General features: G+C 72.0%; 43 protein-coding genes. 11 read left to right on the plus strand and 32 right to left on the minus strand.

Features of this window, described 5'->3' with window-relative positions; translation table 11 throughout:
• Window positions 1–259: 259 nt before the first annotated feature.
• Window positions 260–1156, minus strand: a complete 897-nt coding sequence (locus tag IZR01_RS19615; protein WP_194924674.1) for a LysR family transcriptional regulator — start codon at window positions 1154–1156, stop codon at window positions 260–262.
• 94 nt (window positions 1157–1250) lie between these two features.
• On the opposite strand from IZR01_RS19615, the gene IZR01_RS19620 reads away from it, so the two are divergent.
• On the plus strand, window positions 1251–2504 hold the full coding sequence (locus IZR01_RS19620; protein WP_323747050.1) for an MFS transporter: 1254 nt from the start codon (window positions 1251–1253) through the stop codon (window positions 2502–2504).
• Here IZR01_RS19620 and IZR01_RS19625 read toward each other — a convergent pair.
• From IZR01_RS19625 to uraD, 16 genes are all read right to left on the minus strand, one after another.
• The gene (locus IZR01_RS19625; protein WP_194893268.1) at window positions 2410–3969 is read right to left on the minus strand and encodes a uracil-xanthine permease family protein; all 1560 of its coding nucleotides are present in this window, start codon (window positions 3967–3969) and stop codon (window positions 2410–2412) included. The two genes, IZR01_RS19620 and IZR01_RS19625, sit on opposite strands and share 95 nt — an antisense overlap.
• A gap of 383 nt (window positions 3970–4352) precedes the next feature.
• On the minus strand, window positions 4353–5402 hold the full coding sequence (gene alc, locus IZR01_RS19630) for an allantoicase (RefSeq protein ID WP_194924675.1): 1050 nt from the start codon (window positions 5400–5402) through the stop codon (window positions 4353–4355).
• Window positions 5399–6742, minus strand: a complete 1344-nt coding sequence (gene allB, locus IZR01_RS19635; RefSeq protein ID WP_194924676.1) for an allantoinase AllB — start codon at window positions 6740–6742, stop codon at window positions 5399–5401. Before allB ends, alc begins: the two co-directional genes overlap by 4 nt.
• Complete coding sequence (locus IZR01_RS19640; protein WP_194924685.1) at window positions 6739–7962, minus strand: glycerate kinase; 1224 nt, start codon at window positions 7960–7962, stop codon at window positions 6739–6741. Before IZR01_RS19640 ends, allB begins: the two co-directional genes overlap by 4 nt.
• 2 nt (window positions 7963–7964) lie before the next feature.
• Window positions 7965–9698: a glyoxylate carboligase gene (gene gcl / locus IZR01_RS19645; protein WP_194924686.1), complete on the minus strand. Its 1734-nt coding sequence runs from the start codon at window positions 9696–9698 to the stop codon at window positions 7965–7967.
• 11 nt (window positions 9699–9709) lie between these two features.
• Window positions 9710–10615, minus strand: coding sequence for a 2-hydroxy-3-oxopropionate reductase (locus tag IZR01_RS19650; protein ID WP_228554293.1), 906 nt, complete (start codon window positions 10613–10615; stop codon window positions 9710–9712).
• A complete protein-coding gene (locus tag IZR01_RS19655) occupies window positions 10612–11439 on the minus strand; it encodes a hydroxypyruvate isomerase family protein (protein WP_194893264.1) in 828 nt (275 codons plus the stop codon). Before IZR01_RS19655 ends, IZR01_RS19650 begins: the two co-directional genes overlap by 4 nt.
• Complete coding sequence (locus tag IZR01_RS19660; RefSeq protein WP_194893263.1) at window positions 11436–11825, minus strand: allophanate hydrolase-related protein; 390 nt, start codon at window positions 11823–11825, stop codon at window positions 11436–11438. Before IZR01_RS19660 ends, IZR01_RS19655 begins: the two co-directional genes overlap by 4 nt.
• A complete protein-coding gene (locus tag IZR01_RS19665; RefSeq protein ID WP_194893262.1) occupies window positions 11822–13021 on the minus strand; it encodes an XdhC family protein in 1200 nt (399 codons plus the stop codon). The genes IZR01_RS19660 and IZR01_RS19665 overlap by 4 nt, the downstream gene beginning before the upstream one ends.
• Window positions 13014–15353: a xanthine dehydrogenase subunit D gene (pucD, locus tag IZR01_RS19670; RefSeq protein ID WP_194893261.1), complete on the minus strand. Its 2340-nt coding sequence runs from the start codon at window positions 15351–15353 to the stop codon at window positions 13014–13016. Before pucD ends, IZR01_RS19665 begins: the two co-directional genes overlap by 8 nt.
• A 73-nt stretch (window positions 15354–15426) precedes the next feature.
• Window positions 15427–16821 (minus strand): 8-oxoguanine deaminase, encoded by a 1395-nt coding sequence (locus tag IZR01_RS19675; RefSeq protein WP_194893260.1) that lies wholly within the window; start codon window positions 16819–16821, stop codon window positions 15427–15429.
• On the minus strand, window positions 16818–17291 hold the full coding sequence (locus IZR01_RS19680) for a (2Fe-2S)-binding protein (protein ID WP_194893259.1): 474 nt from the start codon (window positions 17289–17291) through the stop codon (window positions 16818–16820). The genes IZR01_RS19675 and IZR01_RS19680 overlap by 4 nt, the downstream gene beginning before the upstream one ends.
• Window positions 17288–18178 carry an FAD binding domain-containing protein gene (locus tag IZR01_RS53350; RefSeq protein WP_194893258.1) on the minus strand — a complete coding sequence of 297 codons (891 nt, stop codon included), beginning with the start codon at window positions 18176–18178 and terminating at the stop codon, window positions 17288–17290. The genes IZR01_RS19680 and IZR01_RS53350 overlap by 4 nt, the downstream gene beginning before the upstream one ends.
• Before the next feature lie 135 nt (window positions 18179–18313).
• On the minus strand, window positions 18314–19177 hold the full coding sequence (pucL, locus tag IZR01_RS19690) for a factor-independent urate hydroxylase (RefSeq protein WP_194893257.1): 864 nt from the start codon (window positions 19175–19177) through the stop codon (window positions 18314–18316).
• Between the two features lie 3 nt (window positions 19178–19180).
• A complete protein-coding gene (gene uraH, locus IZR01_RS19695; RefSeq protein ID WP_194893256.1) occupies window positions 19181–19510 on the minus strand; it encodes a hydroxyisourate hydrolase in 330 nt (109 codons plus the stop codon).
• Window positions 19507–20106 (minus strand): 2-oxo-4-hydroxy-4-carboxy-5-ureidoimidazoline decarboxylase, encoded by a 600-nt coding sequence (gene uraD / locus IZR01_RS19700; protein ID WP_194924677.1) that lies wholly within the window; start codon window positions 20104–20106, stop codon window positions 19507–19509. The genes uraH and uraD overlap by 4 nt, the downstream gene beginning before the upstream one ends.
• A 231-nt stretch (window positions 20107–20337) precedes the next feature.
• Here uraD and IZR01_RS19705 point away from each other — a divergent pair, with 231 nt between their 5' ends.
• Genes IZR01_RS19705 through IZR01_RS19725 form a run of 5 tightly spaced genes read left to right on the plus strand, consistent with a single transcriptional unit; the run spans window position 20338 to window position 25182 of the window.
• A complete protein-coding gene (locus IZR01_RS19705; RefSeq protein ID WP_194893254.1) occupies window positions 20338–21945 on the plus strand; it encodes a helix-turn-helix domain-containing protein in 1608 nt (535 codons plus the stop codon).
• Window positions 21946–21960: 15 nt separating this feature from the next.
• Window positions 21961–22566, plus strand: a complete 606-nt coding sequence (locus IZR01_RS19710) for a nucleotidyltransferase family protein (protein WP_194893253.1) — start codon at window positions 21961–21963, stop codon at window positions 22564–22566.
• Between the two features lie 30 nt (window positions 22567–22596).
• Window positions 22597–23115: a hypothetical protein gene (locus tag IZR01_RS19715; protein ID WP_194893252.1), complete on the plus strand. Its 519-nt coding sequence runs from the start codon at window positions 22597–22599 to the stop codon at window positions 23113–23115.
• 31 nt (window positions 23116–23146) lie between these two features.
• Entirely contained in the window at window positions 23147–24487 is a 1341-nt protein-coding gene (locus IZR01_RS19720) for a YVTN family beta-propeller repeat protein (protein ID WP_194924678.1), read from the plus strand.
• A 44-nt stretch (window positions 24488–24531) separates the two neighbouring features.
• Window positions 24532–25182 carry a nucleotidyltransferase domain-containing protein gene (locus tag IZR01_RS19725; RefSeq protein WP_323746236.1) on the plus strand — a complete coding sequence of 217 codons (651 nt, stop codon included), beginning with the start codon at window positions 24532–24534 and terminating at the stop codon, window positions 25180–25182.
• A gap of 68 nt (window positions 25183–25250) precedes the next feature.
• On the opposite strand, the gene IZR01_RS19730 is transcribed toward IZR01_RS19725, so the two are convergent.
• Complete coding sequence (locus IZR01_RS19730; protein ID WP_194893250.1) at window positions 25251–25973, minus strand: TetR/AcrR family transcriptional regulator; 723 nt, start codon at window positions 25971–25973, stop codon at window positions 25251–25253.
• A gap of 140 nt (window positions 25974–26113) precedes the next feature.
• On the opposite strand from IZR01_RS19730, the gene IZR01_RS19735 reads away from it, so the two are divergent.
• The 3 genes from IZR01_RS19735 to IZR01_RS19745 are packed head-to-tail and all read left to right on the plus strand — an operon-like array spanning window position 26114 to window position 31205.
• Entirely contained in the window at window positions 26114–27382 is a 1269-nt protein-coding gene (locus IZR01_RS19735) for an MFS transporter (RefSeq protein ID WP_194893249.1), read from the plus strand.
• Between the two features lie 32 nt (window positions 27383–27414).
• Window positions 27415–29907, plus strand: coding sequence for an alpha-L-rhamnosidase-related protein (locus tag IZR01_RS19740; protein ID WP_194924679.1), 2493 nt, complete (start codon window positions 27415–27417; stop codon window positions 29905–29907).
• Between the two features lie 26 nt (window positions 29908–29933).
• Window positions 29934–31205, plus strand: a complete 1272-nt coding sequence (locus IZR01_RS19745; protein ID WP_194893247.1) for a DUF3089 domain-containing protein — start codon at window positions 29934–29936, stop codon at window positions 31203–31205.
• Window positions 31206–31299: 94 nt separating this feature from the next.
• On the opposite strand, the gene IZR01_RS19750 is transcribed toward IZR01_RS19745, so the two are convergent.
• A complete protein-coding gene (locus IZR01_RS19750; RefSeq protein ID WP_194924680.1) occupies window positions 31300–31839 on the minus strand; it encodes a cupin domain-containing protein in 540 nt (179 codons plus the stop codon).
• 101 nt (window positions 31840–31940) lie between these two features.
• Between IZR01_RS19750 and IZR01_RS19755 the strand changes: the two genes are divergently transcribed.
• Window positions 31941–32531: a TetR/AcrR family transcriptional regulator gene (locus IZR01_RS19755; protein WP_194924681.1), complete on the plus strand. Its 591-nt coding sequence runs from the start codon at window positions 31941–31943 to the stop codon at window positions 32529–32531.
• Between the two features lie 23 nt (window positions 32532–32554).
• Here IZR01_RS19755 and IZR01_RS19760 read toward each other — a convergent pair whose 3' ends face one another.
• The 12 genes from IZR01_RS19760 to IZR01_RS19815 form a co-directional block, all read right to left on the minus strand.
• Window positions 32555–34279 carry a cellulose binding domain-containing protein gene (locus IZR01_RS19760; protein ID WP_194893244.1) on the minus strand — a complete coding sequence of 575 codons (1725 nt, stop codon included), beginning with the start codon at window positions 34277–34279 and terminating at the stop codon, window positions 32555–32557.
• A gap of 13 nt (window positions 34280–34292) precedes the next feature.
• Window positions 34293–35162, minus strand: a complete 870-nt coding sequence (locus tag IZR01_RS19765) for a 3D domain-containing protein (RefSeq protein WP_194893243.1) — start codon at window positions 35160–35162, stop codon at window positions 34293–34295.
• Window positions 35163–35247: 85 nt separating this feature from the next.
• Window positions 35248–36516 carry an MFS transporter gene (locus IZR01_RS19770; protein ID WP_194893242.1) on the minus strand — a complete coding sequence of 423 codons (1269 nt, stop codon included), beginning with the start codon at window positions 36514–36516 and terminating at the stop codon, window positions 35248–35250.
• Between the two features lies 1 nt (window position 36517).
• Window positions 36518–37192 carry a helix-turn-helix domain-containing protein gene (locus tag IZR01_RS19775; protein ID WP_194893241.1) on the minus strand — a complete coding sequence of 225 codons (675 nt, stop codon included), beginning with the start codon at window positions 37190–37192 and terminating at the stop codon, window positions 36518–36520.
• A gap of 129 nt (window positions 37193–37321) precedes the next feature.
• Complete coding sequence (locus IZR01_RS19780; RefSeq protein ID WP_323746235.1) at window positions 37322–38473, minus strand: RNA polymerase sigma factor; 1152 nt, start codon at window positions 38471–38473, stop codon at window positions 37322–37324.
• Complete coding sequence (locus IZR01_RS19785; RefSeq protein WP_194893271.1) at window positions 38470–38883, minus strand: YciI family protein; 414 nt, start codon at window positions 38881–38883, stop codon at window positions 38470–38472. Before IZR01_RS19785 ends, IZR01_RS19780 begins: the two co-directional genes overlap by 4 nt.
• Window positions 38884–38964: 81 nt before the next feature.
• Window positions 38965–39417: a VOC family protein gene (locus tag IZR01_RS19790; RefSeq protein ID WP_228554291.1), complete on the minus strand. Its 453-nt coding sequence runs from the start codon at window positions 39415–39417 to the stop codon at window positions 38965–38967.
• Between the two features lie 126 nt (window positions 39418–39543).
• Window positions 39544–39915 (minus strand): DoxX family protein, encoded by a 372-nt coding sequence (locus tag IZR01_RS19795; protein WP_194893239.1) that lies wholly within the window; start codon window positions 39913–39915, stop codon window positions 39544–39546.
• Between the two features lie 141 nt (window positions 39916–40056).
• Window positions 40057–40890 carry an SAM-dependent methyltransferase gene (locus IZR01_RS19800; RefSeq protein WP_194893238.1) on the minus strand — a complete coding sequence of 278 codons (834 nt, stop codon included), beginning with the start codon at window positions 40888–40890 and terminating at the stop codon, window positions 40057–40059.
• Between the two features lie 71 nt (window positions 40891–40961).
• Complete coding sequence (locus IZR01_RS19805) at window positions 40962–42236, minus strand: MFS transporter (protein ID WP_194924682.1); 1275 nt, start codon at window positions 42234–42236, stop codon at window positions 40962–40964.
• A gap of 10 nt (window positions 42237–42246) precedes the next feature.
• On the minus strand, window positions 42247–42876 hold the full coding sequence (locus IZR01_RS19810; protein WP_194893236.1) for a winged helix-turn-helix domain-containing protein: 630 nt from the start codon (window positions 42874–42876) through the stop codon (window positions 42247–42249).
• A gap of 78 nt (window positions 42877–42954) precedes the next feature.
• Window positions 42955–43794: an SAM-dependent methyltransferase gene (locus tag IZR01_RS19815; protein ID WP_194893235.1), complete on the minus strand. Its 840-nt coding sequence runs from the start codon at window positions 43792–43794 to the stop codon at window positions 42955–42957.
• A 181-nt stretch (window positions 43795–43975) separates the two neighbouring features.
• Here IZR01_RS19815 and xylB point away from each other — a divergent pair, with 181 nt between their 5' ends.
• On the plus strand, window positions 43976–45427 hold the full coding sequence (gene xylB / locus IZR01_RS19820) for a xylulokinase (RefSeq protein ID WP_194924683.1): 1452 nt from the start codon (window positions 43976–43978) through the stop codon (window positions 45425–45427).
• 44 nt (window positions 45428–45471) lie between these two features.
• Here the strand turns inward: xylB and IZR01_RS19825 are convergent, their stop codons facing one another.
• The gene (locus IZR01_RS19825; protein WP_194893233.1) at window positions 45472–45879 is read right to left on the minus strand and encodes a nuclear transport factor 2 family protein; all 408 of its coding nucleotides are present in this window, start codon (window positions 45877–45879) and stop codon (window positions 45472–45474) included.
• Between the last annotated feature and the right edge of the window lie 129 nt (window positions 45880–46008).

Genomic DNA, 46008 nt, shown 5'->3' on the forward strand with positions numbered 1-46008 from the left:
CCCGGACTTGCTGGAGTTGCAGAGGCCTGAGCTGCGGCGGGGTTGTGAACGCGGGAACCGGCAGCCGACAAACACACCCGCCGACCCGAACCCCGAACCAGCACACCTATAACCGAAGGCCGTAAAAAGCTTTACAACCACAAGCCAACCGCAACCCGGCCCGCGAACTCCAGCCCCCAAAGAAGATCCGAACCCGCACACCCAAAACCGGCTCGCTACCGCATCCCGCCAGCGACCGCCCCTGCCCCCCTGCCGCCCGTCACACGGCTGAAAGTCCACTACCCGGCAAGGTCCACTGGCTGTCGATGAACGCCAGGAACCGCGCGGCCGCCGGGGCGAGGGCGTGATCGGTCCGCCACGTCAGCCCGATCGTCCGGCCCGCGGCCCGGGTCGACAGGCTGATGCCGATGGTGCCGCTCAGGCCGACGAACTGCTCGGGGACCACCGCCACCCCCAGGCCGGCGGCGACCAGGCCCTCGATGGTGGCCAGATCGGCGCTCTCGAAGGAGATCCGGGGGACGACCCCGGCCTCGGCCAGCAGCCCGTCCAACAGCGTCCGGAAGCCGAAGCCGACCGGGGTGGTGACGAGTTCCTCGCCGGCGAGTTCGCCCAGGGCGATGCGCTTGCGGTCGCGCAGGCGGTGGCTCGGCGGCACCACGACGACCAGCCGTTCGCGTTGCAGCGGCAGCCAGCCGAAGTCGCCGGTCGGGCGCGGGGAGGTCACCGCCAGTTCGGCGGCGCCGGTGCGCAGGTCGTCCCGGATGTGGTGGGCCGCCTCCTGGGCGAGCAGGACGCGGACGCCGGGCGCGTGCTCGTGGAAGGCCCGCAGCAGCCGCGGGACCAGCGAGGTGGCCATCGAGTCCAGGAACGCCAGCCGCACCACGCCCCGGTCGGGGTCCAGGCGCGCGGACAGTTCGGTCGTCAACTGCTCGTAGCGGGCCAGCAGGTCCCGGGCCGCCGCGACGACGAGTTCGCCGTTGGGATTGGGCGCGACGCCGTCCGGTGCCCGTTCGAACAGCCGGGTCTCCAGTTCGGCCTCGACGCGCGCCAGCGCCCGGGACAGCGTGGGCTGGCTGACGCCGAGGATCGCGGCGGTTTCGGTCATGTGCCGGTGGTCGGCGAGCGCGACCAGCCAGCTGAGATCACGCAGCAGCATCGCGGCCATGATACGCGGGGCGATACGGATTACGCATCGAGAAGGCCCATTTCTGCTATTGGACGCATGAAGGCGGCAGAGTCAGGATCGTCGGGTGACCACCCTCGCTCAAGCCGATACCGTCCCAGCCGGACCCGAGGGGCACCTGCCCGGCACCCCAGAGTATCGCCGCGTCCTGACCGCCCTGTTCGCCGCGGGCATAGCCACCTTCGTCCTCCTCTACGACACCCAAGCGCTGCTCCCCGATCTCACCCGCGCCTTCCACATCTCGCCGGCCGCGAGCACGCTCTCGGTCTCGGCGGCCACCATCGGTCTGGCCCTGGCGCTGCTGGTGTTCGGGCCGCTGTCCGAAGCTGTGGGCCGCACGGTTCTGATCCGGTTCTCCATGGCCGCCTCGGCGGTGCTGGCGATCATCTGCGCCGCCGCCCCCAACTGGGATTCCCTGATCGCGCTGCGGCTGCTGGCCGGGGTGGCGCTCGCGGGGCTGCCGGCGGTGGCCACCGCGTACCTGCGCGAGGAGATGCACCCGACCGCCCAGGCGCGCGCCGCGGGGATCTACATCGGCGGGACCGCGATCGGCGGGATGGCGGCCCGGCTCGTGACGGCGCCGATCGCCGAGGCGGCCGGGTGGCGGTGGGCGCTGGTGGCCGCCGCCGCGGTGTCCACGGCCTGCGCCGTGGTCGTCGCGGTCACCCTGCCGCCGTCGCGGCACTTCGTCGCGACCCCGCTGCGGGCCCGGACCGTGCTGGCGATGCAGCGCCGGGCGCTGGCGGACCCGGCGCTGCTGGCCCTGTACGCCCTGGGTGCTTGTGCGGTCGGGGCGCTGGTCGCGGTGTTCAACGCCGTGGGGTTCCGGCTCACCGGCGCTCCGTTCCATCTGGGCGTCGGTCTGGTCAGCCTGGTGTTCCTGACGTATCCGCTGGGGACGGTGAGCTCCACGGTGTCCGGCCGGCTGGCCGACCGGCTGGGGCGGCGGGCGATCGCGCCGATCGGCTGTGCGGTCGCCTTCGGCGGGGTGCTGCTGACGCTGACCGGGTCGCTGCCGGTCGTCATCATCGGGATCGCGGCGCTGACCGTCGGGTTCTTCTGCGTGCACGGCCTGGCCAGCGGCTGGGTCACGGCGCGTTCGCACGCGTCGGGAGCCAGCCCCAGCCAGGCCGCGGCGTTCTACCTGTTCACCTATTACGTCGGTTCGTCGGTGTTCGGCAGCCTGGGCGGCCGCGCGTGGTCGGCCGGCGGCTGGCCGGGCGTGGTCACGGTAGCGGGCTCGCTGCTGGGGATCGCTGGAGTGCTAGCCCTGCTGCTGCGTCGGATCCCGCCGCTGGTCGCGCCGCGGGCAGCGGGCTGAGCGCCGGGCTGGTCCCCGATACGGCCACCGGTCGCGGCACCGGGATCGCGGAGCCGCCGCCGAGGTGGTTGAACACCAGGTTCAGCGTGAACGCCACCACCACCGCGATGGTGATCGGGCTGCCGAAGACGATCTGGGCCCAGCTCGGGAACTTCTCGAAGAAGATCGAGTTCCCGAAGCGGTCCATGGCGTAGGCGGGGAGCAGGGACAGTCCCAGGGACGTCGCCACGATCAGCAGGTTGTTGTTGCCGTGGAACTCGGCCTTCTTCAGGGTCTGGATGCCGACGGCGGTGACGGTCGCGAACATCACCAGGGCCGCGCCGCCGACCACGAACTCCGGCACCGCGGCCACGAACGCCCCGACCTTCGGGATCACTCCCATCACCACCAGGAAGCCGCCGGTGACCGCGGTGACCCAGCGGGAGCGCACGCCGGTCATCTGGACCAGGCCGACGTTCTCGGCGAACAGGGTGTCGGGGAAGGAGTTCATGGACCCGCCGAGCAGCGCCGACAGGCCGTCGGCGGCCAGGCCGCGGGTGATGTCCGAGCCGGTTAGCTCCTTGCCGGTCATCTCGGCGACCGCGAGCATGTCGGCGGTGGACTCGGTGTAGGTGACCAGCATGACGATGCACATCGAGATGACCGCCGCGGCGTCGAACTTCGGGGCGCCGAAGTGGAAGGGCGCGGCCAGGCCCAGCCAGTCGGCGTGGCCGACGCCGGACAGGTCCCAGGAGTGCGTGCGGGTGCTCCCGGACCAGCTGTGTGTGAACAGGGCCAGCACCGCGCCGACGATGATGGCCAGCAGCGGGGCGATCTGGCCGAGGAAGCCGCGCAGAGTGCGGGCCAGGATGAGGATGCCGAAGACCACGGCGAAGGCCACCATGATGTGCGAGACCTGGCCGTAGTGCGGGTCCTCGGTGTCGTGGCCGGCGATCATCGCCGCGGCCGGGCCGATCAGCGAGAGCCCGATGACGGTGATGACGATCCCGGCCACCAGCGGCGGGAAGAAGCGGATCACCTTGGCGAAGGGTTTGGCGATCAGCAGGCCGAACACGCCCGAACACAGCATGGCGCCGTAGACGTAGGGCAGGCCCTTCTCGCCGCCGAACTTGGCGGCGATGGTGATCATCGGCGGGATGACGGTGAACGTCGCGCCGGCCACCACCGGCAGCCGCACGCCGAACAGCTTGCCGACGCCGACCGCCTGGATCAGCGTGGCCACCCCGGCGACCAGCAGGTCGGCGTTGACCAGCAGCGCGATGGTGGCGGCGGACAGCTTGAGCGCGCCGCCGACGACGAACGGGACGGCGATGGCGCCGGCGTACATGATGAACAGGTGCTGCAGGCCCAGGATGGTCAGCCGGGGCGCCGGCAGGACCTCGTCGACCGGGTGTACTCGGGGTTTGGCATCTGGTGCCTCTGGAGGTATCGAAGTATCGCGCGGGCCGCTTTCGGATGTGCTCATGGAGGGGCTCCCTTGGCGTGAGGGGTTTATCACTGAGCCGTGCCCCATGCGGTAGTGCCCTTGCCGAGCTACCGGTGCGGTAGCGTCCGAGCCTGCCGTTGTACCGATGAGGGTGGTGCTGGTGCGCGCTGGTGTTTCTGTGGAACGGGGGGCGGAGCCGACATCCGTTCCGGGCGAGTTTTTCGTGAGCTGTTAACCCATTGGATGCGAAGCTAGTCGGCCGCCTGATGCCCAGTCAATGAAACTCATCGGATTTTTCTATAGCGGAGCAGGATTCGCACCTTCCCACAATGCAGTTTTCTGAGATACCAGAAATGGGCATGGCGATACCCTCGCCGTCGTATTTCTGACGGCGAGGGAATGCCATACCCGGAGGATTTGTACTATGCGTGGTCCTGCCAGCGGGCCTGGACGGCGGCCAGCCCGGAGTCGGTGAGGGTGCCCAGGACGCGCAGCCGGGCCACGCCGCCGTCCGGGCGTACTTCCAGGCGCAGGTGGGTCACGGGGCGGGCGTCGCCGAGCCGGAAGCGGTGCCTGTAGTCCGGCAGCACGCGGGTCTGCCCGATCACTTCGAACCAGTCCGAGCCCGCGGGCTCGCCCGGCCGGTCGGCGCCGAGAAGGACGATGTGGTCCGGCGCGTTGCCCTTGTAGTTGGCGGTGTCGATCTCGATCACGGCCGGGACGCCCTGGGCGGCCAGCCGGACCTCGATCCAGTCGCCGGCGTCGTCGCGGCGGCGGGCCGTCTCCCAGCCCTCGCCCATGACCCGGGACTCCCCCGGTTTGATCAGGTTCTCGGGCGCGGAGAAGAACATGTTGGAGGCGGCGACGATCTGCGCGCCATTGGTCAGGGCGGCCAGGTCCACCGGGACGCCGGCCAGGAACCGCGGGTCCGGCACGGGGTCGCCGTAGACCCGGAAACGGGCGATGCCACCGTCCGGGATCATGGCGAGCCGGACGTGGGTGAAGCGGCGCCCGGTACCGGCCGCGGCCTCGACGGCGAAGTGCTGCTCGCAGTCCCCGGACAGCGGGCTGACCGGCACGATCTCGGTCCACTCGGCGGCCAGCAGGTCGGCCGGGGTCGGGAAGCCGGGGACGCTGGCCGCTTCGACGCGGGCGTGCGGCGGGTAGTTGCCGATGAAGAACGCGGTGTCGACGGTGACGCCGCGCACCACGCCGGGGATTCCGAGGCGGATGATCGCCGAGTCGTGCTCGGTGCCCTCGACGCCGGGACCGCCAGGCCGCCGGCGCCGGGTCTCCCAGCCGTCCACGACCTGGCCTTTGTGGCCGAACGTGTGGGGGCTGAAGGTCGACGGTTCGGGGCGGATCAGCGCCTCCTTCTCGCCGAAGAACTCGTCGTTGGCCCACACCACGGCGCCCCCGACGTCGCGGGCGGCCAAGTCGGTCAGGCGGGTGAAGGACGGGGTGTCGCTCATCGGACCTCCGGGGGTGTGAGGAAGCGTCCGCGCGGGGCGCCGGTGATCGGCTCGCCGCGCAGGTAGGTCGCGCGCACGACGCCGTGCAGTTCGCGGCCGGCGTAGGGGGTGACAGGGTTCTTGTGGTGCAGGGCCGCCGGATCGACGGTGAACGCGGCGTCGGGGTCGAAGACCACCAGGTCGGCGTCGCAGCCCACGGCGATGCGGCCCTTGGCCGGCAGCCCGACCAGGTCGGCGGGCCGGGTGGCCATCCACTGCGCGACGTCGGCCAGGCTCCGGCCCCGGGCCCGCGCGCCGGTCCACACCGCCGACAGCCCCAGTTGCAGCGAGGAGATCCCGCCCCAGGCCGCGGCGAAGTCGCCGGAGTCCAGATGCTTGAGGTCGGGCGTGGACGGCGAGTGGTCGGACACGACGACGTCGATCACACCGTCGGCGAGCGCCGCCCACAACGCCTCACGGTCCTGAGCGCGGCGGATCGGCGGGCAGCACTTGAACTCGGTGGCGCCGTCGCCGATCTCCTCGGCGCTGAAGGTGAGGTAGTGCGGGCAGGTCTCGGCGGTGACGCGGACGCCGCGGGCCTTCGCGGCGGCGATGCGCGGCAGGGCTTCGGCGGCGGCCAGGTGCAGGATGTGGACGCGGGCGCGGTATTCGTGCGCGGCGTCGATGACGGCGGCGATGGCGCTGTCCTCGGCGGCGGCCGGCCGCGAGGCCAGGAAATCGTGATAGCGGGTACTGGAAGGCGCGGCGGCGAGCACTTCGGCGTTCTCGGCATGGACGATGAGAAGCCCGTCGAACCGGGCGATCTCACGCAATGCTTTGCGCATTTCCGGAACGGTCAGCGCCGGGAACTCCTCGACACCGGAATCGGCGAGGAAGCATTTGAAGCCGAACACGCCCTTCTTGTGCAAAGGACGCAGCGCGACTGTGTTGCCGGGTATCGCACCACCCCAGAATCCGACATCGACGAAACACTTCCCGTCGGCCGCTTTGCGCTTGACGTCCAGCGCGGGCCCGTCCACCGTCGGCGGGATCGAGTTGAGCGGCATGTCGACCAGCGCGGTCACACCCCCGGCCGCCGCCGCGCGGGTGGCGGAGGCGAAGCCCTCCCACTGCGTGCGGCCGGGCTCGTTGACGTGCACATGCGTGTCGACCAGGCCGGGCAGCAGCGCGGTGTCGGCGAGGTCGAGCTCCACCCGGCCGGTGTAGGGGGCGCGGTATTCGCCGACCGCGGCAATGCGGCCGTCCCGCACACCCACCGCGGCCGGGCGCGGGCGCACGGCGTCGGGCAGGACGGCGCGCGTAGAGCGCAGGACCAGGTCGAAGCGATCGTTCGTGGTCATACGGCGGCCCCGATGAGCGCGTCAGCGGCGATGGTGGCCGCGAGCCGTTCGAGGAGCGGGCCCGCGTCGAGGATGCAGCGGTCGAGGTCGGGCTCGATGGCGCTGAGCGTGTAGGCGGCGCGGATACCGGCGGCTTCGAGCTCGGCGGGGGTCAGGGTGCAGACACCGGCCACGGCGACGACGGGGACGCCAGCGCGAGCGGCGGCTCGGGCGACACCGGCCGGGGCCTTGCCGCGCAGGGACTGAGGATCGAGGGAGCCTTCGCCGGTGATGATGAGGCGGGCGCCGTGAGCTTTGGTCGCGAAATCGGCCAGGTCCAGGACGATGTCGATGCCGGGTTCCAGGCGCGCGCCGAGGAGCGACATGGCTGCGAAGCCGATGCCGCCTGCCGCGCCCGCGCCGGGGACTTGGGAAAAGTCGGCCGGGCCGGGGCCAGGCGCCTGGCACGAATCAGCACCCGCGACATCGGCCCGCGCACCGGCCAGGCCGGGGCCGAAGCCCCGACCCCCGACCGTGCCTTGAACCAAGCGAGCCCAGTTCGCCAGCGCCGCGTCGAGCAGCGCGACATCTTCTGCCGTCGCGCCCTTCTGTGGCCCGTACACCGCTGCCGCCCCCGATGGCCCCAGCAGTGGATTGTCGACATCGCTGGCCACGATCAGCTCCCCGACCGCGACCAGCTCGCTCAGGTCGATCCGCGCCAGCCGGGCCAGTGCCGCACCGCCTCGCGGCAGTTCCCGCCCGGCGTCATCGAGCAGGCGCGCGCCGAGCGCCTGGACCAGGCCCGCTCCCCCGTCGGTGCAGGCGCTGCCGCCGAGCCCGAGGATGATGCGTGTGCAGCCGGCCTCGATCGCCGCGCGGATCAGCTGCCCGGTGCCGTACGACGTGGCCGACAGCGGGGCCGCCTCGCCGCGCGGCAGCCTGCGCAGGCCCGAGGCTTCGGCGACCTCGATCACCGCTGTGGCGCCGCGCACCGCGAAGCCCGCTTCGATCGGTGCGCCGGTCGGGCCGGTCGCGCGGGTCAGGACCCGCGCGAAGCCGGCTTCGACTGCCGCCTGGACCGTGCCCTCGCCGCCGTCGGCGACCGGGATCGTGCGGATGCCCAGGCCCGGCGCCACGCGGCGGAGTCCCGCGGCGAGATGGGATGTGGCCTCGGCCGCGCTCAGTGAGCCCTTGAACTTGTCCGTGGCCAGCAGAATGTGGCCCGCGCTGGACTGCGGCATGGTCACGGCTGCAACTGCGGCTCGGGCATCGGCTCGGGCAGCGGCTCGAATTCGCGCACCGCGTCGATCGCCGGGCCGTGCGGGGTGTTGGCCTCGCGCTCGATCATGATCTCGACCAGGACCGGGCGGTTGGTGGCCGCGGCCTGCTTGCGGGCCCACTCCAGGGTGGGGCGGATCTCGTCAGGGGCGAACACGCGGCGTCCCGAGCATCCGTAGGCCTCCATGATCTTGACGTTGTCGGTGCCGTGGTCGTCGTAGTGGATGTCGACCTGGTAGTTCATCTCGTAGCCGATCGAGGCCTGGCGGATCAGCCCCAGGTACTCGTTGTTCAGCATGATCAGCACGAACGGGACGTCGTACTGCGCCCCGACCGCCAGCTCCTCCACCAGGAAGTGGAATCCGTAGTCGCCGACGATGCCGACGACCTCGGCGTCCGGCTCGGTCTTGCGCAGCGCCGTCTTCACCCCGATCGCGGCCGGGATCTCCCAGCCCAGCGGGCCGGCCTGGCCGCAGACCTGGTAGCGGCGCGGCTGGTAGGCCTTCTGGTGCTGGCCGCCCCAGATCTGGTAGAGGCCGATCGCGGTCACGAAGTAGGTGGAGGCGTCGAAGAGCTCGTTGATCTCCTTGTAGACCCGCGGCGCCTTGATCGGCACGGAGTCGAAGTCCTCGCGCCGGGTCAGCGAGGTCTTGAGCGAGGCCACCCGCGCGGCCCAGGCGGCCGGGCCGCGCCCGGCCGCGCCGCGCGCCTTGGCCGCGGCCAGCAGCGCCCGCAGGAACAGCCTGGCGTCCGAGACGATCCCCAGGTCGGGCTCGAACACCCGGCCCAGCTGGGTCGACTCGACGTCGACGTGGATGAACTTCCGGTCGCCCCGGTAGACGTCCAGCGTCCCGGTGTGCCGGTCGCCGAAGCGGGCGCCGACGGCGAGCACGAGGTCTGATTCCAGGAACGAGGCGTTGCCGTAGCGCTGGGAGGTCTGCACGCCGGTCATCCCGGCGTACAGCGGGTCGTCCTCGTCGACCGCGCCCTTGCCCATCAGCGTGACCTGCACCGGGATCCCCAGGTAGGACACCAGCTCGCGCAGTTCCGGCGCGGCGTCGGCGATGATCACGCCGCCGCCGGCCAGGATCAGCGGGCGCTCGGCGGCCAGCAGCAGGTCCAGCGCCTTCTCCACGCGCGGCGCGTGCGGCTCCACGACGGCCACCGGCAGCGGCGCGTCGAGCGCGGCGTCGTACTCGATGAACTGCTTGGCGACGTCCAGCGGGATGTCCACCAGCACCGGCCCGGGCCGGCCCGAGCGGGCGATCCGGAAGGCCTCGCGGAAGATCCACGGCGCGGTCGCCGCCTCCTTGATCTGCACCGCCCACTTCGTCACCGGCGTTGCGCAGCCGACGATGTCGACGGCCTGGAACGCCTCCTTGTCCAGGGCCGTGGAGACGGCCTGGCCGGTGATGACGATCATCGGGATCGAGTCGGCGATGGCCGTGTACAGACCGGTGATCATGTTGGTGCCGGCCGGCCCCGAGGTGCCGATGGCCACGCCGACCCGGCCGTTGGTCCGGGCCCAGCCGTCGGCCATGTGCGTGGCGCCCTCCTCGTGGCGCACGATCAGGTGGTCGATCCCGCCTTCCTCTTCCATCGCCTTGTACAGCGGCAGGATCGCGGCGCCGGGGCAGCCGAAGGCGGCGTCCACGCCCTCGGACTTCAGGACCTGCACCACCGCGTTCATCACGGGCATCTTCATGGGAGTCAGTTCGCCTTTCGTGCGGCACGGCCAGAACGACCGGACAGGTTCTCGGCCACGGCCAGCAGCGCGGAGTGGTCCTGGTCGCCCAGGCCCTGCGCGCGGGCGGCCTGGATCAGCGCGGCGACCAGGTTGGTCATCGGCAGCGCCACCTCGGCCTGCCGGGCGGCGTCCAGGGCGATGCCCATGTCCTTGTGGTGCAGGTCGATGCGGAAGCCCGGCTTGAAGTCGCGGGCCAGCATCGAGGCCCGCTTGAGCTCCAGGATCCGGGAGCCGGCCAGGCCGCCGGCCAGCATGTCCAGGCCGGCGCCGGCGTCCACGCCCGCGGCCTCCATCAGCACGATCGCCTCGGCGACCAGCGCGTACGTCCCGCCGACCACCAGCTGGTTCGCGGCCTTGACGACCTGTCCGGAGCCGGCCGGCCCGCACAGTGCCGCGACCTTGCCGACCGCGTCGAACACCGGACGCGCGGCGGCGAAGGCGTCGGGCTCGCCGCCGACCATGATGGACAGGACGCCGTCGATCGCGCCCTTCTCACCGCCGGACACCGGGGCGTCCAGCACGCGCACGCCGAGCGCCGCGCCGGCCGTCGCGACCTCGATGGAGGTCTCGGGGCGGATGGTGGAGAAGTCGATGAACAGGGTGCCGGGCTTGATCGAGGCGAACACGCCGCGCTCGCCCAGGACCGCCGCGGCCACGTGCGGATGCGCGGGCAGCATCGTGATCACGATGTCGGCGCCGTCGATCGCCTCGGCGATCGAGGCCGCGCCGGTGCCGCCGTCGGCGGCGAGCTTGGCGACGTTGGGGGCGTTCAGGTCATGGCCGGTCACCTCGAACCCGGCCTTGACCAGGTTCGCGGCCATCGGGGATCCCATGATCCCCAGGCCGATGAAGCCTATCTTCGTGCTCATGAAAGAGATTCCATCCATTCGAAGCTGTCGGTGGTGATGCCGGTGGAGGGCTTGTACTCCAGCCCGACCCAGCCCCGGCCGGACTCGGCGGTGTAGCCGGCCTCGGTCAGGGCCTTGAACAAAGCGGAGAAGTCCAGGGCGCCGCTGTCGGGTTCGCCGCGGGCCGGGATGTCGGCGATCTGCACGTGCCCGAACCGGTCGGCGTGCGCGGCGATGGTCGCGAACAGGTCCTCGTCCATGCGGGCCAGGTGGTAGAGGTCGCACAGGAAGGCCAGGTTGGTCGCGCCGGTCGCGGCCGAGACCCGGTCGATCTCGGCCAGCGCCGCCGCGCTGGAGGTAATGGGGTACGCCGGGGACTCGATCGCGTTCAGCGCCTCGATCAGCACGGTCGCGCCGATCCGGTCGGCGGCGGCCGCCGCCGCGCCGAGGTTCTCCAGCGCCACGTCCTGCTGCTGGAGTTCGGAACAGCCCTCGATCCGGTTGCCGTACAAGGCATTCAGGTTCCGGCAGCCGGTGCGCTCGGCGATCCCGACCGCGACGTCGATGCCGTCCCGGAACCGCTGGGCGTGTTCGGGGACCGACACCAGCCCGCGCGCGCCGACCGACAGGTCGTCGGGGAAGTTCAGCCCGACCAGGCGGACCCCGGCGTCGTCCAGGGCGGCCGTGAACGCGTCCACGTCCCGGTCGGACGGCACCGCCTCGGTCCCGAACGGCCACCAGAACTCCGCGGCGGTGAACCCGGCGGCGCGGGCGGCGGCCGGGCGTTCCAGCAGCGGCAGTTCGGTGAACAGGATCGAGAGGTTGATGTCGAAGCGGAGCGTCACTGGGCTGCCTCCAGGCTGGCCTTGTACGCACGCCAGTCGGCGTGGTGGGAGATGTCGCGGTAGGTGTGGGGTTCGGTGTAGGCCCGGCGCCGGACCATCGACAGGGTGCCGCCGCCGTCTTCGAGTTCGATGACGCCGAGTTCGAGCTCTTCGGGCTCGGCGGGCAGCAGCGAGCGCTCCAGGACGTCCCACGGCACGTCGTAGAGCTCGCCGACGACGCTCACCCCGCCGGAGGCGACCGCCTCGATGGCCGGGAAGGCGTCGCCGACGGAGTAGAAGCGGTACTTGGCCGCGGTGCGGACGACGCCGACCAGCTGGGAGTCCTTCAGGAGGTGGTTGAGGGGGCCGCCGCGCATGGCGCCGCCGTTGAGGAACATCAGGGTCATGCCGGGACTCCGCTCTCAAGGGGTGGGACCGCCGGGGCGTGGTGGATCGCGGTGTTGACGTCGGCCAGGCTGCGCCCGGTACCGCCGTGCCGGGCCGCGACGATCTCGGCGGCGATGGACAGCGCGGTCTCCTCCGAGGTGCGCGCGCCGAGGTCCAGGCCGATCGGGGCGTGCAGGTTCGCGATCTCGGCGTCGGACAGGCCCGCTTCGCGCAGCCGGTCCGCACGCTGGGCGCAGGTGCGGCGCGAGCCCATGGCCCCGACGTAGGCGATGGGCAGCCGCAGGGCCTTGACCAGCAACGGGACGTCGAACTTGGCGTCGTGGGTGAGGACCGCGACGACCGTTCGGGCGTCGACGCGGGTGGTCTCCAGGTAGCGGTGCGGCCAGGCGACCACGACGTCGTCGGCTTCCGGGAAGCGGCGGCGGGTGGCGAAGACCGGCCGGGCGTCGCAGACGGTGACCTGGTAGCCGAGGTACTTGCCGACGCGGACCAGCGCGGCGGCGAAGTCGATGGCGCCGAAGATGAGCATGCGGGGCGCGGTGACGAAGGACTCGATGAAGACCGTCACCGGCTCGCCGCAGTCCTGGCCCTCGCCCTCGGTGCCGACGGCGATGGTGCCGGTGGCGCCGGACTCGACCATCGCGCGGGCGTGGCGGGCGACGACGCGGTCCAGGCCGGGGCTGATGGTGCCGGTGGCGGACCAGGGGTCGCCGTCGACGGCGATCGAGGCGCCGGGCGGGCCCCAGAGGATTTCGGGGGCCCGCGGGCGGACCGCGAGCGAGCGGCCGACCAGATCCGAGGGCCCTGCGATGACTCGGACTAGAGCGATCGGATCGCCGGCCGACATCGCTGACAGTGCGACGTCTATAGCGGGTTCACGCTCCGGGAACACCGGCTGGATGAACACCTCCAGCTCTCCGCCGCAGGTCAGCCCGACCGCGAAGGCGTCGTCATCGCTGTACCCGAACGTCTCCAGCACCGGCCGCCCGTGTTGCAGCGACTCGACGCAGAGCTCATACACCGCCCCCTCGACGCAGCCGCCGGACACGCTCCCCACCGCCGTACCCTCGGCGTCCACGGCCAGCGCGGCGCCGAGTTCGCGCGGGGCACTGCCCTTCACCGCCACCACCGAGGCGACCGCGTAGGGCTTGCCGGCCGCGTGCCAGGTGTGCAGGTCCTCTGTGATGTCACGCATCTGTCCGGCCCTCCGTCAGGTCCTCCGGTCGGATCGGCACCCGCCGCAGGTCCAGCCCGGTCGCGTCGCGGATCGCGGCGGCGATCGCCGGGGTGGAGGACAGGGTCGGGGGTTCGCCGGCGCCGCGCAGGCCGTAGGGGGCGCGGGGGTCGGCGTTCTCCAAGATCTCCATCCGCATCGGCGGCATGTCGAGGATCGTGGGGATCAGGTAGTCGGTGAAGGAGGGGTTGCGGACCTTGCCGTCGCGGACCTGGATCTCCTCCATGACCGCCAGGCCGAGTCCCTGGGCGGAGCCGCCGTGCAGCTGGCCTTCCAGCGACAGCCGGTTCATGATCTTGCCGACGTCCTGGACCAGGTCCAGCGCGACCACCTTGATCAGGCCGAGTTCGACGTCCACGTCCACCACCGCGCGGTGCACGGCGAACGCCAGCTGGGTGTGGGAGTTCCCCTGGCCGGTGAACGGATCCATGCGCTGGGTGCGGTGGTGGTGGTACTCGCGGGTCTGCTCGATCGGGCCGGCCGCCAGCACCTCCTCCAGGGTGCCGATCACGCCTTCGGCGTGCGACACGATCTTCCCGCCGGCCAGCGACAGGTCGTCGTAGGCCCGGCCGTGGTCCTGCGCGATCCGCTCGAACACCGCGGCCCGCACCGCCTCGCACGCGGTCTTCACCGCGCCGCCGGTCATGTACGACTGGCGCGAGGCCGAGGAGGACCCGGCGGTGCCGACCGAGGAGTCGGCCGGGTGGATGCTCACCTGCTCCACGCCCAGTTCGGTGCGGGCGATCTGGGCCTCGATGGTGATCAGGCCCTGCCCGACCTCGGCGGCGGCGGTGTGCACCAGCGCGCCGACGGTGTCGCCGAGCAGTTCCAGGCGCACCCGGGCGGTGGAGTAGTCGTCGAAGTCCTCGGAGAAGCAGATGTTCTTGACGCCGATGCCGTAGCCGACGCCGCGCACCACGCCTTCGCCGTGTGTGGCGTTGGCGGTCGAGCCGGGCAGGTTGCGCAGGTCCGAGGTGTCGGCCGGGGCCGGCATCGGCAGCGCCTTGAGCGTGTCCAGCATCTCGGCGACCGGCGCCGGGGCCTCCACGACCTGGCCGGTGGCCAGCTTGTCGCCCTGGGCCACGACGTTGCGCTGCCGGATGGTGACCGGGTCCAGTCCGAGTTCGGCGGCCAGTTTGTCCATCATCGACTCGTAGGCGAAGCAGGCCTGGACCGCGCCGAAGCCGCGCATCGCGCCGCAGGGCGGGTTGTTGGTGTAGACGCCGTAGGCGTCGATCTTGATGTTCGGCACCACGTACGGCCCGACGCCGAGCGAGGCGGCGTTGCCGACGACGTTCGGGGTGGCCGAGGCGTAGCCGCCGCCGTCCAGCACGATCTCCACGTCGGCGAACACCAGCTTGCCCTCGGCGGTGGCGCCGTAGGTGTACGTCATCAAGGCCGGATGCCGGTGCACGTGCCCGAAGAACGACTCCTCGCGGTTGTAGACCATCTTCACCGGCTTGCCGACGCGCAGCGCCAGCATCGCGGCGTGGATCTCCATCGACAGGTCCTCGCGGCCGCCGAACGCCCCGCCGACGCCGGACAGCGTCATCCGGACCTTCTCCTCGGGCAGCCCCAGGCACGGCGCGATCTGCAACAGGTCCCAGTGGATCCACTGCGTGGCCACATACAGGTCCACCCCGCCGTCCTCGGCCGGGATGGCGAGCCCTGATTCGGGCCCCAGGAACGCCTGGTCCTGGATCCCGACCTCGTACTCGCCGGAGACGACCACGGCGCACTGCGCACGCACCGCCGGATCGTCGGGACTGGCGCCGACCCGGACCGGCTGGTGCCGCACGATGTTCCCGTCGTCGTGCACCAGCGGGCACTGCGGATCGAACACCGCGCGCCGGGGGTCCACGACCGGTTCCTGCACCTCGTAGTCGACCTGGATCAGTTTCAGCGCCCGGCGCGCGGTCTCCGGGTGGTCGGCGGCCACCAACGCCACCGGCTCGCCCTGGTGCCGGACCTGGCCGACGGCGAGCACCGGCTGGTCGCGGGTGTCCAGGCCGTAAAACTTGTGGCCGGGGACGTCCTCGTGGGTGAGGACGGCGTAGACGCCGGGGAGTTTCAGGGCGGCGGCGACGTCGATGGAGTGGATCAGGGCTCTGGGGTGCGGGCTGCGCAGGGTGGCGCCCCAGATCATGTCGTCCATGAACAGGTCGGAGGAGTAGGCGAACTCGCCCTTGACCTTCAACGAGCCGTCGGGACGGGTCGGGCTGTCGCCGACGCCGCCGGTCGTCGCGGACTGGTTCAGATCGCGAGGCGCACGATCGGGGGCACGCGTGGGCATCAGAACACCTCCGGCAGGGGTCGGTTCACGGCGGGGGCGAGCGTGCGGGGCCGTATCAGGGTGCGGGGCCGCATCAGGACGCCTCCATCAGCGAGCGGGCGGCGGTGCGGCAGGCCCGGGCCAGCGCGTCCTCGTCGGCGGTGGCCAGCGTGCCGTCCTGGACCACCGGATTGCCGCCGACCGCGAGCAGCCGCAGCGGGGCCGGCGGGCCGAAGACCAGCGCGGCGACCGGGTCGGCGATGTCGGCGTGACCCAGACCGTTGAGATCCCACAGCGCGACGTCGCCGAGCTTGCCGACCTCCAGCGAGCCGATCTCGGCCTCGCGCCCCAGCACCCTCGCACCGCCCATGGTCCCCAGCCGCAGCGAGGCGCGGGCGTTGAGGGCCTCGGCCGGGTTGGAGGACAGGGCACGCAGCCGCGAGACGTACATCGCCTGCCGCAGCTCCTCCACGAGCATCCCCGACTCCTGCGACGCCGCCCCGTCCACGCCGAGTCCGACCGGGGCACCGGCGGCCAGCAGGTCCTTGATGCGCGCGTGGCCGGAGCCGAGGCGGGCGTTGGAGGATGCGCAGTGCGCGGTGCCGGTCCCGGTGTCGGCGAAGCGGCGGATCGCCGAGTCCGACAGGTGCACGCAGTGCGCCAGCCACACGTCCGGGCCGAGCCAGCCGAGCTTGTCGGCGTACTCCGCCGGCGTGCAGCCGTGGGTGGCCAGGCAGAACTGTTCCTCGTCGAGGGTCTCGGCCAGGTGCGTGTGCAGCCGGACCCCGTGTTCGCGGGCCAGGGACGCGCTGTGCACCATCAGGTCGCTGCTGACCGAGAACGGCGAGCACGGCGCCAGGCCGATGCGCAGCATCGAGTCGAACGAGGGGTCGTGGTAGCGCGTGATCGCGTCCTGACTCGCGGCCAGGATGTCGTCGAGCCGCTCCACCACCTCGTCCGGCGGCAGTCCGCCGTCGGACGCGCCGCGGTCCATCGAGCCGCGCGTGGGGTGGAACCGCAGGCCGATCTGGCGCGCCGCCTCGATCTCCGCGCCGAGCAGGTCGCCGCCGTGGCGCGGGAAGACGTAGTGGTGGTCGGCCGAGGTGGTGCAGCCGGTCTTGGCCAGCCAGGCCAGGCCGCCGCGGGCCGCCGCGCCGAGGGTGTCCTCGGTCAGCCGGGCCCAGATCGGATACAGCTCGACCAGCCAGCCGAACAGGGCGTCGTCCTGGGCCAGGCCGCGGGTGATCCACTGGTAGAGGTGGTGGTGGGTGTTGACCAGGCCGGGGGTGGCCAGGCAGCCGGTGCCGTCGACGACGCGCGCCCCGTACACGTAAGGCGCGGGCCCGGATCCGACGGCGGTGATCCGGCCGTCGCCGATGACGACGTATCCGGACTCGTATTCGGTGTTCGCGGCGTCGACCGTGGCGATCGCGGCGTTCTGGATGACAGTGTTCTGCTGCGCCCCGCCGCGTTCAGTGAGGGTGCTCATGCGATACCGGCCTTAATAGCGGCCGCCTCGCGGACGGCGTCGAGGATCTTCTCGTAGCCCGTGCAGCGGCACAGGTTCCCGGCCAGGGCCTCCCGGATCTCCGGGTCGGACGGCTCGGGGTTGCGCTCGATGAGGTCGTGGGCCTGGACCAGCAGCCCGGGGGTGCAGAAGCCGCACTGGACGGCGCCGGCCTTGATGAAGCAGGCCTGCACCGGGTCCAGGCGGTCGCCGTCGGCGAGGCCTTCGACGGTGCGCACCTGCCGGTCCTGCACCTGGCCGGCGGCCACCAGGCAGGAGCAGACCGGGACGTCGTCGAGGTAGACGGTGCAGGACCCGCATTCGCCCTGCTCGCAGGCGTTCTTCGAACCCGGCAGGCCGACGCGTTCGCGCAGGACGTACAGCAGGCTCTCGCCTTCCCACACGTCGTCGGCCTCGGCGCTGCGGCCGTTGACCGTGAAGGTCACTCTCATGTCAGTTCCTTGCTGCTCTGGCAGCTCTGGCTGCTCTGATGCTCGCGCCAGGCCCAGGTCAGGGTGCGGCGGCCCATCACCGAGAGCGCGTGCCGGCGGTAGGCGGCGGTGCCGCGGACGTCGTCGATCGGCGCGGCCGCGGCGGCCACGAGTTCGCCGAACCGGGTCGCGATCCTCGGGTCGAGGTCGGCGCGGCTGTCCCAGGGCAGCGCGTCCGCGGCGAACAGCTCGGCCTCGAACGGGCGGCGCGGGGTCGGGGCCGCGGAGCCGATGCCGGCGCCGACCTTGCGGGCCGCGACGTCCAGCGCCACGGCGAACGAGCAGACGGCGATGACCATCGCGTTGCGGGTGCCGATCTTCGAGAACTGCTGCGGGCCCTTGGCCGGGGCCAGCAGGACCGCCTTGATCAGCTCGTCGGCGGCCATGGCGTTGCGTTTGACGCCGAGGTAGAACTCGGTGGCCGGGATCGCCCTCACGCCCCGCTCGGCGCTCTCCACCTCGATGACCGCGTCGGTGGCGACCAGCACCGGGTGCGTGTCGCCGGCCGGGGAGGCCGCGCCGAGGTTGCCGCCGACGCCGCCGCGGTTGCGGATCTGCGGCGAGCCGACGGTGCGCGAGGCCATGGCCAGGCCGGGCAGGTCGGTGCGGAGCTCGTCGATGATGCGGGCGTAGGGGACGCTCGCGCCGAGCCGGATCGTGCCGTCCGGATCCCGGGTCCACTGCCGCAACGCCGGGATCCGGTTCAGGTCCAGCAGCGCGCCGGGGCGGCGCCGGTCGAAGTTGAGCTCGACCATGACGTCGGTGCCGCCGGCGATGGGGACCGCGTCGGGCCGCTCGGCGCGGGCGGTCAGCGCCTCGGCCCAGGTGGCGGGGCGTAGGAAGTCCACTGATGTGCTCCGGGGGTGCTGAAGGGTTCTCGGGCTGGGCCGGTCTGGACTGGGCCGGACCGGGGCCGGTTTGGACTGGACCGGGCTGCCTGGACCGGGGTGGACCGGGCTGTGCTGGGCTGGAAGGCCCGGGCCTCAGGTCCAGGCCGGGCCGGGGTCGCGGGCGTCGTCGCGGCGGACGTCGCCCTCGATCAGGCCGTAGGGCCGGTCGGCGGCCAGGAACGTCTCGTTCGGGTTGTCCAGGCCGAACGGGGCCGTGTCGTAGAGGAAGTGGTGCTTGTTCGGCAGCTTCAGCCGGACCTCGCACAGCTCCGGGCTTTCTTCCAGGACCCGCGTGCCCATCTCGAACAGTGTCTGCTGGAGCGAGCGGCTGTGCGTTCGCACAAACGCCTCCAGCAGGGCGTTCTTAGCCCGTTCGTAGGACTTGCCCCACTCACCGGATTCGCCGGTGTGCCGCCATTGGGCGTGGATCTCGGTGGCCAGGATGCGGTCTTGGGCTTCGGCCAGCGTGGTGTATTCGTCCTTGACGTAGCCCCAGAACTCCGAGTCGGTGGAGTTCAGTACGGTGAGGTCCTTCAGGCCGCTGACGATCCAGACGTCGGTGCCGTCGTAGTGGACCGTGCAGGTCCGGGTGCCGCCGCCGACCCGCAGGAAGGAGTGCGGGCCGTCGCCGATGCGCTCCCAGGCGTGCTCGGCGACCTCGACGCGGGCGTGGGCGATGCCGGGCTGGGAGTCGACGAAGTGCCGGGCCAGCAGCAGGGCGTAGTCCTCGATCTCGACGGCGCCGTGGCGCTGGGCGAAGGCGAAGCACGTGTTCTTCATGGTGTCGGTCGGCAGGACTCCGGAGTTGTCCCCGGTCAGGTGGGTCGCGTCCAGGTCGCCGGACAAGGCGACGGAGACGGTGAGGTCCTTGATCTGGTGGACCGGGCCCTCCTTGGTGATCCGGACGACCCGGTTCTCGCACTTGCCGTAACGGTTGTCCCCCAGGACGATCGGCATCGACTAGCTCCCTCGATAGGTCGAGTAGGCGAATGGGCTGAGCAGCAGCGGCACGTGATGGTGCGCGTCCGGGTCGGTCACCGTGAAGGCGATCGCGACCTCGGGGTAGAAGTAGTGCTCGACGCCGGCCGTCTGGAAGTAGGCGGCGGTATCGAAGACCAGGCGGTGCGGGCCGCCGAGCAGGTCCGGGGCGAAGCGGATGCGGCCGTCGGCGTCGGTGCGCTCCCGGGCCACCGGCAGCCAGCCGTCGGGGCGGGCCACGTCCAGGCGGACCGGGACGCCGACCGCGGGACGGCCTTGGACGGCGTCCAGGACGTGGGTGGACAGGCTCATTTCGCGACTCCCGTTGTGGCGGCAGCGGATTCGGCGCTGTCTTGACCTCCGGCCTTAACACCGGGAGAAGAAGATGCGGCGGTTTGCCCGACGCGCTCCAGGCGCAACAGCACGATCTCGGCGAGCTCGGCGCGCACCACCTGCTGCTCGGTGGCGGCGTCGTGGTCCAGGCGCCGGCGAGCGGCCGCCAGGATCTCCTCGGCCGACCGGCCCGCCGCGCGGATCAGGAAGACATGGCCGAAGACCTGCTCGTATTCCGCGTTGGCCAGGGTCACTTCCCGCAGCACCGAGTCAGCGCCGCCGGCCGCCGCCGACTGCTCGGCCCGCGACCACCGCGCCTCCCGCGACTGCCCCGCCGCCTTGTCGCCGATCCGCGGATGCGCGTCGAGCGCCTCCAGCACGTCCGACCACCGCAGCGCCTTCATCGCCGCGCTCGCGGCCGACGCCAACTCGGTCCAGCCGCCGTACGGGCGTCCCGATGCCATGGCGGCCACCCAGCGCTGGCTGGCACAGCAGGCCGACAGCTCCTGCCTCGCTTGCTCCGCGGACCAGGCGTTCAACACGGTCACCGCCTCGCGGCGGGTATCACCGGGCATCAGCGCCTCCTTCCGGCTTCGTGGTGCCGAGCGGCACGATGGTCAGTGAACCGCCGCCGGCCCGGTCCCGGCCACGGGCCGAAACCATGAAGGAGCAGTCCGTCGGCGGCCGGGGTTTCGGAGGATCGTCCAAAGACGCCGCTCACAGGCCGTTCCTAAGCTGCGCGGTGCGGAGGTAGCCTCGTTTCGATCAAGACCGCCCCGAGCGCCGGCAGGAAGGGGGAGCGGCCCGTGCGACTGCGTGACCTGCTGGCCGCCCCGATGCCCGGCCTGGAGCTGCTGACCGGCGCCGACGCCCTGCTGGAACGGGAGATCAGCTGGGTGGCGACGACCGATCTGCTGGACCCGGGCCGGTATCTGAACGGCGGCGAGCTGGTGCTGACCGGCCTGGTCTGGCGGCGCGAGCCCCGGGACTCCGAGCGGTTCGCCCGGGCCGTGGCCGAGGCCGGGGCGGCGGCCGTCGCCGCCGGCGACGCCTCCGGCGCGCCGATCCCACCGGACCTGATCCGCGCCTGCCGCACCCACCGCACCCCGCTGTTCCGGGTCCCGACCGAGCTGGCCTTCGCCACCCTCACCGAGCACCTGGCCCGGCAGCTGTCCGCCGAGCGGGCCGCCGACATCGGCTCGGTCCTGGAGCGGCACGGCCGCCTGGTCTCGGCCTCGGCCGCCGGAACCGCGCTGGCCCCGATCCTGGAGCTGCTGGCGCAGGACGTCGGCATGCCGTGCTGGGTCCTCACCCCCGCCGCCCGGCCGGTCGCCGCCTCGCACGAGCCGATGCCGCCGCCGGAGGCCGAGGCGACGGTCCGCGAAGCGCTGCGCGCCGGACAGCTCCCGGCCCGGATCCGCCGCCGCTCGGTGTTCGCCATCAGCTCCGGCTCCCGGCTCACCGACTGGTACCTGGTCTTCGACGGCGACTACGAACGCTGGGACCCCCGGCGCCAGGCACTGGCCTGGAAGGCGGCCGCGGTGCTGGCGATCGAGCGGGAGCGGCTGGCCGCGCGCCGCGCACCGCTGCGGCAGCTGGGCGCCGAGCTGGTGCGGCTGATCGCCGAGGACGGCGGCGCCGCCGAGATCGCCGCCCGGGCCGACCTGGTCGGCGTCGGCTCGGACACCGAGGTGCAGGCGCTGGCGCTGGCCGGTCCCGCCGGCCAGTCCGGGGCGATCCTGCGGGCGCTGTTGGAGGACGTCGCCGAGGAGGTGCGGCTGCGGCTACCCGCTGCGCTCAAGCCCGGCGCCCCGGAATCCGGACCCGGCTCTGGACCCGGATCCGGGGCCGGCGCCGGATCCATCTCCGAACCCGACTTCCCGATCGCCGAGTTCCCCGACCACGCGGTCGCGCTGGTGCCGGGCCCGCCGCCGGACGTGGCCGCGCAGCTTCGCGACCTGCTCGGCGCGATGGCCGCCGGGCTCGGACGCGAGCGGCTGGCGATCGGCGTCGGCAGCCGGCGGGCCGCGGGGCTGCGGGCCACCGTCGACGAGGCCCGGCACGCGCTGCGCATCGGCCGGGCCCGCAGCGACCAGGTGAGCGTCATCGGCCACGAGGAACTGGCCTCGCACGTGCTGCTGCTGTCGGGGCTGCCGGAGGACGTGCGGGTCGCCTACCGCGATCGGCTACTGGGCCCGTTGCGGGCCTACGACGCTTTGCACCGCTCGGATCTGGAGGCCACGCTGGAGGCTTTCCTGGCGTGTTCGACGTCGTGGACGCGCTGCGCGGAGCAGATGCACGTCCACGTCAATACCCTGCGATACCGGGTCGCCCGGATCGAGGAGCTGACCGGGCGCAGCCTGGCCGATCTGGAGACGCAGGTGGATCTGTTCCTGGCGTTGCGGTTGCGATAGATGCGGTTGCGATAGATGGACGAGGTGGTGGCCGAGGTGACGGCCGAGGTGACGGCAGCTGTGCAGATCGGCGCGGTGATCCTGGCGGCCGGGGGCGGGCGGCGGCTCGGCGGACGCCCCAAAGCGCTGCTGACCCACGGCGGCGGACTACTCGTCGAGCGGGCGGTGCGCACGGCGCGCGCCGGCGGCTGCGCCGAGGTGGTCGTGGTCCTGGGCGCCGAGGCCGCCGAGGTGCGGCGGCGGGCGGACCTGACCGGGTGTGTCGTGGCGGTGAATCAGGACTGGGAGACGGGGATGGGCTCCTCGCTGCGCGCCGGGTTGGCGGCGCTGCCCGCCTCGTGCGGCGCGGCCGTGATCCTGTTGGTGGACCAGCCTTTCGTGACGTCCGAGGCGGTCCGCGCCGTCGTCGCCGCCGGCGCGGAAGTCGCCGCCGCGACCTACGAGGGACGCCGCGGCCATCCGGTGCTGATCGCCGCCCGGCACTGGCCCGAGGCGTCGGCCGCGGCGGTGGGCGATCGGGGTGCGCGGGACTTCCTGGCCCGGCACGAGGTGGCCTCCGTGCCCTGCCACGGTTCGCCGGCCGATATCGATGTTCCCGAGGACTTGATGCTGCTTGACTGAGAGTAAACACCACGAAGACGAAGGACGCTGATGGCGCGCATCAGAACCCTGAAGGACGTCCACCCGACCCGTCGCGGGATCGTGCTCGCCTGGTGGGCGTTCACCGTCACCTTCGGCGGGCTCCGGCTGCTGACCTGGGCCATCCACGTGCACGTGGGCGGCTTCGGGAACGTGACGGCGGGCAGCGTGCACATCCACCACTATCTGTGGGGGATCCTGATCCTGATATGCGTGGCCGCGGCCGGGGTCATAGAGCGCTCGCCGCAGTGGCACGCGTGGATGGGGTTGTTCTTCGGGATCGGGCTGGCGCTGGTGGTGGACGAGGCGGCGCTGCTGATCGAGTTGAAGGACGTCTACTGGACCGGAGCCGGCGGGGTGAGCGTGGCGATCGCGCTGATCCTGATCGGGCTGGCCGGGAGCATCTTGGCGCTCATGTGGGTCCGCGGCATCGAGGAGGAGAAACAGGAGAAGAGAGAGGAAAGCCCTACCGGCTCGCCAGGCTCCGCCCCCTCGCCAGAGCAGCCCGATCGCGATAAAACAGAGCTCTGAGTTACTCGGCAGTGCCTCCGAAGGAGCCCGCGTGACCTCCGCCCTGCTTCCGCGCTCCACCCGACCACGCGCGGCGGCCGCCGTCGCGCTCTGCCTGCTCGCCGCCGGGACGCTCACGGCGCTGACCGCCGCGCCCGGCCACGCCGCCGGCGCGCCGCTGCCGCCGGGGACGTACGTCTACGTCGCGAACTCCTCGTCGAACACGGTCTCGGTCATCGACACCGCCACCAACACCGTGGTCGACACCGTCCCGGCCGGCATCTCCCCGACCGGCGTCGCCGCCTCGGCCGACGGGCGGCGCGTCTACGTCACCGACTCCGGCTCCGGCGCGGTCCGGGTCATCGACACCCAGGCCGCCGCCGGACCGGCGGTAGTGGCCATCATCGCGGTCGGCGTCCAGCCGCAGGCGGCCGTGCTGTCCCCCGACGGTTCGCGCCTCTACGTCGGCAACGACGTCTCGGGCACGGTCTCGGTCATCGACACCACCGCCGACTCGGTACTCGCGACCGTCCCCTCGGGCTCCGGCGCCGAGGGCCTGGCCGTGTCGCCGGACGGCTCCCGCCTCTACGTCGCCAACACCGGCAACCACTCGGTCACCGTCATCAACACCGCCGACGACACGGTCGCGGCCACCGTCCAGGTCGGCGCCAGCCCGGTCGGCCTGGCGGTCTCCCCCGACGGCGGCCACGTCTACGTGCCCGACCACGGCGACGGGACCCTCACGGTGATCGACACCGCGAGCGACACCGCCGCGGCGACCGTGCCGATCGGCGGCAGCCCGCACAGCGCCGTCGTGAGCCCGAACGGCGCCTCCGTCTACGTCACCGACGCCGCCTCCGGAACCGTGTCGGTGGTCAGCACCACGACCGAGGCGGTCACCTCGACGTTCAGCGTCGGCACCGCACCGCACGGCATCGCACTGACCATGGCCCCGGGCGGCGGCTCGGCCTACGTGGCCGACTACGGCGCCAACGACGTCTCCGTGGTGAATCTGAGCTCTGACACCCTCACCGCCACAGTCCCGGTCGGCACGAACCCGGTCTACCTCGCGGCCTCGGTGATCCCGCCCGCCCCCACCGCACTGACCGCCGGCACCGCGACACTGACCCTGCTCCCACTCGGCGAGGCAGACCTCAACGCCACCCTGACCAGCGCCGGCGCCCCCCTGGCCGGACAGCGCATCACCTTCACCGACACCAGCGGCGGATACCTGTGCCACGCCACCACAGACCAGGCCGGGCGGGCAGCGTGCAGCACCGCACCGGGCCTGCTGGACTCGGTGGGCGTACTACTGACCGGCTACCGGGCCTCGTTCGCGGCGGATCGGTACTACACAGCATCGACCGCGCACGGGAACACAGCACTGCTCTAGCACTCCTTCCACACACAGATTCCCGGTGCGATACCTTCCGTGCGGTGACCCAACCACCGCCGGAAGACCGCACCGACCTGTCCCCCGCCGACATCGAAGCCCTCGACACCCGCTGGGCCCACGCCTGGACCCCGGCCGAAGTCGCCTCGCGCCTGACCGGCGTCACCGCACCCTGGTACGTAGCCGCCGGCTGGGCACTAGACCTGTTCCGCGGCAAGCAAACCCGGCGCCACAGCGACCTGGAAATCGCCATCCCGGCCGCGCACTTCACCGAAATCCGCGACCGGTTCACCGACTACGTCTTCGACGCGGTCGGCGACAAGTGCCTGTGGCCGGCCCCCTCGCCGGAGACACTGGCCGCCACGCACCAAACCTGGCTCCGCGACCCGGCCACCGACGACTACCTGGTCGACGTCTTCCGCGAGCCACACGAAGGCCGGACATGGATCTGCCGCCACTCCCCCACGATCCGGCTCCCGTACGACGACATCATCTGCCACACACCGGACGGCATCCCCTATCTGACCCCTGAACTGGTGCTCCTGTTCAAGGCCAAGCACGCGCGACCGAAGGACCAGGCGGACTTCGCCGGCATCATGCCGGAGCTGGACCCGGCTCGGCGCGCGCGGCTGGCCGAGCTCATCGGGCAGGTGTATCCGGGGCATCGCTGGCTTGCCGAGCTCGCGGAGCTATAGCCACCTGCGGTTCACGAGCTTTCGCGAGGCCACTTCATGAGGTGGTTCAGAGCGCTTCCTTCGCCCCGCTACAGGACACTGACCCGCAGCTCCAGCACCAACTCGCGCGCATAAGCCTCGACCATCGCGACCAGGTCGATGTCCGCCGGGTCCAGCAGCCACTGGGTGTGCAGGCCGTCGATGAACGCCACGATCTCCACCGACTTGGCGTGCGGGTCCACATCGCGCCGCATCTCCCCGGCGGCCTGCGCGCGCCGGATCATGTCGGCGATCGCGTGGCGCAGGCGCCGGTAGCGCTCGGCCAGTTGCTCGTGTGCCGGGTCGTCCGGGTCCAGGTTCTCGGCGACCAGTACCGCGAACAGGCGGACCAGGTGCGGGTCGGCCTGGTTGCGGCGGGCGAAGCCGGGCATGCCCTCGATCGCCGCCAGGCCGCCGAGGGCCGCCAGATCGGCGACGATCTCGCGGCTGTCGGCGTCGCGCTGCTCGATCACGGCCTGGAGGAGCGCCGTCTTGGTCGGGAAGTAGTAGAACAGCGCCGGTTCGGTGATGCCGATCTGCTGCGCGATCTCCGCTGTGGCCACGCCGCGGTAGCCGCGCTGGGCGAACAGGTGCGCGGCGACGTCCAGGATCTCGGCACGCCGGCGCGCGCCGCGGGCCGTCTTGCCGGCAGCGCCAGCACCGGCCGTCTTGCCGGCGGCGGCGCGCGGCGTGCGCGAGCTGCGCGGCGGGCCCGATCCCCGCACGTCGCGCTCCCTCTGCTCACCGCGTTCGCCGTTCGGCACGTCCGTCACGCGTTCATCTCTATCACCACCGGTCCCGGTATCGCGGCGGCGGTCGGTCAGGTTTCTTGCGCGTTGCCCTTGCGTCACACCCCCAGGATAATTTTTACTGAGTACTAAGTAAATAAGCCTCGCCCTCCGGAAGGCCCGCCATGAGCGCTGTCGCCCTCGACGGAAGCTCCACCCCGGTCGCGGCCCAGGCCCCGGCCAGCCGCCTCACCTGGCTGTACGTGGCCGCGGTGTTCGGCAACGCGCTGGCCACGATCACCGTCCTGACCTCCTCGCTGGCCACCCGCATCGACCACCTGGACCACGCGCACAAGGACGGCGCGCTGGCCATGGTCGTCGCGGTCGCGGCCGTGGTGGCGCTGCTGGTGACGCCGGTGTCCGGACGGCTCACCGACCGCTGCGCCTGCCGGCACGGGATGCGCCGGCCGTGGATCGCCGGGGGTGTGGCCGTCGGGTTCGCCGGGCTCGTGGTGATGGCCGCGGCGCCGAGCATCTGGCTGCTGGCCCTCGGCTGGTGCGTCGCGCAGGGCGGATACAACGCCAGCGGGGCCGCGCTCAGCGCCGTGCTGCCGGACCAGTTCCCGGCGGCGGTGCGCGGCCGGATCGGCGGTTTCGTCGGGCTGGCCACGGCGGTCGCACCGGTGGTCGGGACCGGGATCGCCGTGGTCTTCCAGCCCTCGCCGGCCGGGATGTTCCTGGTGCCGGGCGTGATCGCGGCCGCTCTCACGCTGCGGCTGGCGCAGCGCCTGCCGGATCGGCGGCTGAGCGCCGGGACCGTGCTGCCGCGGCTCACCGCCGGGACGATCGCCCGCAGCTACTGGGTCTCGCCGCGCCGCTTCCCCGACTTCGGGTGGGCCTGGCTCAGCAGGTTCCTGATGATCGGGGCGTTCGCCGCGATCCAGCTGTATCTGAAGTACTTCTTGCAAGACGAGCTCCACTACTCCTCCGACGCCTCCACCGGCTTGGTCGGCGTCTCGACGGTGGTGATGGTCGTGTTCATGGTCGGCGCGTCGGTGTACTGCGGGCGCCTGTCCGACCGGCAGGGACGCCGCAAGATCTTCGTCGGGGTCGCGGCGGCGCTGTTCGGTGTCGGCGCGGTCATCGCGGCGAGCGCCCCGAACCTGGCCGTCTTCGAGGTCGGACTCGCCGTCGCCGGCGCCGCGCTGGGCACGCACCTGGCCGTGGACCTGGCGCTGGCCGCCGACGTGCTGCCGGACCAGGACGGGGACGCCGGCAAGGACCTCGGCGTGTTCACCACCGCCAGCGCGGTCCCACAGATCCTGATGCCGGCGCTGGCCCCGGCCGTGCTCGCCATCGGCGGCGGCCACAACTACCGGGCGCTGTATGTGGTCGCGGCGGTGTTCGCGGTCGCCGGCGCGCTGGCGGTGCGCCCGGTACGCGGCGTGCGCTGACCGGCCCCTCCCCTTTCGAGAAAGGCAGAACGATGAGTATCCCGGCGACCCAGGCGTGGCGGGGGCAGTGGATCTGGAGCGGGCGGAGCGGCGTCGGCGCCCCGGCGCCGGACAACCCGATGAACGGTGCGCTGGATCCGGAGTACTACGACCGGCGCGTGCTGTTCCGCAGGTCGTTCGAGCTGGATGAGGTGCCTGGCGAGGCGCCGTTCCGGATCACCGCCGATTCGCGGTACGTGCTGTATGTCAACGGTGTGGAGCTCGCGCGCGGGCCCATCCGGCACGGCCAGCGGGAGCTGCGCTACGACCACGGCGACGCGGCGCCGGTGCTGCGCGCCGGGCACAACACCGTCGCGGTGTTCGCCCGCTTCTACGGCAGCCGCACCGCGTGGTGGCTGCCGACGCCGACGACGTTCACGCTCGGCGGCGGGTCGCTGGTCGCGGAGCTGCGGGTCGGCCAGGAGTGGATCGCCACCGACGACAGCTGGCGGTGCCGGGAAGCGACGGCGTGGACGCCTTCGCGGCCGCTGACGACGATCTCGCCGCAGATCCCCGAGGTCTTCGACGCGCGGGAGCTGGATCCGGAGTGGGCTTCGCCGGAGTTCGACGACGCGGATTGGGACGCGGCGCGGGTGGTCGCCTCGATCCACGTGGGTGGGATCGGGCGCACCCGGCCGCCGGTGGATCCGTACGGTGCGGTGCTCGCCCGGCCGATTCCGCAGTTGACGGCGGTGCCGCAGGATCCGGAGACGGTGTCGGTGACGGCGGTGACGGCGGCGGTGACATCGCTTTCCGAGCCCGGTACTGAGCCCGGTACTGAGCCCGGCATTTCGGAATCAGCCGCGACCCGCCTGAGCACCGCCCTGCGCGAGACCGGCGAGAACCGCACCGACCCCGGCGCCTGGCGTCCGGGCCTGACCATCCCCGCCGGCGACCACCTCCTGGTCGTCGACTTCGGCAAGGTCGTCAGCGGCACCGTCCGCTTCGCCCTCACCGCCGAGCCCGGCACCACGCTGGTCGGCGCGCTGGTCGAGACCCCCAAGCCGGCCGCCCTCGCCAGCGCCCAGACCTTCCACTACACCGCGCGCGGCCACGCCGACGCCTTCCAGGCCCACGATCCCTCCGGCGGCCGCTACCTGCTGCTGGTCGGCGGCGCCGCCACGCTGGACGACCTGGCCGTGGTCGAGCGGCTGCGCCCGCGTCCCACCGGCCCGTATTTCGCGTGCAGCGATCCGCTGCTCAATCGCATCCATGCCACCGGCCTGCGCACCGTCGACCTCACCGCGCACGACGCCTACATCGACTGCCCCACCCGCGAGCAGCGCGCCTGGACCGGCGATTCGGTGGTGCACCAGTCCGTGGACCTGGTCGCGAATCCGGACTGGAGCCTGGCGCGCTGGCACCCGGTGCTGGCCGCGCGGCCCCGGCCGGACGGTCTGCTGCCGATGGTCGCGGCCGGCGACGCCGCCGACCCCGGCATCGTCAGCATCCCGGACTGGTCGCTGCACTGGATGCGCTCGGTCCACAACCTCTACCGCTACACCGGCGACGCCGATCTGGTCGGTGCTCTGCTGCCGACCGCCGAGAACGTGCTGCGCTGGTTCACGTCCTTCCTCGGGCAGGACGGCCTGCTGCACGACGTCGCCGGCTGGGTGCTGGTCGACTGGTCGCCGGTCCCGGTCAGCGCCACCAGCACCGCGCTCAACGCGCTGTTCGCCCGGGCCCTGGCCGACTTCGCCGAGATGGCCGACTGGCTCGGCGACAGCGGCCGGGCCCGCTGGGCCTGGACCCTGCACACCACGCTCGCGCAGGGTTTCGAGGTGTTCTGGGACGAGGAGCGCTGGGCCTACCGGGACCAGATGATCGACGGCGTGGTGCAGCCCTCGGTCAGCGAGCACACCACGGCCGCGGCGGTCTGCGCGGAGATCGTGCCGACCGAGCGGCACGTGCGGCTGCGCACCTTCCTGCTCAACCGCTCCCCGATGTTCACCCGCTCGCCGGTGGCCGCGCACGGCAGCGACGCCGACGGCGCCCCGGCCGCCGCCGCGATGTTCGCCGCGCCGATCCCGGACTGGGACACCGCGCAGCTGGTCGTCGGCGCGCAGCCGTTCTTCCGGTACGTCGTGCACGACGCGCTGGCCCTGCTCGGGGCCGCCGACCGGCTGCCGGACCTGTGCCGGGACTGGGGCAAGCTGCTGGACGCCGGGCCCACCGCGCTGCGCGAGACGTGGGAGGGCGGCAGCGCGTGCCACGGCTGGTCCGCGACGCCCAGCCGGGATCTGCTGGTGTACGTCCTCGGGATCACCCCGGCCGAACCCGGGTACGCGCGCGTCCGCATCGCCCCTCGGCTCGGCGACCTGGAGTGGGCGCGCGGCGCCGTGCCGACGCCGCATGGGCTCATCGAGGTGCGGGTCGATGATCTGTCAGTGCTCGTGGACTCCCCGGTCCCGGTGGACCTCAGTCTGCGGGAAGACCAACCCCCTATCAGCCTGCCACCCGGTCGGCGCATGGTTCCGCTCACGTGACCATGGCCCGGACAAGGAGCTCAGTTATGAAGTGGAAGAAGCGGAACAGGTCCTATTCGGTGTTGGCTGCCGGGATGCTGATTGCCGGAGTTGTCGCCGGTGCGCCGGCGGCGGCGCGCGCGAATGCCGACTCGGCAACACCGGCCCCGTCGGTCGCGTCGCCGCTGGCCGCGCCGGTGTGGCTGTGCGATCCGGCGCTGGCGAGCGACCCGTGCGGGCCGACCGTGCACTATCCGAGCGGGAAGACCGAGGACGTCGGCGCGGTCGACGAGCCGTTCCAGATCCCGTCCGCGCCGCCGGTGGACTGCTTCTACGTCTACCCGACCATCGACACGCTGCCGAACCCGCTGCTCCAGGTCGGTTCGCTGCCCCCGACGCCGACCGATCCGGAGATGGCGGTGACGCTGGCGCAGGCCGAGCGGTTCGCCGGCACCTGCCGGATGTTCGTGCCCGTATACCGGCAGGCGTCGCTGACCGAGGTGGCGCTGGGGCTGGTGCTGAAGTCGCCCGCCGACCTGGCCACCGGCGAGATGGACGTGGCGCAGGCCTGGCAGGACTACTGGACGCACGACAACGTCGACCCGGCCACCGGGCAGCGGCGCGGCGTGATCCTGATCGGGCACTCCCAGGGCAGCGCGGATCTCATCACCCTGATCCAGCAGCAGATCGACGGGAACGCGGCGATGCAGCGGCAGCTGGTCGGGGCGTATCTGCTCGGCGGGAACGTACAGGTGCCGACCGGGCAGCCGGACGGCGGCGGGACCGATGCCGGGGCCACCTTCCAGCACATCCCGCTGTGCTCGAACGACACGCGGTTCGGGTGCGTGGTCGCGTATTCGAGCTATGACGAACCGGCCGGGCAGGCGCCGGGCGCCACAGCGGTGTTCGGGCGGCCGACTGCCGCCGGGTACCAGATCGCGTGCACGAACCCGCACGCGCTGCTCACCGGGGCCGCGCCGGACAGCCAGCAGCCGCTGGCGACGTACCTGCCGTCACGGCAGCTCGTCGAGGGCGGCGCGCTGAACCCCAGTGGGAACCTGGGGCTGGTCGGCGCCGGGTACACGCTGCCGGACGTGCCGGCGGGCTTCGCGCACTTCCGCGGCGAGCTGCTCGGGCAGTGCCGGAATCAGGACGGCGCGTCGTGGCTCCAGCTCACCGATCTCGGCGGGCTGCTGCCGACCTCGACGCAGACCTCTGATTTGGGGACGCATGTCGTGGATTACAACGTGGCGCTCGGTGATCTGACGGCGCTGGCGGCGCGGCAGGCCGCGGATTGGGCCGCGAACAGTTCTCAGTAGACCGGTTCACGAGCGCTGATCCACCGGCATCGGCCTGGTCGCCCGGGCCGATGCCGGTAGATCCGAACAAGCTCGGCGACGAGCCCGAATGTCGCTAGTACAGCGAGGTGCCGCGCTCCGGACGGCTCGCCGGGACCAGGTACTCCGCGGGCATCTGGGCCTCGGGGGCCAGCGGCGGACCGAGGACGGTCTGGCCCAGGCCCTCGCCGATCTTCGCCAGGCTCTTGATGTCGACGGCCCAGTCCTCCGGCTTCGGCTGCGACAGATCCCAGCCGGCCGCGCGGAAGAAGGCCTCCATGCCCGAGGGGTTGCAGATGGTGAGCAGTTCGGCCTCGTCGGAGGTGAAGACGTAGCTGTGCGGCAGACCGCGGGGCAGGAAGGCGGTGTCGCCCGAGGACAGTTCCCACCGCTGATCACCGGACCAGAAGACGCCGGTGCCGGACAGGAGGAAGACGGTCTCGTCCTCGCGCTCGTGCACGTGGACCGGGGAGGCGACACCGGCGCGCATGGTTGAGCGGAAGGCTGTGAGGCGGCCGTCGGTGGCGTCCTTGTCGAGCACGATGCGGTGAACGCTGCCGGCGATCCAGGCGATCTGCTGTTCCTGCCCCGCCCGTGTCACGTACGCCAGAGTCATCGAGCACTCCCTCGTTTGTCGGCACCCGCCGGTGTGGTTGCTAAGTGGGGTGGCCCCCCAGTTATCCTAGGACACAGACGCCCGACACATGCGACAGAACCATGACACACGAACCTCTGATTCCCCTGCGCGCCGACGCCGCCCGTAATCGGGCGGCGATCATCGCCGCTGCCGCGGCGCTGTTCCGCAGGGACGGCGCGGATGCCTCGCTGGAGGAGATCGCGCGTGCGGCCAAGGTGGGCTCGGCGACCCTGCACCGGCACTTCACCAGTCGTCAGGCGCTCCTGGACGCCGTCTTCATCGGCGTCGTGGATCAGCTGTGCGCGGACGGCCGCGAGATCCAGGCCTCGGCGCCGGCCTCGCAGGGCCTGTGGACGTGGCTGGAGTGGGTCGCGATCCACTGCGCCGCCGAGGACGCGCTCTCGCGGTTGATCCGGGACGGCGCGGCGAGTCCGGAGTACCGGGCGAAGTCCGTTGAGGTTTTAGAGGAAACCGGCCACGCGCTATTGGAGAAAGCGGTCGCCGCCGGTGCCGCGCGCGCCGACGTGTCGATGGCCGACCTGCTGACCGTCGTCAACGCCGTCGCCGGGGCGGCCCGGCCCGGGGATGTGCCCCGGCTGATCTCGCTCGTGCGGGAGGGTGCGGTGCCGCGCAGTGAGCACAGCGAAAGCGGCCCCAGATCAGGTCACTGATCTGGGGCCGGGCGGGAGATCGATCAACCCTGATAAGGCGCGATCATCTTCGAGAACTCATACGGCGTCTGCGTGATGTCAGTGCACTTCGACAGTGAACCGGTGCAGGCGTTGCCGTCCCGGGTGACGTCCCAGAACGCCAGCTCGCCGAGGTGCTGCTGCTGGGCGAAGGCGAGCAGTTGCTGCATGTCGCTCTGGTAGAACACCTCCGAGGAGTCGTCGTTCTGGCCGATCATCGGGGTGACGCCGATCATGTTCCAGACCTGCGCCGAGGTGAGCGCCGGGTACAGCGGCGTCAGCTGGCTGTAGAGGGACTGCGCGGTGTCGATGGCGTATTTGCCCATCTGGCCGCTGGGGTTGGGGGCCTCGATGTCGCCGAAGTCCATGGCCATGCCGTTCACCATGGCGATCTTGGCGCCGTACTTGACCGCCGACTGCACCACGTACAGGCCGTCGGAGGTGAGGCCGGAGGGCAGGATCGGCAGGGTCAAGGTGACGGTCAGCGGTTTGCCGGCCGCGGCGGCGCTGTGCTGGAGGGCGGCGATGGCCTGGGAACGGCGGTCGATGGAGGCCGGGTCGGCGACGGCGGAGCCCTCGATGTCGAAGTCGATCTGGGTGAGGTTGTAGGCGGTGATCGCCGACTGGTAGGCGGCGGTCAGGGACGGCACGTCGGTGCAGGACTGCGCGAGTTCGGTGCCGGCCTCGCCGCCGAAGGACGGCTTCACGTCGCCGCCGATGGCGCGCAGGCTGGCGATGTCGGACTGTTCGAAGCCAGCCGACATGGCGTAGGCGTTGAACCAGCTGGGGCTGCACGTGGCGGTGCCGTTGACGATGAAGCCGAGGGAGAACTGGCGCAGGCCCGTGGTCTCGGCGATCTGGGTCAGGTTCGGGGTGGGCCAGGCGCCGATGTCGACGAACGGCGCCGCGACGCCGGGCAGGTGCCCGCCGCCGGTGTCCGCCAGCGTGGTGGCGCTGACCGCCGCGCTGGGTGCCGACAGGTTCCCGGCCTCGTCGTAGGCGCGGACGGTGAACGAGTACGACGTGGAGGGCGACAGGCCGGTGACGGTCGCCGCGGTGCCCGGGGAGGTGGCGACGATCGTCGAGCCCGAATACACGTTGTAGCCGGCGACGGTGACGTTGTCGGTGGAGCCGGTCCAGGACAGGGACGCGGCGCTGGCGGTGGTGCTCAGGGCCGTCAGTGCGGACGGCGCGGTCGGGGGCTGATGGTCCGCGCTACCGTCGCAGGGGTCTGAGTTGAGCTGGCAGGCGGAGGGGTCGGCGTAGGTGCCGGAGTAGCTGGCGTCGAAGCCGATGGTGACCGAGGCCCCGGCCGCGATCGTGGTGTCGAAGGACTGCGCGGCGACGGTGTGGGTGGTGCCGCTGACGGTCTGGGTGCCGCCCCACATGCTGGTGACGCTCTCGGTGGCGGGGAGGCTGAACTGGAGCGACCAGGTGTTCAGCGGGACGGTCATCGGGTTGGTGAGGACGTACTGGCCTTGGAAGCCGCTGCCCCAGTCGGAGATCTTGGAGTAGACCGCGGTGGGGAGCGCGGTGGTGGCGGCTTTGCTGGCCACAGCGGTGCTGTGGGCTGCGGCCGTGCTGTGGGCTGCGGCGGTTCTGCTGGCGGCCGACGTGGCGCCGGGGGCGGCCGAGGCGGTCGGCGCGGCCAGTGCCAGACCCGCGGCCACCAGGGCGCCGGCGGCGAGGGCGGCGACCGGCAGCGGCCGTCGTCGGGACGATATGCGCATCAGGTTCCTCCTTCTACCGCGCCGGCGCTGCTGCCGTCGATCCGCTGAACGGGTTGGCGATGATGGTGACCGAGCGGTGCTGCACGCCCCAGCCGTTCGCCTGGGTGCCGGGGAGCCAGACGTCGACGGTGTCGTTCTGGATCCAGGTGCCGATGTCGGCGGCGTAGCAGGTGCCGTAGCCCGGGACGGTGAAGTAGGTGCCCCACGGGATCACTCGCGGGTCGACCGCGCACACGCCGAGTTGGGCGTTGTAGCCGGAGGCGGTGCTGCCGCCGTCGTTGTAGGAGGTGACCATCATGGTGATGCTGCTGCCGACCGGGGTCTGCCACGGCACCACCGCGCCGTCGGTGTTCAGCACGTAGGGGGCCGACATCTGGCCCAGCGAGGCGTCCGAACCGCTCTGGTCGCTCATCGCCTCGAAGGAGTAGTAAGCGTTCTGACACGGCGCGGTGTCGACCGCGGTGAGGGCGGGCTGGCCCCAGTCGGTGACCCAGGCCACGGACTGCCCGTTGCGCCACACCCGGTAGGCCTGCGCGCCGGGCACGCGGTTGAACGTGATGTTGACCTGGCTGCCGGTCAGGGTCCCGGTGACGCCGCCGGGCGCGGGCAGCCGGCCGGCGGCGAAGTCGACGGGCTGCGCGGTCTGCAACGGCGGCACCCAGGGCGTGTCGGTGCGCGTGGGCGGCGTGACGTTGGTCCAGAACGGACAGGTCGGCAGCCCGGAGGTGCCGTCGGCGCGGGCCGGCTGCGCGCCGGCGACCCCGGCCGCGCCGAGCGCGGTGACGGCCAGGGCCAGGGCGCCGAGCAGCGCCCGGATCCGGCGTCCCGGCCGGCGGTTCGGGGCGTGCTCGGGTATTCGTCGCCTGATGGGGAACGAGCTCATGGTGTGCTCCAGTGACGTCGGATGGCGGGTGGCTCCGGAGCCGCAGGGGTCATAATTGGACTAGACCACAGGGCTGTCAAGGGAGTCAGGACCCTTCGCGGGCCACAAGGGTCGGGCAAGGGAGCCGGCGCCGGTCCGCGAGGCGGACCCGGACCACCACCGCGAGTCCGGCCAGGAGCCAGACGGCACCCTGCGCGGCCAGGACCGCGATGGTGCCGACCCGGCTGCTGAGGTAGCCCGCGGCCACGGTGCCGATCAGCACGGCGAGGCCTTGGACGGCGCCCAGCGCGCCGAACACGCGTCCGCGGAACGCGTCTTGGACGCCACGCTGGAGCAGCGTCATCATGCCCGCGGCGGCCAGGGCCGAGGGCAGGCCGACCACGATCATGCCGACGATGGCGGGCCACAGCGCCACGTAGAAGACGGGATACAGGAAGATCGCCAGATCCACCGCGCCGAAGGCCGCGGCACCGTAGCCGAGGAGCCGCGAGGCGGGTATTCGATGGCTGATGGCGGCGGCGAATACGCCGCCGGCGATACCGCCGACTGCCTGGGCCGCGGCGAACAGGCCGAACTGTCGGCTGGTGCCGTGCAGGGTGTGTTCGACGAACGGTGTGACCAAGGTGACGAAGACCCCCTCGCCCAGGCTGGTCACCAGGCCGAAGAGCATCAGTGCCCGCAGGGTCCGGCTCTTCCCGACCAGCGCCAGCCCGGCCCGCAGATCCGTGGCCACGCTCGCCAGCCGCGTGCGCGACACCGCTTCGCGGGCCACGCGGCCGCTGGTCCGGAGGCCGGCCAGCAGTGCCGCGGAGACGATGAAGCTGGCCGCGTCGGCGATGGTGACGGCGGCCAGGCCGCCGAGCGCCGCGAGCACTCCGCCCAGGGCCGACCCGGCCAGCCGCGCCACGTCCCCGACCTGTCCGCTGATCGCGTTGGCGGTCGGCAACCGGTCGTCGGGCACGAGCCTGGGGACCATCGCGCGCTGCGCCGGGGAGAAGAACTGCTGGACGGCGCCCTCCCACACCAGGACGAGATAGACGATCCACACGTCGCCGCGACCGTGCACGGCCAGCAACGGCACCAGCCCGGCGGCCAGGAGCAGGTCGGCGCAGACCATGGTCTTCTTGCGGTCCCAGCGGTCGGCCAGCGTCCCGGCGACCGGGCCCAGGAGCACCTGGGGCACTCCGGCCGACAGCATCGTGAACCCGGAGGCGACGGTCGAGCCGGTCATCGCATAGACCTGATACAGCAGCCCGATCAGCAGGATCCAGTCGCCGGACATCGATATGAGCCCGGCGGACAGGGCCAGGCGCAGATCGCGGTGTGCGGCCAGGACGCGCCATGTGGTCCGCACCTCAGGCCTCTGGTTCCGGTTCTGGCTCGGGCTCGGGCTCGGGCTCTGACTGTGGCTCGGGCAAAGGCCCACGCGCCGGGGCCGGGGTGGGCACCGCGAAGTAGGCGAGGTCCACCGGCACCGAGCCGTCGGGCCGGGACGCGGCGTCCCCGATGGGCCGGGCGTCGGTGTGCCGGCGGACCATCGCCTCGAACTCGGCGGTGATGGCCGACAGTTCGGCGGCGGTCAGGTAGACGGTCGCGGTCGCGACGCCCGAGCCGTCCAGCCATTGGCTCGGCCAGGTGTGCCGGCTCTGCCGCCAGCGGGTGAACCCCTCGATCACGCGCTCGGCGATGACCTGCTCCAGCACCTCGGTCGCGGCGGTCGCCTCCGGCGTGGGCTGGGCGTCAGGCCACTGATAGCCGTCTTCGACCGGCCGCCAGGGGCGCTCGCGCTTGTCCTTGCCCGGAATCTGTTCGATGAAGCCGTACTTGGCCAGCAGCCGCAGATGGTGCGAGGCCACGCCGTGGACGAGGCCGAGTTCTCGGGCGACCTCGGCCGTCGTGGCCTGCCCGCGCCGGCCCAGCGCGGCGAGCAGGTCCAGGCGCAGCGGGTGGGCCAGGGCCCGGATGACGACCGGGTCGTTGAGGAGCCGGCCGCGGTGCGGAGGTTGTGCGGGCTCTGATTCCAGGGACATGCCTGGATTGTTGAAGGCGCGCTGTCAGATGTCAAGCAAGTGCCTGGAATCGAAGCATCTCGCCGCGAGCTCGATCAGACGCAGGCTCAATCAGATGCGAGCTCGATCAGATGCGAGCGACCCGTCGCCCTAGGGCTGCACCCCTTGCCGTACCCGCGCCGCCTGCCGCGCGAGGTAGTCCCGCTCCGGCACGTTGGTGGCCGCGTGCGAGGCCTGCGCGTACAGGTCAGCGGCCTGAGCGAGGTCGCCGGCGCGTTCGTGGAGGTAGGCGGCCACGGCCGCGTGCCGTGGCACGTCGGGCGCGACCTCGGCGAGCGCCTTGAGGCCCGCGTGGGCCCCGTCGGCCTGGCCTACGGCGACCGCGCGGTTGAGACGCACTACCGGGCTGTCGGTGAGGGCCAGGAGTTCGTCGTACCACTCCACGATCTGCACCCAGTCGGTCTCAGCGGCCTGGGATGCGTCCGCGTGCAGTGCGGCGATCGCCGCCTGCGCCTGGTACTCCCCCAGCCGGTCGCGGGCCAGGGCGGTTTGCAGGATCGCCACGCCTTCGGCGATCAGGGCGCTGTCCCAGCGGGCGCGGTCCTGTTCGGCCAGCGCGATGAGCCGGCCGCCGGGGCCGGTGCGGGAGTCGCGGCGGGCGTGGTGCAGCAGCATCAGGGCGAGCAGGCCGGCGACTTCGGGGTCGTCGTCGGTGAGGGCGGTGAGTTGGCGGACCAGGCGGATCGCCTCGGCGGCCAGGTCTATGTCGCCGCCGTAGCCCTCGTTGAAGACCAGGTACAGCACCCGCAGGACGGTGGTCAGGTCGCCGGGCTGGTCCAGCGGCAGTCCTTCGATGCGGCGTTTGGCGCGCACGATGCGCTGCGCCATCGTCGCCTCCGGGACCAGGCAGGCCTGGGCGATCTGCCGGGTGGTGAGTCCGCCGACGGCGCGCAGGGTCAGCGCGACGGCGGCGGCCGAGGGCAGGGTCGGGTGCGCGCACAGGAAGTACAGGCGCAGGGTGTCATCGGCGGCGGGGACGGCTCCGCCGGCTGGTTCGGCGTCGACGATCAGCTCGCGCCGCTGGCGGGCGGTCTCGGAGCGGGCGGCGTCGACGAACTTGTGCCAGGCGGCGGTGACCAGCCAGCCTTTCGGGTCCCGCGGCGGGTCCTCGGGCCAGACCTGGAGCGCGCGGATCAGCGCCTCCTGGACGGCGTCCTCGGCCGAGGAGAAGTCCGCACCGCGCCGGACCAGGACGCCGATCACCGCCGGGACCAGGTCCCGCAGCTGTGCGTCGTCGTTCACTCGGCGGTCTTGGGGGCCTCGGCACCCATGAACGGCCGGACTTCCAGCCATTCGTACAGCGGCTCGCCGCCGGGGCCGGGCACCGCGGACAGCTCGCCGGCGAGCTCGACGGCGCGGTCCCAGGAGTCGACGTCGATGATGTACCAGCCGGCGATCACGTCCTTGGTCTCGGCGAACGGGCCGTCGGTGATCGGGGGCCGGCCCTGGCCGCCGTAGCGGATGAACGCGCCGGCCGGGGACAGGCCCTGCACGTCGACGAACTCCCCGGTCTCCTCCAGCCGGGAGCCGAAGTCGTGCATGAACTCCATGTGCGCGTCGACTTCTTCGGGGGTCCACTGGTCCATCGGCGGGTAGTCCACGGCCGGGGTCGGGCCGCCCTGGTAGTGCTTGAGGATCAGGTACTTCATGATGCTTCTCCTTATGACTGTGCTTAGCAGGCGATGACTGCGCTCAGTAGGCGTTGGAAGGGGTCGAGCGGGTCAGGCGAGTCCTCAGGCGCTCTGTGCCGCGCCGATGTTCTCGTCGAGCTCGACGATGATCCCTTCGGGGCCGCGCAGGAAGCACATGAGGTAGCCCTGGAAGCTCTCGACCGTCCCGACCGTGTCGTAGCCCTTGGCACGCAGGTCGGCGAGCAGGTCCTGAAGCCCCTCGACCTCGAAGCAGATATGGATCAGGCCGAGCCGGTTCGACGCCGGGGCGTGCGGGCCCAGTTCGTCCGGGCAGGCCAGGTGCTTGACCAGCTCGATCTGGCTGTGGCCGTCGGGGGTGCGGACGAAGACCACGTCGGACACGGGCTCGGCCAGCCCGATGATCCGGCCCACCATCTCCCCGCCGACCTTCGCCTCGCCGACCGGCTCCATCCCGAGTGCGGAGAAGAACTCCTTCGCGGCGGCCATGTCCTCGACGTTGATGCTCACGTGGTCCATGCGGCGGATCTTGCCCATGACGGCTCTCCTCGGTGCTCACGCGGCCCCGGTATGGCCGCTCGTGCCCCTGGGACGGAGCCGGCCCGGCGTTCTCGACACCGGGCAGGAACCACTATCCAAGAACCGCCGCGCCTTTTCGCGCGATCACCAGCTGTACGGCCCGAAACGTCCCCAGCACAGCACTGCGGCCAGCAGGAACAACACGAGCGTGACCGCCACGCCCGGCGTCTCGCCGCGCCGCAGGTGCACCCGCGCGCCGAGCAGCATCATGACCCCGAGCCCGAGCGCGGCGGTCGGGGTCAGCGGGGTGGCGACGCCCAGGGCGGCCGGCAGGATCAGTCCGAGCGCGCCGGCCAGTTCCGCGCCGCCGATGAAGCGGATCATCGGCGGCGAGTAGTCCGCCAGCGCCGGGGCTTTGACGATCACCTTGTCCTTGGGCTGGAAGGCCTTGCCGAGGCCGGACAGGGCGAACAGGGCGGCCAGCGCCGCCTGCAGGATCCACAGGAAGATGTTCACGTTGCCCGGGACGAGACGGCCCGGCCGATCGTGACACCGGCCAGGCTCGCCCCGGCGCCCCGCTGCGCCGGAGCAGGCTAGCGCCTCAGCGCTTGAATCTCAGCGCTTGAGCGTCAGCGCTTGAATCTCAGTGCTTGAGCGTCAGCGCTTGAACCCGACCCCGCCGTCGAGCCAGATCGTCTCCCAGTCCTCGCGCACCGGCCCGTCCGGGCGCCACAGCGGCAGCTGCACCAGGCCGGGCTCGACGAGTTCGAAGTCGCCGAACAGCGCGGCGATCTCCTCGTGCTCGCGCACGGTGATCCGCGACTTCGCGTTGTCCCAGCCCTTGCGGGCGGCCGCGGAGACCTCGGGCTGACCGCCGTCGGTACCGTGCGAGATGACCAGGGCGCTGCCGGGGGCCAGGGCGTCGCGGAAGGCGGCGGCGATGCCGCCGGCGTCCTCGTCCTCGGCGACGAAGTGCAGCAGCGCGACCATCAGGACCGCCACCGGCTGCTCGAAGTCCAGCAGTTCCCGGACCTGCGGGTGCTCCAGGATCGCCTTCGGTTCGCGGACGTCGGCGAGCACCACGGCGGTGCGGCTCTCATCGCCGGCCAGCAGGGCGCGGGAGTGGACGGCGACGATCGGGTCGTAGTCGACGTAGGCGACCCGGGCTTCGGGCTGGACGGCGCGCGCCACCTCGCCGGTGTTGCCCGCACCGGGCAGGCCGGTGCCGATGTCCAGGTACTGGGTGATCCCGGCCTCGGCGAGGTGCCGGACGGCGCGGCCGAGGAAGGCCCGGTTCTCCAGCACCATGGCGCGGGCGGCGGGGTTCCCGCGCATGGCCACCTCGGCGGCCTGGCGGTCCACCTCGAAGTGGTTCTTACCGCCGAGCATGTAGTCATAGATCCGGGCGGGATGGGCCTTGGTCTGGTCGATCTCCGGGGGCAGCCAGTCCGGCAGCAGCGCTCCGGTGCCCGGGCCCAGTTCCTCGGTCATGCGGTTGCCTCGGTCATGCGGTGTGGCCCTCCCAGATCGGTGGCGGTGGGGTGGCGGGTGCCTGTGGTGCGTCAGATTATCCGATGGTCATCGGGTGCTGATACCGCGGCCTCATCGTCGCCCCCGCGGCCCGCGGTGGCGGCGCGAGCAGGTCGCCCAGAAGGCGTAGAGCGGGAACCGACCGCGGCGGCCGCCGCGCACACCACGGCGCACAGCGCGAAGAACGCTCCGCTGCCCCACCGCGCGGCCACGATGCCGGCCAGCGGGAACAGCAGGGGGCTCAGTCCCAGTGTGCACAGCGTCGTCACCGACGTGACCCGGCCGAGGAAGTGCGGGGCGGCCACCGTCTGCAACCGGGCGTTGGCGACGACCATCGTCACGCCGGTGGTGGCGCCGAGGGCGGCGGCGACCGCGATGGCGCCGGGCCGGCCGAGCGTGCCCCAGGCCACGAGCAACCCCGCGGTCAGCATCAGCGATCCGGCGATCATCGGGCGCGCCGGGTAGCGGCGATCGGCGCGCGCCGCCAGGATCGCGGCGGCGGCCGCACCGCCGACGCTGAACGCGCCGAGGATCCAGCCGGCGGTGGCGCCGCTCCAGTGCCGTTGGGTAACCAAGATGACGACGGCGACGGCGATCGGTCCGCTGAAGCACAGCTCGCTCAGGCCGATGACGATGACCAGGCGGCGCAGTTCGGCGTGGCGCCGCACGTATCGCAGTCCTTCGCTGAACTGCTGCCACAGGCTTTGTCCGGGCTCGGATACGGCGGAGGTGCGAGGTATCCGCAGGGTCGGGAGAAGCACCAGCGACGCGCCGAAAAGCAGGCTGGCGGCCAGGAACGACGCGGACGCGCCGCCGACGCCGAGCACGACTCCGGCCAGCACCGGCCCGGCCAGGTTGGCGGCGCGCACGGCCAGCACCCGCATCCCCTGCACCCGTGCCAGCAGGCCGGTGTCGAGGCCGGTATCAAGGCCTGCGTCGACGAGCATCGGCGGGAGGGCTCCGACCGCGGGCATGAACAACGCGTCGACGGTGCCGAAGCCCACGGCCAGCGCCGCCAGCGTCCCTTCCTGGACCCGGTCGGCGACCGCGAGCGCCGCGCCCAAGACCAGGACGCAGCGCACCAGGTCGCTGCCGATCAGGACGCGCCACGGCCCGAAGCGGTCGGCGACCACGCCGCCGCCGAGCATCAGCAGTGCCCTCGGCACCGCCCCGGCGGCCAGGATCAGTCCTGCGGCGGCCGGGCCGAGGGCGCGTGAGGCGGCCCAGGACAGGGTGATGAAGTAGATGGAGTCCGCGGTGACCGAGCAGGTGTAGGCCACGAGCCAGCGCAGCACACTGCCGTTCACTGTCTTGCGTTCATTGTCTTGGTCGCGGCTCTGGTCGCGGTTCTGATGGCAGCTCTGGTGGCGGCAACGCGTGGATGTGCAGGGACACCGGCCGCGCGTCGGGTTCTGCCGGCAGGTCGCGGTAGCGGTCGATCACCGCGACGAGGTCCCGCTTGAGGTCGGTGAGCTGCGCCGGGGTGAGGCGCAGGGAGCGTTCGCTGGTCATGGTGACGTTCAGCCAGTCCCTGGACAGGTGCGGGGCGTCGGCTGTGTAGCGCCGGAGAGCGTCACCGTATGCGAGAAGCGTCGAGTGCAGATAGGCGCGGCTGTCTTCCTGCTCGCCTTCGCCGTCCTCGACCGTGGCAGGGTCGTGATACAGCCCCTGGGCTTTGACGCGCCACCAGCGGTCGCGGCGCGTTCCGCGTTCCACGTCCTCCTCGATCAGGCCGCCCGCGGCGAGTTTGCGCAGGTGGTAGCTGACGGCGCCGGAGTCGAGGGCGAAGTGTGCGGCCAGCCGGCGGCCGGTGGCCGGGCCGTGGTCGCGCAGGTGGTGCAGGAAGCTCAGGCGCATCGGGTGGGCCAGGACGCGCAGCGCGGCGGTGTCCAGGACGACGTCGCGTTCCGGGTGCGGCGCCAGCGGGTCGGGAGGTTCAAGTGCCATGTCCGGCACGATAAAAGGCGAACGCCTCTTTGCGAACCCCCGTTCGCGAAGAAGTGTTCGCCTTTCGTGGCGGCTGTGCTACCGCTTGATGCCGACCCCGGCGTACCCGTAGTCCAGGTCCCGTTCGGCGTCGGTGAGCTCGTGGTCCGGCCGCCAGGCCGGGATGATCACGACGCCGGGCGCCAGCAGCTCGGTGCCGGTGAAGAACCGCCCGACCTCCTGCCGGTCCCGCAGCACCAGCTGCGAGGTGGCGTTGTTCCAGCCCTTGCGGGCGGCGCCGAACTTGCCGGGCTCGCGGCCCTCGGAGGCGTGCGAGAGGGCCAGTCCGCTCCCGGGTGCCAGGGCGTCGAGGAACTGGATGGCGATGCCGTGCGCGTCCTCGACGTCGGAGACGAAGTCCAGGACGGCGACCATCAGCACCGCGATCGGCTGGTCGAAGTCCAGGACCGCGTGGACGGCGCCGCTGTCCAAGATGGTCTTCGGTTCGCGGACGTCGGCCTGCAGGATCGCGGTCCGGTCCGGGTCGGCGCCGACCAGCAGGGCCCGGGAGTGCGCGCAGACGATCGGGTCGTAGTCGACGTAGACGACGCGGGCCTCGGGGTGGACCCGGCGGGCGACCTCGCCGGTGTTGCCGGGGCCGGGGATGCCGGAGCCGATGTCCAGGAACTGGGTGATGCCGGCCTCGGCCAGGTGCCGCACGGCGCGGCCGAGGAAGGCGCGGTTGACGCGGGCCATGGCGCGCAGCTCCGGCATCAGGTCCAGGGCCACCTCGGCGGCCTCGCGGTCGACCTCGAAGTTGTCCTTGCCGCCGAGCAGGTAGTCGTAGATCCGCGCGGGACGGGCCTGGCCGCGCTCGATCGGCGGCGGCGTCCACTGCGGAAGCCACGCACCGCCGTCGCCGATCGACTCGTCGGTCATCTTCGACCCTCCCCTGAGGAAATACGTGGCGGGCGTCCCCCGTGTGGATCAGGCTAGCCGGAGATCATCGAGCCCTGACACCTCGTGCGGCGCCGGACCGACAGTGCCGCACCCGGCCGAAGCCGATGCGCTAGGTTCACTTGTCCGATGATTCGCCGCAGCCTGCCGGGAGCGCCAGGAAATGATCGGTAACGCCCTGGTCGCGGGCATCGACTCGGCGACCCGGTGGTGCCAGGTCGTGATCCGCGACGCCGCCACCGGGGAGCGGCTGCGGGCCGGCGCCGCACCGCATCCGGACGGCACCGAGGTGCACCCCTCGGCCTGGTGGGAGGCGCTGGGCCAGGCCGTCGCCGCGGCCGGCGGACTGGAGGACGTGGCCGCGGTCTCGATCGCCGGGCAGCAGCACGGCATGGTGTGCCTGGACGAGCAGGGCTCGGTGGTGCGCCCGGCGCTGCTGTGGAACGACACCCGCTCGGCCCGGGCCGCCGCCGACCTCGTCGCCGAACTCGGCGGACCCGCGGCCTGGGCGGACGCGGTCGGCACCGTACCGGTCGCGGCCCTGACCGTCGCCAAACTGCGCTGGCTGGCCGGGAACGAACCGGCGCGCGCCCGGGCCACCGCCGCGGTCTGCCTGCCGCACGACTGGCTGACCTGGAAACTCGGCGGCGACCGCGATATCAGGACACTGACCACCGACCGCAGCGACGCCTCCGGCACCGGCTACTACTCCCCCGCCGCCGACGCCTACCGGCCCGATCTGGTCGAACTGGCCCTGGGCCGGCAGCCGCTGCTGCCCAAGGTGCTCGGCCCGGCCGAAACGGCCCGGATCCTGGAGCCCTCGGCCGGATTCGCCCCGGCCGACTCCCCGCGCATCCGGCTCGGCGCGGCCGAGCTGAACCCGCTGCTGGTCGCCGCCGGATCCGGCGACAACGCCGCCGCCGCGCTCGGCCTGGGCGCGGGCCCGGGCGACGTGGTGGTGTCGATAGGCACCTCCGGCACGGTGTTCGCCTGCTACGACGCCCCCACCGCCGACCCGACCGGCGCGGTGGCCGGCTTCGCCGACGCCACCGGGGGCCACCTGCCGCTGGTCTGCACGCTCAACGCCGCACGCGTGCTGGACGCGGCCGCGGCGCTGCTCGGCGTCAGCCTCGGCGAGCTGTCCCGGCTGGCGCTGTCCGCCCCGGCCGGCGCCGACGGCCTGACCCTGATCCCGTATCTGGAGGGCGAACGCACCCCGAACCGCCCCGACGCCACCGGCACCCTGCACGGCCTGCGCCTGACCAACTCCACCCCGGCCCACCTGGCGCGCGCCTACATCGAGGGCATGCTGTGCGGACTGGCCGACGGCCTGGACGCGCTGCGGGCCGTCGGCGTGCCGGTGGAGCGGATCCTGCTGGTCGGCGGCGCGGCCCGCTCCGAGGCGGTGCGCACGATCGCGCCGGCGGTCCTCGGCCGCCCGGTGCTGGTGCCGCGCGCCGGGGACCACGTCGCCGACGGCGCGGCGAAGCAGGCGGCGTGGGCTTTGAGCGGGATGGCGGCGCCGCCGGCGTGGGACGTCTGCCAGTCGGAGAAGGCGGAGGCCGAGCCGGTGCCGTGGCTGCGGGAGCGCTACCACGAGTTCCGGGACGCTTAGCGGCCGAGTTGCCAGGCGCCTTGCGGATGGGTTCCGCGCAGACGCTAGCCGCGCAGCTGCGCCCCGAGGCGGGGGTCGCCGTAGGCGCGGAACAGCGCGATGCGGCCGTCGCGGATCCGCAGGATCTGCACCGACGTCACGCTGAACGGCTTGCCGGTGGTGGTGATGGAGCCCTTGGTGTCCACCTCCACCACGATCACCTCAGGGTCCTGAGTCTGGTGGACCGCGGTCACGTCGAAGTCCTCGATGCGCAGCGGTGAGGCCATCATGCGGCGCGCGTATTCGCCGATGGCCTCTCGCCCGGCCAGGCGCAGCGGCGCTTCCGGCGTCCCCTCGAACGGCATCTCGATCACGGCGTCGGGGGCGAACAGGTCGGCGAAGCCGTCGGCGTCGCCGTCCAGGATGACTTGGCGGCGGCGGTCCAGGAGGTCGGCGGGCGTGGCGAAGGACATGAGGCACTCCTCGGGGCTCGTTCATTCAACGCTTGTTCAATGAACGAGCCTAGGCGGCATCGCGGGTTCGGTCAACGCTCGTAGAATGAACTGGTGACGCCCGACCCCACGCCCGCCGACCTCCTGGAC

The sequence above is a fragment of the Catenulispora pinisilvae genome (assembly GCF_015356865.1).
Classification (GTDB): Bacteria; Actinomycetota; Actinomycetes; order Streptomycetales; family Catenulisporaceae; genus Catenulispora; species Catenulispora pinisilvae.

What these genes read in the sequence shown, in the direction of transcription:
- IZR01_RS19615 (WP_194924674.1), bottom strand. Translation starts at nt 1,156, where the DNA reads ATGCTGCTGCGTGATCTCAGCTGGCTGGTCGCGCTCGCCGACCACCGG.
- IZR01_RS19625 (WP_194893268.1), bottom strand. Translation starts at nt 3,969, where the DNA reads ATGAGCACATCCGAAAGCGGCCCGCGCGATACTTCGATACCTCCAGAG.
- alc (WP_194924675.1), bottom strand. Translation starts at nt 5,402, where the DNA reads ATGAGCGACACCCCGTCCTTCACCCGCCTGACCGACTTGGCCGCCCGC.
- allB (WP_194924676.1), bottom strand. Translation starts at nt 6,742, where the DNA reads ATGACCACGAACGATCGCTTCGACCTGGTCCTGCGCTCTACGCGCGCC.
- IZR01_RS19640 (WP_194924685.1), bottom strand. Translation starts at nt 7,962, where the DNA reads ATGCCGCAGTCCAGCGCGGGCCACATTCTGCTGGCCACGGACAAGTTC.
- gcl (WP_194924686.1), bottom strand. Translation starts at nt 9,698, where the DNA reads ATGCCCGTGATGAACGCGGTGGTGCAGGTCCTGAAGTCCGAGGGCGTG.
- IZR01_RS19650 (WP_228554293.1), bottom strand. Translation starts at nt 10,615, where the DNA reads ATGAGCACGAAGATAGGCTTCATCGGCCTGGGGATCATGGGATCCCCG.
- IZR01_RS19660 (WP_194893263.1), bottom strand. Translation starts at nt 11,825, where the DNA reads ATGACCCTGATGTTCCTCAACGGCGGCGCCATGCGCGGCGGCCCCCTC.
- IZR01_RS19665 (WP_194893262.1), bottom strand. Translation starts at nt 13,021, where the DNA reads ATGCGTGACATCACAGAGGACCTGCACACCTGGCACGCGGCCGGCAAG.
- pucD (WP_194893261.1), bottom strand. Translation starts at nt 15,353, where the DNA reads ATGCCCACGCGTGCCCCCGATCGTGCGCCTCGCGATCTGAACCAGTCC.
- IZR01_RS19675 (WP_194893260.1), bottom strand. Translation starts at nt 16,821, where the DNA reads ATGAGCACCCTCACTGAACGCGGCGGGGCGCAGCAGAACACTGTCATC.
- IZR01_RS19680 (WP_194893259.1), bottom strand. Translation starts at nt 17,291, where the DNA reads ATGAGAGTGACCTTCACGGTCAACGGCCGCAGCGCCGAGGCCGACGAC.
- pucL (WP_194893257.1), bottom strand. Translation starts at nt 19,177, where the DNA reads ATGCCGATCGTCCTGGGGGACAACCGTTACGGCAAGTGCGAGAACCGG.
- uraH (WP_194893256.1), bottom strand. Translation starts at nt 19,510, where the DNA reads ATGAGCCTGTCCACCCACGTCCTGGACGCCGTCCAAGGCCGTCCCGCG.
- uraD (WP_194924677.1), bottom strand. Translation starts at nt 20,106, where the DNA reads ATGCCCGGTGATACCCGCCGCGAGGCGGTGACCGTGTTGAACGCCTGG.
- IZR01_RS19710 (WP_194893253.1), top strand. Translation starts at nt 21,961, where the DNA reads ATGGACGAGGTGGTGGCCGAGGTGACGGCCGAGGTGACGGCAGCTGTG.
- IZR01_RS19715 (WP_194893252.1), top strand. Translation starts at nt 22,597, where the DNA reads ATGGCGCGCATCAGAACCCTGAAGGACGTCCACCCGACCCGTCGCGGG.
- IZR01_RS19735 (WP_194893249.1), top strand. Translation starts at nt 26,114, where the DNA reads ATGAGCGCTGTCGCCCTCGACGGAAGCTCCACCCCGGTCGCGGCCCAG.
- IZR01_RS19740 (WP_194924679.1), top strand. Translation starts at nt 27,415, where the DNA reads ATGAGTATCCCGGCGACCCAGGCGTGGCGGGGGCAGTGGATCTGGAGC.
- IZR01_RS19745 (WP_194893247.1), top strand. Translation starts at nt 29,934, where the DNA reads ATGAAGTGGAAGAAGCGGAACAGGTCCTATTCGGTGTTGGCTGCCGGG.
- IZR01_RS19750 (WP_194924680.1), bottom strand. Translation starts at nt 31,839, where the DNA reads ATGACTCTGGCGTACGTGACACGGGCGGGGCAGGAACAGCAGATCGCC.
- IZR01_RS19755 (WP_194924681.1), top strand. Translation starts at nt 31,941, where the DNA reads ATGACACACGAACCTCTGATTCCCCTGCGCGCCGACGCCGCCCGTAAT.
- IZR01_RS19760 (WP_194893244.1), bottom strand. Translation starts at nt 34,279, where the DNA reads ATGCGCATATCGTCCCGACGACGGCCGCTGCCGGTCGCCGCCCTCGCC.
- IZR01_RS19765 (WP_194893243.1), bottom strand. Translation starts at nt 35,162, where the DNA reads ATGAGCTCGTTCCCCATCAGGCGACGAATACCCGAGCACGCCCCGAAC.
- IZR01_RS19775 (WP_194893241.1), bottom strand. Translation starts at nt 37,192, where the DNA reads ATGTCCCTGGAATCAGAGCCCGCACAACCTCCGCACCGCGGCCGGCTC.
- IZR01_RS19790 (WP_228554291.1), bottom strand. Translation starts at nt 39,417, where the DNA reads ATGGGCAAGATCCGCCGCATGGACCACGTGAGCATCAACGTCGAGGAC.
- IZR01_RS19800 (WP_194893238.1), bottom strand. Translation starts at nt 40,890, where the DNA reads ATGACCGAGGAACTGGGCCCGGGCACCGGAGCGCTGCTGCCGGACTGG.
- IZR01_RS19810 (WP_194893236.1), bottom strand. Translation starts at nt 42,876, where the DNA reads ATGGCACTTGAACCTCCCGACCCGCTGGCGCCGCACCCGGAACGCGAC.
- IZR01_RS19815 (WP_194893235.1), bottom strand. Translation starts at nt 43,794, where the DNA reads ATGACCGACGAGTCGATCGGCGACGGCGGTGCGTGGCTTCCGCAGTGG.
- xylB (WP_194924683.1), top strand. Translation starts at nt 43,976, where the DNA reads ATGATCGGTAACGCCCTGGTCGCGGGCATCGACTCGGCGACCCGGTGG.
- IZR01_RS19825 (WP_194893233.1), bottom strand. Translation starts at nt 45,879, where the DNA reads ATGTCCTTCGCCACGCCCGCCGACCTCCTGGACCGCCGCCGCCAAGTC.